Below are 56246 nucleotides of genomic sequence, written 5' to 3' on the forward strand. Positions count from 1 at the left end.
CGTCCAAGCGGCGGTCAAGATCGAGCTGCGCTTCCTTCAGCGGCAGCATTCGCCCGTCGCCGGTTTCAAGCAGTCGCCCGACCCGGCCGCTGACGATCCGGGGCGGTTCTCTCCGCTGTGCAAGTAAAGCTATCGTCTCGGGCGGAATCCAATGGGCGTGCCAATCGATGGTGGCGGGGGGCATGACGGTCTTCCTGCGCGGTCGGTCGGAGGCGGTTGGTGGAGTCGCGGATTGCACCGGGGTCCGGGGCCGTTATAATGCTCCACCCCACATCGTCCGGCGAGAGGGGTCTTCGCCGGTTCGGCGCGGATGCCGCCCTCCCTGGCGTTCCTCGAGGATAGCGTTTCCCCTGATGTCCCTGGCTTTTGAAATTGCCGTCATCGTCTTTTTGGTCCTTTTGAACGGCGCTTTCGCCATGTCCGAAATGGCGATCGTTTCATCCCGCCGCCAGCGTCTGGCGTCGCGCGCGGCCGAGGGCAGCCGGGGCGCTGCCCTTGCGTTGCGGCTGGCCGACGATCCCGGCCGCTTCCTGTCCTGCGTCCAGATCGGGATTACCCTGGTCGGTATCCTGGCCGGAACCTATTCTGGCGCGACCCTGGCCGGTCATCTGGCGATCTGGCTGGGGGGCATTCCGCTGCTGGCCCCGGTGGCTGACGCGCTGTCGATCACCGTGGTGGTCAGCCTGATCACCTATGCCTCGCTGATCGTCGGCGAATTGGTGCCCAAGCGGATCGCCTTGTCGAACCCGGAGCGGATCGCCGCCCTGGTCGCGCCGACGATGATGCTGATGGCGACGATTGCCTCGCCGGTCGTCTGGCTGCTGGAGGGGTCGACCCGGCTGGCGCTGCGGCTGCTGGGAGTGCGTGGCGGCAGCACCTCGACGGTGACCGAGGAAGAAGTGCGCGAGATGGTCGCCGAGGGAACCGAGGCCGGGGTGATCGACCCGCGCGAGCAGGAGATGATCTCGGGCGTGCTGCGCTTTGGCGAGCGGCGGGCGCGGGCGATCATGACCCCGCGCGGCGAAGTGGTGTGGATCGACCTGGAATGGGAGCCGAAGCGGATCGAGGCGATCGTTCGCGAAAGCCCGCATTCCCGCTTTCCTGCCTATCGCGGTAGCCTTGACGATGTCGTGGGTGTGATCCAGGCCAAGGATTTGCTGGACGGCTTCATGGCCCACGGCGGGTTCGACCCGGTTGCGGCGGTGCGGCCGATCGAGGTGGTTCCCGACACCGCTCCGGCGCTTCAGGTGCTCGACGTGCTGAAACGCTCGCGCATTCACATGGCGCTGGTGGTCGATGAATATGGCGAGGCCGAAGGCATCGTCACCGCCACCGACATCCTGCTGGCGGTGCTGGGAACCCTGGCCGAACATGGCGAGGATTACGAAGGCCGCATCACCCGGCGCGAGGACGGTTCGTGGCTGCTCGACGGGGATGTTGCCGTCGATATGGCGGCCGAGCGGACCGGATGCCGGGCGATGAGCGGCAGCGATAGCGATTTCACCACCGTCGCGGGCTTTGTCCTGTGGCGGCTGCGGGCGATCCCCGAGGCCGGGGATCATTTTATTGATACTGGCTGGCGGTTCGAAGTGGTCGACATGGATGGACGCCGGATCGACAAGGTTCTGCTCGCCCGGGTTGGTGCCGAAGAGGGAGACCCGGGATGAGGATGGCGATGCGGTGTGTGGCGGCGGTTTGGGGGCTGGCCCTGACCGTTCTGCCTGGGGTTGCTGTCGCGGCCGATCCCGCCGCCTTGCCCGATCTGACCGGACATTGGGTCGGGTTCGTCGGGCTGGGGCTGTTCGTGCTGGCCTATGCCCTGGTGATCGCCGAGGAATCGACGCATCTGCGCAAATCCAAGCCGGTGGTGGTTGCCGCCGGGCTGATGTGGACCTTGCTGGCGGTCGAGATGGCCCGGCGCGGTCAGTCCGACGCGGTGGCCGTCGCGGTGCGCCATGTCTTTCTCGAATATGCCGAGCTGCTGCTGTTCCTGCTGGTGGCGATGACCTATGTCAACGCGCTGGAGGAACGCAAGGTGTTCGACGCCTTGCGCTCGGCTCTGGTGCGCTCGGGCTTTGGTTATCGCGCCCTGTTCTGGCTGACCGGCGTGCTCGCCTTTTTTATCTCGCCGGTGGCCGACAACATGACCACCGCGCTGGTGATGTGCGCCGTGGTGCTGTCGGTCGGGCGGGACCAGCCACGATTCACCACCCTGTCCTGCATCAATATCGTCGTCGCCGCCAATGCCGGGGGCGCGTTCAGCCCGTTTGGCGACATCACCACGCTGATGGTGTGGCAGAAGGGCATGGTGCCGTTCGCCGACTTCTTCCGCTTGTTTCTCCCCGCCGTCGCGACCTTCGTGGTTCCGGCTTTGCTGATGCATGTCGCTTTGCCGTCCGGTGCGCCCAATGCGCGCGGGGCAGCGGTGGTGATGTTGCCGGGGGCGCTGGGGATCGCCGCTTTGTTCGGGCTGACCATTGCGATCACCGTCCTGTTCCATTCCGCGCTGCATCTGCCGCCGGTGATCGGGATGATGAGCGGTCTGGGCTTGCTGCAATTGTATTCCTATACGCTGCGGAGCCGGTACCGCCGCAATCCCACCCGGACCGAGTGGAATTTCGACGTGTTCGAGCGGATTTCGCGGCTGGAATGGGACACTCTGCTGTTCTTCTACGGTGTGATGATGTGCGTCGGTGCGCTGGGGCTGCTCGGCTATCTCTCGCTGACCTCGCACCTGCTCTACGAACAATTGGGGCCGACCAGCGCCAATATCGCGATCGGCGTGCTGTCGGCGATCTTTGACAATATCCCGCTGATGTTCGCGGTGTTGACGATGAATCCCGATATGGGGTTGGGGCAATGGCTGTTGATCACCCTGACGGCCGGGATCGGCGGCAGCCTGCTGTCGATCGGCTCGGCGGCCGGGGTGGCGCTGATGGGGCAGGCGCGGGGGATCTATACCTTTTCCGCGCATCTGCGCTGGAGTTGGGCGGTGGCCGCCGGTTTTGCCGCCGGAATCGTGGTTCATCTCGGGCTCAATGCCGACTTGTTCTGATGTTTTGACTGCGGAAAACCCGACCATGGCGCTTGACGCCGGGGGACGTCAGCGACACAGTGGCAGGCGCTGGGATCAGTGACAGAGGATCGTCCGGAGAGACGGTGGTCGGCATTTCCATTTCGAGGAGAGGCCGGGGGTCTCTGGATGGGCATTTTTTGGGGGGGCAGATGCGCAAGCTGGCAATCAAAAGCGTCGAGGAGGCCGAATTCGAGGCGGGCGGCCTCGTTCCGGCTTTGTCTCGGGCTTTGGCCGCCGTTACAGTTCTGGATGGAACCGTAACGACGTCGGAATATCTGTGTCTGGTTGAAGCCGCCAATGCGCTGGCCGATCAGTCCGACGACCCGGCGATGCCGGCGGCAATCGCACTCCGGGCACTGGCCGCTCCGGAAGGGCTTGATACCGCCCTGCGTCGGCTGAGAGAGGCCGCCCTTGGCCTGGAAGAGGAAGTTCGTCGCGCCGGGTTCGAGGTGGCTTTGCCGCTGCTGCGGGTCAGCGGCGACGATGCCCGCGATACCGCCGACCGCTTTGCCGCGGCGCTGGGGCTTGAGGTCGACGTCGAGACTCTCGACATTCCTGCCCCGGTACGGATTCGCCGCCGCGGCCCCAAGCCGGGCCCGTTCAGCCGATTGGTCAACCGGCGCGAAGATGAACGTCTGCTGGCGATCCTGGCTGTCGCCCAGGCCCACGGTCACACCGCGTTGGCCCGTTCGGTCGGCGAGCAACTGGCCGAGGGCAATACCAATCTAGCCGCTCTGCGGGCGTCGATTGCCGATCTTTCGCCCCGGATCGAAGCTCAGGTCGAGCGTTTGACGGCGCAGCGCGAGGCGCTGGGGCCGCAGCGGCAGTTGGCCGAGATTCTCAGTCTGTCGATCACGGCCAACGTCCGTCAGATCGAACAGCGGCTGGCGGCGATGATCCGCCGCATCGATTTCCAGAAAGAAACCTTCCGCGAAGACGTCCGCACTTTCCTCGACGATCCTGCCAACGGGGTCGATCTGGTGGTGCGCGAACTGATGTTCCAGGACGATCCGCTTGACCGCGACATCTGGGACAGCTTCGCCAACAGCAGCCATGGTCGCTCGGTGCAGCTTCGTTATGGCGAGTTGCAGCGCCGCTACGAATCCCAGATCACGCTTCTGAAGGAAGAGTTGATGCAGTTCCGCGAGGAGCTGATCTCCAACCGCACCACCTTCATGAAGACGATCGATCCCAAGCGCAGCGCCAGTCTGGCTCCGCCGCCCGCCGTGGGCGCCGCCGTCGATGCCGAACCGATGCATACCCGTCCGTTCGGTCGCAACACCACCCCGACGGTCCGCCGCGAATCCTGGCTGGGCCAGAATGTTCCGCGGATTTTCGAATTCGGCGATCTGCTCGCCAATGTCGTGCTGGTGCTGGGCGCGCTGGTGATCGGCATCGGGGCCTATGAAGTGCTGCTAGAGGCGTTGACCCTTCAGGATTTGTTGCCGCAGGGTCTGACGCTGGCCGCCGCCCTTGGCGTTCCGATGTTGTTGGCCGGTCTGTACAAGTGGCTGGCCAGCCCGGAGAAGCGCCGGGTCCGCGCCGCCCGCCGTCGTCGGGCTCGCATCCTGTCGCGGCTTGACGGGCTGATGGCCGACACCGTCGCCACGCATGACCGTATCCTGGATGGGGTGGTCGAAGAGTTCTTTGTCGCCGCCGAACAGTGCCTGGCTCCGCTGGTCCACTCGACCCAGCGGACTCTCGACGTCACGGTGCTTCAGGATCGCTGGATCGATCGTTCGACCCGGGCGACCCGCGACAGCCTCAAGGCTCTGTCGGCCTGATCGAATCGGCCGGGCACGGTGCGCAATGTCGCATCGTGCCCGGAATCCCCCGCCTCAGCGGGGATGGAGCGGCCCGCGCCGCCCAAAATTCCTATCTTCTCAATATGATGGCTTGGAATGAGTGCGCCGGGGCAAGGCTCGCGTCAGCGTGGGCGCTTGCGCCATTCCGGTTGCAAGGCGGTTTCGCCATTTTTCGCCGGAGCCAGCGGCGGGCGCAAGTAAACCGCAATCAATTCCAAGTAAGGCCGCGTCGGCAGAAGGAATTCAACAACCGCCGAAACTAGACCCGTCGCGGTCGGTGGCGTTTCCAAAGCAAGGTCGGTGCCGACCAGAATCCGTCCTTGAACGACACGCAGGCGTGAATGCTTCAGCGAATCGTTGGCGACGGCGCAAATCCGGGCCAGCCCGGCGCGGGCCTGTGCGGATTCGGCGGAATAGGGCATCGGGCCGACATCTCCGACAATCCGCAGGGTGACGCTGCCATGGTCGACCTCGACCCGGCCGACGAAGCGGATGTCGCGATAACGGAAGTCAAATTGGGTGGTTCCGTCGGCGAGAGGGAGTGCCTTCCCGCTGCCGTCACGCAACACCGAACCCGGGTCGATCGGTAAGGCCCATCCACCAGACCCGAAAGTCATTATTTTCGTCATGCCCACCTACGTTTGGAGGCCTAAAGCCCTTACTATGCATGCTGTTTTTCGAGATGAAAATCCAAAAGACCGGGTGTATAAGTTGCCATGTCCCGACGCATCCGGCGGGATACATGATCCGGAGGGGTGGAAATGGCCGAGGATAATTCGCTGACCAAGTACCTGTCGTTCCCCGTGAACCGTGAAGGGTGGCTTTTCATTGCTCTCTTCGCCGTCGTTGCGTGGGTGCTCGGTCAGATTTGGGGGTTGCTGGGGTGGCTGGGTTTCTTCGCTACCGTTTGGAGCGTCTGGTTCTTCCGTGATCCGGAGCGCGTGACCCCGTCTCGTGACGGTGTCGTCGTCAGCCCGGCTGATGGCGTCGTCAAGACCGTCTCGACTGTCGCGCCGCCGGCCGAATTGGGCCTGGGCGACAAGCCGCGGGTTCGGGTTACCCTGCTGCGTAATCTGCTCAATGTACATGTGAATCGTGCCCCGGTCGAGGGCAAGGTCACCAAGACCGTTGAAGTCGCCGGTGTCTTTGAAGACGCGTCGCGTGATTCCGCCGCCGCCGAGAACGATCGTCTTGGCGTCGTTGTTACCAGTGCCAACAATCGTCCGGTTGCCGTCGTTCAGGTCGCCGGTCTGGTCGTGCGTCACCTCAGCAACGATCTGGTCGAAGGTCAGCCGGTGAAGGCCGGTCAGCGCGCCGGTATCGCCCGTCTCAGCCTCGATCCGGTCAAGGATCTGGTGAAGCGCTTCAAGGGCGAAGCCTCGGCCGAGGCGAAGGATGCCGCCAAGGCGTCGTCCAGCTTCTCGCTCGGTCAGCTGGTGACCCGCGTCGACGTCTACCTGCCGGAAGGCGTGGCGGCGACCGTGGCCCCCGGCCAGTCGATCATCGCCGGCGAGACGGTTCTGGCTGAACTCGCTTAAGGACGAACCCGGCCCGGCGGGTGGGGTCGGACCGGATGTCGGTCGTGTGGGGGTCGCGTCTCCACCCGACCGGCGCAAGGCACACTCGGGACGAAAGTCCGTTGTGGGCTTTCTTTGCCGGGTAACCGGCCTTACGATTACATCTGAACAACCCTCCTTCGTTCGTCTTGAACGGAGGAGGGTTTCCTGCCCGGCGGGGCCGAACACGTATGGGGGGAGTCATGTCCCGCAAAAGTGGAAAGAACCACCAGGGCGGCGATCAGTCCGCTCTGTCCAAGCCGAAAACTGCTGCTGCCAAGCCGGCTGCTGCCACGGCCGCGCCGAAAGCTGCGCCTGCGGCGAAGCCTGCCGCCGCTGCGGCGGCTCCGACGAAGTCCGCTCCGGCCGCTGCGCCGAAGCCCGCTCCGGCTGCCGAGGCGGTGACGCCCGCGCCGGTCGAAGCCGCGCCCGCTCCGGTCGCCGAGGCTGCGAAGCCCGCTCCGGTCGAAGTTGCGCCCGTTCCCGTCGTTGAGGCTACGAAGCCTGCGCCGGTTGAAGTCAAGCCCGCTCCGGTCGTCGAAGCGCCGAAGCCCGCGCCGACCCCGGCGAAGCCTGCTCCCGTCGTCGAGACCGCGAAGCCCGCCGTGGTGGTGCTGCCGCAGACTCCGGGCGGAAAATTGTCGACCCAGCCGGCTGTGCTGGGGATCAATCGCGAAGGCTGGCTGTTCGTCGGCGCCGGTCTGGTTGGCTGGCTGGTGCTCGGCCACATCTGGGGCTTCCTCGGCACCCTGTCGCTGTTGTTCGCCGTGTGGTGTGCCTGGTTCTTCCGCGATCCGAAGCGGGTGGTTCCGGTGCGTCCCGGTCTGGTGATTTCGCCCGCCGATGGTGTGGTGCAGACCGTCGAACAGGCGGTTCCCCCGGCGGAACTGGGCTTTGGCCCCGAGCCGCGTCCGGTTGTCCGCGTGTTCATGAACGTCTTCAACGTCCATGTGAACCGCGTTCCCGCCAACGGTACCGTGGCGCGGACGGCCTATCGTCCCGGCAAGTTCTTCGATGCCTCGCTCGACAAGGCGAGCGAGCATAACGAACGTGTCGCGGTGCGGCTGACCCTGGATGACGGGCGGGGCGATATCGCCTTTGTTCAGATCGCCGGTCTGGTGGCGCGGCGGATCAGCAACGGCCTGAAGGACGGTCAGAAGGTGAAGGCGGGTGAACGCTTTGGCCTGATCCGCTTCGGCAGCCGTCTTGATATCTATCTGCCCGAGGGGGCCAAGCCCCTCGTCGCCGTCGGTCAGACCGCGATCGCGGGCGAGACGGTGCTGGCTGATCTTGTTTCGGCGGAACCGGCCCGGATCGGGACCGTCCGCTAGGCTGTCCGGTTGGGGTTAAGAGTGGGGCCGCGCCGCCTTTGGGCCGCGCGGCCCTTTTCTTTGTGAAACGCTGTAACCGGGTATACGCCCCGATCCCCCCATCGGGAGGCATAGCCTCCCGACTCCTCTTTATTTTTAAGTCATTGATATATAAAGGGAATGGAGGTTTTGAGGCGTTTGCCTCCGAACGGGTCTGGGCGGTCGCCCGGCCGCGCAGCGGAGCTTTAAACGTGCAACGCCCGGCCAAAGGCGGCCAGGACGGCTTCGTGCATCGCCTCGGACAAAGTGGGGTGAGGGAAGATGGTGGCAATCAGTTCGGCCTCGGTCGCTTCCAGGGTTCCGGCGACGGCGTAGCCCTGGATCATTTCGGTCGCTTCGGGGCCGATGATGTGAGCGCCCAGCAATTCGCCGCTGGTGGCGTCGAACACAGTCTTGACCAGCCCGTCAGCCTCGCCCAGCGCGATCGCCTTGCCGTTGGCGGCAAAGGGGAAGCGACCGATCCTGAGCGTGTGGCCCAGGGCCAGGGCGGCGGGTTCGGTCAGACCGACCGAGGCGACCTGGGGATGGCCGTAGGTGCAGCCGGGAATGCGGCGGGGATCGAGCGGATGCAGGCCGGGCAAACCGGCGATCGCCTCAACGCACAGCACGCCTTCGTGGCTGGCCTTGTGGGCGAGCCAGGGCGGACCAGCGACATCGCCGATCGCGTAGAGGCCGGGCTGATCGGTCCGGCACAGCGAATCCGTAACGATATGGCCCTTTTCGACACGAGCGCGGGTGGTGTCGAGTCCGATTTCCTCGACATTGCCGGTGATGCCGATCGCGACGATGATCCGATCGGCGGGGAGGTGCAGGGTTTGCCCCCCGGCCTCGACCGCGATGTCTACCTCGCTCTCGTGCTTGGTCAGTCCGGTAACCTTGGCCCCGGTGTGAATGCGTATCCCCTGACGCTCGAACGCGGCTCTCGCCAGGGCGGAGATTTCCGGGTCCTCGACCGGCAGGATGCGGTCAAGCGCTTCGACCACCGTGACCTCGGCGCCGAAAGTGGCAAAGAAGCTGGCAAATTCGATCCCGATCGCGCCCGATCCGATCACCACCAGACGCTTGGGCAGGATGTCGGGGGTCAGCGCCTCGCGGTAGCTCCACAGAAAGCGGCCATCGGGTTCAAAGCCGGGCAGCAGACGGGCGCGCGCTCCGGTCGCCAGGATGATATGCGGCGCGGTCAACGTGCCTTTGCCCTCGACCGCGATCTGGCCCGGCCCGGTCAGGCGGGCGCTGCCTTCGATCACCGTCACCTTGTTCTTTTTGAGCAGATGGCGCACCCCGGCCTGGAGCCGCCCGGCGACATCGCGCGAGCGGGCGACGATCCGGCCAAGGTCAAAGCCAAGCGGGCCGGTCGACAGACCGAACGAGTCCGCTTCGCCCATCAGCCGGTAAATCTCGGCCGAGCGCAGCAGGGCCTTGGTCGGGATGCAGCCCCAATTGAGGCAGATACCGCCCAGATGCGCCCGTTCGATCAGGGTGACGGTCAGGCCAAGCTGGGCGGCGCGGATCGCGGCGACATAGCCGCCCGGTCCTCCCCCGATCACGATCAGATCGTTTGCGCTTTCGGCCATCGCACTCTCTCTTTCACTACAGCATCATTCGCAACGGGTCTTCGAGCAGACCTTTGACGGCAGCGAGGAAGCGGGCGCCGGTGGCACCGTCCACCGTCCGATGATCGACAGACAGGGTCACGCTCATGACGGTGGCCACCGCCAGCGCGCCATCCTTGACGATCGGGCGGGGCTCGGCCGCGCCGACGGCCAGGATGCAGGCTTGTGGCGGGTTGATGATCGCGGCGAACTCGCGCACGCCATACATGCCGAGATTCGAGATGGTGAAGCCGCCGCCCTGGTACTCTTCGGGCTTCAGTCCGCCGTCGCGGGCGCGGGCGGCCAGGGCCTTGACCTCGGCGGAGAGTTCGCCCAGTCCCTTGCGGTCGGCTTGCCGAACAATCGGGGTAATCAGTCCCTCGGGCGTCGCCACCGCAACGGCAATGTCGATGTCGGTGAAGCGGCGGATCGCGGTTTCGGCCCAGGCGGCATTGGCCTCGGGCACGGCACGCAGCCCCAGCGCCACCCCGCGCAGGATGAAATCGTTGACCGACAGCTTGTCGGGGGCAAGGCGGGTGTTGAGCTGCTCGCGCAAGCTCAGAATCGCATCCATCTCGATATCGATGGTGAGGTAGAAGTGGGGGATCGTCGCTTTTGCCTCGGTCAGGCGGCGGGCAATCGTGCGGCGCATCGGCGAGAGCGGGAGATCGGTATAGCCGGTCGTGGGAGCCGCTGGAACCGGGGCCGCAGGGACGGGCGCGGACGGGGCCGCAACCGGAGCCGGACGGGGAGCAGCCTTGGCCGCCTCGACATCGGCCTTGACGATCCGCCCGTGCGGGCCGCTGCCGGTCAAGGTGGCAAGGTCGATCCCGGCGGCGGCGGCAAGACGGCGGGCCAGCGGGCTGGCGAACAGGCGAGGGGACGGGCTCATCACGCGCCTCCTTCGCTTGGCCGGTTGCACAGGGCGCGGGCGGCGGCGGCGACTGTTGCGGGCTGGGGCAGGGCCAATTGTTCCAGATTGGCGGCATAGGGTAGCGGCACGTCGGCACCGCACACCCGGCTCGGCGGCGCGTCGAGCCAATCGAAGGCGCGTTCGACGATCTGGGCGGCGATTTCGGCGGCCAGCCCGGCGACCGGCCAGCCTTCCTCGACGGTCAGGATGCGGTTGGTCTTCTGTACCGAGGTGACCAGGGTGTCGATGTCGAGCGGACGGAGCGAGCGCAGGTTGATTACTTCGGCCTCGATCCCCTCGGCCTTCAAGGTCTGGGCGGCGTCGAGCGCGACCTGAACCATCCGTGACCACGCCACCAGGGTGATGTCGCGGCCGCTCTGGACGATTTCAGCCTGACCGAACGGGAGCACGAAGTCGGGATCATCGGGGACGTCGAAGGTCTGGCCGTAGAGCAATTCGTTTTCCAGCACCACCACCGGGTTGGGGTCGCGAATTGCCGCCTTCAACAGGCCCTTGGCGTCGGCGGCGCTCCACGGCGCGACCACTTTCAGGCCGGGGCAATGGGCGTACCAGGACGAGAAATCCTGGCTGTGCTGGGCACCGACCCGGGCGGCGGCACCGTTGGGACCGCGAAAGACAATCGGACAGGACAATTGCCCGCCCGACATATAGCGGGTCTTGGCCGCCGAATTGAGGATATGGTCGATCGCCTGGAGAGAGAAATTGAACGTCATGAACTCGACGATCGGCTTCAGGCCGGTGAAGGCGGCTCCGCAGGCCAGCCCGGTAAAGCCCATTTCGGTGATCGGGGTATCGACCACCCGCTTTGGCCCGAATTCGTCGAGTAACCCCTGGCTGATCTTGTAGGCCCCCTGATACTGGCCGACCTCCTCGCCCATCAGGAAGACATCGGGGTCGCGGCGCATTTCCTCGGCCATCGCGTCGCGCAGGGCGTCGCGGACGGTCTGGCGATGGGTAGTGACCGGGGGCGCGGCGCGGACGGGCGTGGTAACCGGAGCCGGGGGTGGCGGCGGTGCAGCCGAGGCAGGTGCGGCGGTGGCGGCAGGGGCGGGGGCGGGGCGGCGGTCGCGCCCGCCTCGGGCAGGCTTTCACCGTCCAGCAGCAGCAGGGCCAGCGGGGTGTTGACCGCGACCCCATCGGTTTCGGCGGGAACCAGGATGCGGCCGAGAATACCGTCCTCGATCGATTCCAGTTCCATCGTCGCTTTGTCGGTTTCGATTTCGGCCAAGGCATCGCCGGATTTCACCGCGTCGCCTTCGGCCTTCAACCAGCGGGCCAGCCGCCCTTCGCGCATCGTCGGCGACAGCGCCGGCATCAAAATCTCGATCGGCATCGGTGGCGGTCTCCGCTCAGGCTTCGGACAGAACGTCGGTCCAGAGTTCCGACGCGGCAGGTTCGGGGCTGGTCTGGGCGAAGTCGGCGGCGGCGGCGACGCTGGCCTTGATCGTCCGGTCGATCTCCTTCAATCCCGCTTCGTCGATCACGTTCTGGGATTGCAGAATCTGGCGCAGCCGGTCGATCGGATCGTGGTTGTCCCGCATCTCGGACACCTCTTCCTTGCTGCGGTACTTGGCCGGATCGGACATCGAATGGCCGCGATAGCGATAGGTCATCATTTCCAGGATGAACGGACCGGCCCCGGCGCGGGCATAGGCCAGGGCGCGGGCCGCCGCCGAGCGCACCGACAGCACGTTCATTCCGTCGATCCGCTCGCCGGGAATGCCATAGGCAGCCCCACGGGCGCACAATTCGTCGCCGGCGGCATGGCGGGCCGAGGCGGTGCCCATCGCATACAGATTATTCTCGATCACGAACACCACCGGCAGCTTCCACAGCGCCGCCATGTTGAAGGATTCGTAGACCTGTCCCTGATTGACCGCGCCATCGCCGAGATAGACGTGGGCGACGCCGCCGTCACCCCGGTATTGGTGGGCAAAGCCCAACCCGATCCCCAGCGGGACCTGAGCCCCGACGATGCCATGGCCGCCATAGAAGCGGTGGTCGCGGCTGAACATATGCATCGAGCCGCCCTTGCCGCGCGAATAGCCGCCCGAGCGTCCGGTCAGCTCGGCCATTACCCCCTTGGGGTCCAGCCCACAGGCCAGCATGTGGCCGTGATCGCGATAGCTGGTGATGCAGGAATCGGTCGGTCCGGCCATCGCCTGCATGCCGGTGACGACCGCTTCCTGACCGATATAGAGATGACAGAAGCCGTTGATTTGCCCCATGCCGTACAATTGTCCGGCCTTTTCCTCGAAGCGGCGGATCAGCAGCATCGAGCGGTAGAGCCTCAGCAACTCCTCGGGCGGGGGAGTGGCAGGCGTTGCGGGGTCCGGCTGGCGTGGTTTGACGGCCATGAATACTCCCCTGCGGATTGGAGCGAAGGGCTCATCTCCGAAGGTGGAGCATAGCAGGCCGTCCTGCAAGGGGAAGGAAGAGAATTCAGTGCCGGGTCGCGATCAGCGACGGCGGTCGAACACGACGATATCGCCGTCTTTGCTCATGTTGAGCATGATCCGGGCCCGCTCTTCCAACATGTCCTGATCCAGGTGATCGGGCCGCAGCAACAAAACACGGTGCTCCATGTCGCGCCGTTCCGACGAAACCTTGGCCAACTGTAATTCCGCCCCAAGGATTTCATCTTGCATCCGCAACCAAGCGCGGATACCGCGATCTCCCTCAACCGTGTGATAGGCGAAATAGACCACAGCACTGACACCGACAAGGGGTCCGGCGATGTGGCGAAGATAGCGTCGAATATCCTGAATCATTGCGGGATGAAATCACAGCCGGAATCGTTCCGTCAATAGCCGCCGGTCGAAAAATTAGATTTCACTAAAGGTCGTGACATTTCGATCAAAACAAACCGTCTCCTGTCATCTTCTGTGATTAATACCACATTGACCCGATGAACATAGAGAGAACGCGGCTATTCCTTGGTCTGAAGGATCAACTTGGCACGCCGCGCCGGGCCGCGTCAGCCGCCGCCAGGGCTGTTTCGGCGCTCTCTCCCGCCGCCAGGATGTGATAGCCCGAGAACATGGCGAAACTGTGCGAGGTTCCCTGCCAGACAAAGGGCAATAAGTTGATCTGCTCCATGATCTCGCGCACCTTGGTCCGGGCCATCGCCAGATTGGTCGAGACCAGCACCAGGGCGAAGTCGCTGCCGCCCAGCAAGCCCCGAGGATCGGTGGTGCGCAAGGCCCCCACCAGTGTGGCGCAGATATGGCGCAGGGCGGCATCGCCCGCCGCGATCCCATCTTGCTGGCGGATCAGTTCTATTCCGGCGACGTGCAGCACCACCAGAGTCCCGTCGGCTACGCCCGACCCCAGCAGGGATTCCAGCGCCCGCATAAAGCCGCGCCGATTGGGAATCGGCAGAGAGGCATCCTGATCGGCCAGGGTTTCCAGATGGGACAGGCGGCGGCGCGTGTGGCCGTCGGTCCAGCGCAGCCGGTCGAGTTCGCCCAGCAAGCCGGTGATCGAACTCATCACCGCCGGGGTGATCACCGTTTCGGGCAGGCCAAGGATCGAGGCGACATCATTGGTCGAATGTTCGACCCGGGGCGGTTCCGAGGGAGGATAGGGCGAATGCTGCGGATAAGGGGGATGGCCGAACCCGGACGAATCGCGCTCGTGCCCGCTGCCTTTGGCCGGGGCGATGGGGATCAGCGGGTCGGTGCGGAACTCATTGGCCATTCCTCACCCCTTCCGGTCAGGGGCCAAGCAGGGATAACCATATTATATCACATTGGTGGAGCTATCGTCTCCTGCTCCGAAATCGGTAGGACAACCCGGAAGATTGATCCTTCGCCCGGACGGCTTTCGACGCTGATGACGCCACCCATGCCTTTGATCAAGTTTAGCACCACCGAGAGCCCCAGCCCGGTGCCTTGTCCCACTGGCTTGGTGGTGAAGAACGGGTCGAAGATGCGGGCGATGGTGGCGGCATCCATCCCGCTGCCGGTATCGGCGATGCTGATCTTGACGTAATGAGCGTTGGGGGACAACGCCGAGAGCGGGTTGAACGGTGGGTCCGACATGCTTTTTTCCGCCTGACGCTCGCGACTGGCGGCAATCAGTGCCGCCAGACCCGTCGGGTCCAATTCGATCATCGACAGGGTCAGGGTGCCGTGCCCGTCCATCGCGTCGCGGGCGTTGTTGATCAGATTGAGCAGGACCTGCTGCAATTGCCCGGCATCGCCGATGATCGTCGCCTGCTCGACCTCGCGCCGCCGGACCACCCGGATCGAGGGCGGCAGGGTCAAGGCGGCCATCGCGGCGAAATCGTCGAACACCCGCACCAGATCGACCGGCCCCAGGACTTTGCTTTCCTTGCGGCAATAGGCCAGCACGTTGCGAACGATGTCGCGGCTGTTCTTCGAGGCATCGATGATCCGCCGACACCGTTCGGCGTTGCGCTCGTCCAGGATGGCGGTGCGGGCGATCATCTCGGCCCCCATCAGGATCGGCCCCAGCATGTTGTTCAGTTCGTGGGCGATACCCCCGGCCAGACGGCCCAGCGCCTCAAGCTTCTGCCCCTCATGCAGCAGGAGTTCGAGTTGGCGGCGCTCGTGGGCGATCCGGGTGGTTTCGGTGACGTCCTCGATGAAGAACAGCAGCGACGGCTCGGGCTCGTCGGGCGCGCTGGGATACCGGGTGCCGGTCATCCGCCAGTGACGCTCGGCCCCGTCGGCAAGCCGGGGCGAGCAGAGCAGGGCGAACGACATCCCCGCCGGGGGAATCCGCGACGGCGGCGGCAGCAATTCGTTCGGAATGAGGCTGTGCAGATTGGTTCCGAGCAGGCTGGAATAGCCATCGCTGGCCATGCTCTCGAACGCTGGATTGCAGAAGCGGATGGTGCCGTCCATCGTGACGACGACGATCCCGTGTGCGGCGGTGACAAAGGTCAGACGCAGGCGGCGTTCGCTTTCCGCCATCTTGCGTTCGGCGTTGCGCCGCCTCGTGATATCGCGGCCGATCACGATCAGCGACAGCCGCCCGTCGCTGCGCAATTCGCTGACGGTCATCTCGAAGGGAAAGCGCGACCCGTCGCGTCGCCGTCCCATCATCTCGTTTTCGACCGGCCGGTCGGGCGCATCGGGATCGGCTGCGACCAGAGCCACCGGAGACGGGGTTCCCGGCTCGATCAAATCGGCGAATGGCAAGCCGGGGCCTTCGTTGGGGCCAAGCCCGAACTCGCGCCGCGCTGCGGAATTGCACCACGTTACCCGGTCGTCATCGGACAAGATGAATATGCAATCCTGCGCATGATCCATCAGGGTCTGGTGATGGAATTCGGCGCGGACCTGGCGCGTGTTGTCGAGCCACACCCCATCCCAGACAATCCGCCCGTCCGCCATCCGGTGCGGGCGGGAGGATTCGGCCAGCCAGCGGGTTTCGTCAGCGGCGGTGACGACGCGGAAATCACTGCGGCAGGGCGACAGGGTTCGGGCGGACTCGCGGATCGCCGCCAGATAGGTGTCGCGGTCGGCCCAGTGGATCACTCCCAACGCACCGCTGGCCGAGACGGTCAGCGCCTCGGGGGCAACGCCCAGGGTGCCCGCGGTCTTCTCGGAAATCCACGGATAGCGGATGGTGCCGTCGGCCAGCATCTCGCGTTGCCAGCTGAGGCAATCGAGTTCGGCCAGGATGTCGGCCCGGACCCCGCAAAACAGAGCCGGGTCTCTGTCTTCGTCTGCGGGAGGATGCAACGGAGCAAACGGGCCGGGACGGGTCATGGACTGGCCTTGCAAGGGATGGGAGAGCATGCCTTCGGTAGTGTACCATGCCCCTTCGCGCGGGGCGAGGTTCGCCCCCCGGAACCGGAAGGGGAGAACAACGTGGGGCCGCGCGCGCATGTGGTGGTGATCGGCAACGAAAAGGGCGGGTCGGGCAAGACCACCGTGGCGATGCATGTGACGGTCGGGCTGCTGCGGCTGGGGTTCCGGGTCGGCTGCATCGATCTCGATCATCGCCAGCAATCGCTTGGCCGCTATATCGCCAACCGGGTCGGCTGGGTCGGCCGGACCGGGGTGGCGCTGCCGATGCCGCGGATGTCGATCGTGTCGCCCTCAGATATCGATTCGAAGTCCGGGGCGATTGCCGAGGAATGCGCGGGCTTCGACCGTGTCCTCGACGATCTTGCCGCCGATTGTGATTTCGTGGTCGTCGATTGTCCCGGCTCGGATGTTCCGCTGGCCCGCCACGCCCACATCCACGCCGACACCCTGATGACCCCGATCAATGACAGCCTGCTCGATCTCGACCTGCTGGGGCGGCTTGATCCGATCAGCCGCACCCTGGTCCAGGCCGGTCCTTATGCCGATCTGGTGTGGGAGTTGCGCCGCGAGCGACGGCGGCGGCATCGCTCCGGCATTGATTGGGTGGTGACCCGCTCGCGCCTGTCGACCTTGTCCGACCGCAACAAGCTGATGATGGCCGACCTGCTGCCGACGATGCAAAAGGTGCTGGGCTTTCGCCTCGCCGATGGGTTCGGCGAGCGGATGATCTATCGCTACCTGTTCCTGTGGGGGCTGACCGTGCTTGATCTCGATCAGGCCGGGATCGGGATGGAGATGACGAAGTCGCACCGCGCCGCCCGTGACGAGGTCTGCGCCCTGCTGGGCGAATTATGGCTGCCCCGCGTCGCCGAGCGGCTCGACCGTCTGCGCGATCCGGTTCCGTAACCTCTTTAGCCGACGAAAGCGTGTTTGGCTAATGCCGCCGCCGCCAGCAGCCATACCGCCACACCGACTTCGCGCCCGCGCCCGGATAACAGCTTGATCGCGGCAAAGGAGATCAGGCCAAAGGTGATCCCGTCGGCGATCGAGAAGGTCAGCGGCATCGCCAGCGCGGTGATTGTCGCCGGAACCGCCTCGGTCACGTCGTCCCAGGCGATTCCGCTCAGGCTGCCGGTCATCACGCAGGCGACGAACAACAGCGCCGGGGCGGTGGCGTAGGCCGGCACCGAGGCCGCCAGCGGGCTGAAGAACAGCGCCAGCAGGAACAAAGCGGCGACGGTGATTGCGGTCAGGCCGGTGCGCCCGCCCGCCTTGATCCCGGCGGCGCTCTCGATATAGCTGGTGGTGGGAGAGGTGCCGAGCGCGGCTCCGCCGGTCGCGGCCAGGGCGTCGGCGATCAGCACCCGCCCGGTGCGCGGCAGCTTGCCGTTCGCATCCAGCAGCCCGGAACGGTGGGCCAACCCGACCAGGGTTCCGGCATTGTCGAACAGCACGACGAACAGGAAGGCGAAGATGATCGCCACCAGCCCGAGATCAAGCGCGCCCCGGACATCCATCGCGAGGAAGGTCGGGGCAATCGGGGGGGGAGGGGAGACGATGCCGCCGAACGGGCTGACCCCCAGCGCCATTCCCGCCGCCGCCGTGCCGAGGATGCCGATCAGGATCGCGCCGGGGACTTTGCGGGCGTCAAGCGCGACCATGATCAGGAATCCGGCGATGGCGAGCAGGACCGGCGGCTGGTGCAGATCGCCCAGGGTGACCAGGGTGCTGGGATGGGCGACGATCAATCCGGCGTTCTTCAGCGCGATGGTGCCGAGAAACAGCCCGATTCCGGCCGAGATCGCCAGCTTCAGCGAATGAGGAATCGCGTCGATAATCGTCTCGCGCGCCGGAGACAGCGCCAAGGCGAGGAACAGCAGCCCCGATACGAACACCGCACCCAGCGCGACCTGCCAGGAATGGCCCAGCCCCAGCACCACGGTATAAGTGAAATAGGCGTTGAGGCCCATTCCCGGCGCCAGCGCGATCGGATAATTGGCCAACAGCCCCATCAGCAGGCTGCCGCCCGCCGCCGCCAGACAGGTCGCGGCGAACACCGCGCCGTGATCCATTCCGGCCTCGGCCAGGATCGCCGGGTTGACGATGATGATATAGGCCATCGTCAAAAAGGTGGTCAGCCCGGCCAGAATCTCGGTCGATACCGAGCTTCCCTGAGCCTTGATCGCGAAGAAACGGTCCAGCATGATTTCCCCCACCCCCCGGTGACTCTTCGGCCCCAGGGATAGCGCACAAGCGCGTCGCGGCCAAGGCCGATCAAGCGAACGCATTTCGCATTGTTGCCTCAATGTTCCCGTGATACGGTGCCCCGCTTCACCATGACCGGAAAGCCGGATCGCCGTGGCCAAAGCCTCTCCCCGTTTTGTCTGTCAGGAATGCGGGTCCGTCACCACCAAGTGGGCGGGCAAGTGCGAAGCCTGCGGTGCCTGGAACTCGATCCTCGAAGAAGCCGCCCGTGACGAGATCCCCAAGGGACTGTCGGGCGGCAAGGGACGGCGGATCGATTTCGTCGCGCTGGAGGGCAGTTCTGCGCCGTTGCCGCGCCTGATCACCGGGATCGGCGAACTGGACCGGGTCTGCGGCGGCGGGCTGGTCCCCGGCTCGTGCCTGCTTGTCGGCGGCGATCCCGGCATCGGCAAATCGACTTTGCTGCTTCAGGCCAGCGCGGCCCTGTCCGCCGGGGCCAAGGTTGCCTATATATCGGGTGAAGAAGCGGTCGATCAGGTGCGGATGCGCGCCCACCGGCTGGGCCATGCCCGGGCCGGGGTGGCGCTGGCCTCGGCGACCAGTCTGCGCGATATCGTCGCCACCCTCGACGGTCCCGATGCTCCCAACGTGGTGGTGATCGATTCGATCCAGACGGTTTATGCCGACAGCATCGAGGCCGCGCCCGGCACGGTCAGTCAGGTTCGCGCCGCCGCCGCTGAACTGATCCGTCTGGCCAAGCGGCGCGGCTTTGTCCTGTTCCTGGTCGGTCACGTCACCAAGGAAGGCACCATCGCCGGACCCCGCGTGCTGGAACACATGGTCGATACCGTGCTTTACTTCGAAGGCGATCGCGGCCACCAGTTCCGCATCCTGCGCGCCACCAAGAACCGCTTTGGTGCCACCGACGAGATCGGGGTGTTCGAGATGACCGAGCAGGGCCTGTCCGAGGTTGCCAATCCCTCGGCCCTGTTTCTGGCCGAACGGCGGGGCAATGTGTCGGGGTCCTGCGTCTATGCCGGGATCGAAGGCAGTCGCCCGATGCTGGTCGAAATTCAGGCGTTGGTGGCTCCGTCCTCGCTGTCTTCGCCGCGCCGCGCCGTGGTCGGGTGGGATACCGGCCGTCTGGCAATGGTGATGGCGGTGCTTGACGCCCGTTGCGGGCTTGCTTTGTCGGGGAATGACGTTTATTTGAACGTCGCAGGCGGCTTGCGCATTACCGAACCGGCGGCCGATCTGGCAGTGGCGGCGGCTTTGCTGTCATCGTCGTCGGATGTGCCGGTTCCGGCCGATATGGTCGTGTTCGGCGAGGTGGGCTTGTCGGGCGAGATTCGCGCCGTGGCCCAGGCCGACCTTCGGTTGAAGGAAGCCGCCAAGCTGGGATTCGCCCAGGCGCTGGTGCCGTCCAGGCCGCGCCGGGACAAATCGGTGGGTGCGTCGGCCGGTCCGTTGACGATCCGCACCGTCGGGCATCTTCAGGACGTGCTGGGGCTGTTCCGCCCGGCATAGCCGTCGATTGGAAACAGGGCGAATGGGAAACCTCAATATCACCGTGGTCGACGTCGTCGTGATCGGGGTGCTTCTCGGCTCTGCCGGGTTTGCTTTTCTGCGCGGCTTTGTCCAGGAAGTGCTGTCGATCACCTCGTGGGTCGGCGCGGTGTTCGCCACTCTTTATGGTTTCTCGACGCTCCAGCCGTTTTTCCGTTCGCAAATCGGCGTGCCGTGGGCGGCCGATGCCGCCACCGGGGCCACCCTGTTCCTGGTCACCCTGCTGGTCTTGTCGTTGCTGACCAAACGGGTGTCGGACCGGGTTCGCCAAAGCGCGATGAACAGCGTCGATTCCTCGCTTGGCTTCGTGTTCGGTCTGGCGCGCGGTGCGGTGCTGCTGTCGCTGGCCTTTCTCGCCGTCGCCTGGCTGTTCGACCGTCCCGATCATTATCCGGCCTGGCTGGCCGACGCGCGCAGCCGTCCCTGGCTTGAACGCGGCGGCACCATGTTGAAATCAATGGCGCCCGAAGGCTTCGGTCAGGCCGAGCTTAAGGCCCGCAACGTTTCCTCCGAAACCCGCCAGATGATCGAGGCGGAGCAGACCTTCCAGAAATTCGTTTCCCCCCAACCGGCCGCACCCATTACCGTGGCCCCGGGGGCCACGGCCGCTCCGGCGCGACCGGCCCCAGTCTACGACAGCGAAAGCCGTGCCCAGATGGAACGGCTGATCCGCGGCAATCAGTAGGATCACTCCCCGATGCTGACCACCCATCCTTTCGACGACGACCACCTGCATGAAGAATGTGGGGTGTTCGGCATCTTCGGCCATCCGGAGGCGGCGGCTCACACCGCGCTCGGATTGCACGCGCTGCAACATCGCGGCCAGGAAGCGGCCGGTGTCGTCACCTTCGACGGACATCAGTTCCACAATCACCGCGGCCTTGGCCATGTCGAAGACAATTTCGGCAATGAATCGGTGATCCGCAAGCTGAAGGGGACGATGGCCGTCGGCCATGTCCGCTATTCGACCACCGGCGAGACCTTGCTGCGCAACGTCCAGCCGCTGTTCGCCGAAATGGAATTCGGCGGCCTTGCCCTGGGTCATAACGGCAACCTGACCAACGCGATGGCGCTGCGCCGCCAGTTGGTCCGGCGCGGCTGTCTGTTCCAGTCGACCACCGACACCGAAGTCATCATCCATCTGATCGCGATCAGCCTCTATTCGACGGTCGAGGATCGGTTGATCGACGCGCTGCGTCAGGTCGAAGGAGCCTATTCCCTGGTCGCGCTGACCCCGGATTCGGTGATCGGTGTCCGCGATCCGCTCGGCATCCGTCCGCTCTGTCTGGGCCGGATGGAAAAGAGCTGGGTGCTGGCCTCGGAATCCTGTGCGCTCGACATCATTGGGGCGGAATTCGTCCGTGACGTCGAACCGGGCGAGATCGTGATCCTGTCGGCCGAGGGCGTCCGCTCGTTGAAGCCGTTCGCCAAGCAGCCCAGCCGCTTCTGCATCTTCGAGTACATCTATTTCGCCCGTCCGGATTCGATGATCGAAGGCATCAGCGTCTATGAAGTGCGCAAGCGCATCGGCGCCGAACTGGCCCGCGAAAGCGGGGTCGAGGCCGATCTGGTGGTGCCGGTGCCGGATTCCGGCGTGCCGGCCGCGATCGGTTATGCCGCCGAGGCGGGGGTGCCGTTCGAACTGGGCATCATCCGCAACCATTATGTCGGCCGCACCTTCATCCAGCCGACCGACAGCATCCGTCACACCGGCGTCAAGATGAAGCACAACGCCAACCGCGCCTCGTTGGCCGGGAAGCGGGTGGTGCTGGTTGACGATTCGATCGTGCGCGGCACCACGTCCCGCAAGATCGTCGAGATGGTGCGTCAGGCCGGGGCGACCGAGGTGCACATGCGCATCTCCAGCCCGCCGACGACCTATTCCTGCTATTTCGGCATCGACACCCCGGAACGGAGCAAGCTGCTGGCCGCCCGTCACGATGTCGAAGGAATGGCCCGTCTGATCGGCGTCGATTCGCTGGCTTTCATTTCGCTCGACGGTCTCTACCGCGCCGTCGGCGAACCCAGCCGCGATGCCGCTTCGCCGCATTATTGCGATGCCTGCTTCACCGGCGATTACCCGGTGCGGCCGACCGATTTCATCGATAATGGCGGTGAGATTGAACAATTGTCGCTGTTGACCGAGGATATCGCCTGATGTCGGGGTTGCTTGAGGGCAAGGTCGCGCTGGTTACCGGCGCGTCGCGGGGAATCGGGGCTGCTGTCGTGCGCCGCTTCGCCGCCGAGGGGGCCGAGATCATCGCGATCGCCCGCACCCAGGCCTCGCTCGAAGAGCTGGACGACGACATCCGCGCCGCGGGCGGTAAGCCGCTGGTGCTGGTGCCCGAAGACCTGCGCAAGTCCGAGGTGATTGATCGCGTCGCCGCCGCGATCTTCGACCGCTGGGGGCGTCTTGACGTCCTGGTCGGCAATGCCGGGGTGGTCGGGGGCGGGCTGCGTCCGGTCGCCCATCTCGAACCTAAGGATTGGGACGAGATGATCGCCGTCAATCTGACCGTCAATTGGCGTCTGATCCGGGCGATGGACCCGCTGTTGCGGATGTCCGAGGCGGGCCGCGCCGTCTTTACCGCCGCCGCCGAGGCGGACGAGGCTCCCGCCTTCTGGGGCGGGTACGCGGCGTCGAAGGCCGGTCTCGAGTCGATGGTGCGTTGCTGGGCGGCCGAGGTCGCCAATGTCACCCGGCTGCGCGTCAATCTGCTCGATCCCGGTCCGGTCGCCACCCGTTTGCGCACCATCGCCTATCCCGGCGAGGACCAGACCCTTTTGACCCAGCCCGATGCGGTGGCTGGAGCTTTCCTCTCGCTCTGCCTGCCCGGCTGTGAACAACACGGTGAGGTTGTGCGTTCGGCCCAGGTCTGACGCCAGAGCCGAAAACCGACACGCCGTGCGACGGAGCCGCCCCTTGATTGCGGCGGTTCCGTCCGGCGTGGCCGTGTCCGCCGATCTTGATCGGACTTGCGCCTTTGGCTGAGGATGCGCTATCCCCATGGATAGGTAGGCCGGTCGGCGCAACGTCTTTGAAAATAAGGGGCGGCCTTGAGAGGGTCGGCAGCAGCGGGATGAGTCCTTCCGATCCGCACGACGCGATGAAAGCGTTCGAAACGAAGGCCGCCAGCCTGATCGCCGCGACGCGGTCGCTCGACATTCCCCGCATTTTGTTGCTGCGTCGCCTTACTCTGGCCGACAGCGAAGCCCGCAAATGGGCCAACGAACGACAGCTTAATGTTGTGTTTTCGGTGGTGCTGGCCAAGGCGGCGGAGCGTCTTGGTCTTCCTGCGCTGCGAGCCCTGCGCGAACAGGGGCTGAGGTCGCTGTTACCCAATGATTCGACCGGGCAGGCCGAGGATCTTCGGGTGTTGTCCGAGGTCGTCACCCAATTGCTGGGGCCGCCGGAGATGAGCGAGGCGGAAGCCTTCCGCTCGGCCTTCCGCTCCGTGCTTGACCGCGATTATCCCCCTCCGCCGGAACGGGTCGCCCGGACCCAGCCGCCCTTGCGTGAGCCGCCGCCTTTGTTTGCCGCCCAATTGGGTCCGGCCACCGAGCGCCGCATCGCCGCCCGGGTACTGGTTGCCCCGCCGCCCGGCGAGCCCGAGCCCGGCTCCGCTCCCGGTCCGGTCGCCGTGGTCGATTTCGCCGCTTTGTTCGACGAAACCCTGTGCGCCTACGCTCAGAAGACGCTCAGCATGTTCCGCATCGCCGGATCGTCGCATGGGGTCAGGCTGCCTTTCCTGCTGGCTCCCGAATTCGGTCAGGTCTATCGCGATGTACTGCAACGCTTTGTCTTGCCGCAGATGCGCGCCACCCGCCACATCCAGACCCTGGCCCAAGGCACCAACTGGGCCGAGGCGGGAGCGGATCGCCTGCTCGAAATCATTCAAAGCGGCGAGGTCAATAACCCGATCCTGCACAATTGGGATACGCGGTGGGCTTCGTTCCGGGCTGGGCGGTCGGTCAAAGGGCGCAAGACGACGTTAAAGCCCGAGGATAATCCGTGGCCGCTGCTGCGCGAGGAGGCGACCCGCAGCAATTTCCAGCCGCCCAGTGAGGACGACCTTGTTCTGCTGAAGGACGTGATTCGCTTCGAAGCCGACGCGATGGCAAAATGCTGGCGTGAACTGAGTCAGCTCTATGCGCAGGAATTCGTGCCCTCCGGCCGGCCGGATCAGGGCCGCGAAGGGGCATTGCGCGACGGCATCATCAAATGGGTGGCCAAGATGCCCGATCATGTCGGCGAGCATCTGGCGATCAAGGCGATGTTCGAGTTCGAGAAGATCGACGCGGCGTGGTTGCGCAAGCTGCTGGGCAGCTTTGGCCGCACCGATTCCGAGCGCCGCCGGGTCGTTCCCTATCTGGCCGACTTCGTTACCCAGCTATATTGAGCCGGGCACCCGATCGGAAGGGGGACCGCTCCCGGGCTCGTCGTGAGGGAAACGACGAAGCGCGATGACCTGCGGCTTCCACGTCGCGCCGGTCGTCGCGCCTCTTGTTCCGGACCGAGGAGTCCGGACGGGAGCGGCCTGATCCACAGCCTGAACTCCCGCCGGCTCTCCGGTCATTGAAAAAGCATAATCACGGCACTCTCTAATCGGCGGCCAGGGCCTCCCGCCTAGCTTCGATCACCTTTTCGGCGACCCGTCCGGTCAGTTCCTGAAGGTGGTCGAACGTCCAGGCAAAGGTGCCGACCCCCATCGTCAGCGAGCGCAATTCGACGATCAGATCGTCCATTTCCGCCTGGGGCAGATAGGCGTTGACGGTATCCCACCCCGGCCAGCCCTCGCGGGCATCAAAGCCGAGAAGCTGGCCGCGCCGTCCCGTCACGATCCGCTGGGCCTTGGCGGTATAGTCGCTGGGGACCGACAGTTCGACCAGCAGGATCGGTTCGAGCAGAATCGGCTCGCATTGCGGCATCCCTTCGGCCATCCCGATCCGGGCGGCGGTCTTGAACGCCATGTCCGAACTGTCGACGGCGTGATAGCTGCCCTGGGTCAGGGTGACCGACAGATCGACCACCGGGAAGCCCAGCGCCCCCTGAGACAGGGATTCGGTGACGCCCTGTTCCACCGCCGGAATGAAGTGGCGCGGCACCACGCCGCCCACCACCGTCTCGCGGAACTGGAAACCCGAGCCACGGGGCAGGGGGGCGATGTCGAGATAGACGTCGCCGAACTGGCCGTGTCCGCCCGATTGCTTCTTGTGCCGTCCATGCACCGAGGCAGCCTTGCGGATCGTTTCCTTGTAGGGAACGGTCGGTTTGCGGGTCACCACCTGCATGTTGAAGCGGCTTTTCAGCCGGTCGGTCGCGACCTGAAGATGGATTTCGCCCTGACCACGCAGGACCAGTTCGCCGAATTCGCTGTGATCGAGCACCAGCGAGGGGTCTTCCTCGCACAGCTTGGCCAGAACCCCGGTCAGCTTGACGTCGTCGCCCTTTTTCTCGGCGGCGACGGCCAGCGAGAACAACGGCGACAAAGGCTTGGGCCAGGGCAGCGTGGCCGAACTGTCGGCGGTCAGCAGGCCGCCGGTCAGAATCGCATCAAGACGGCCAAAGGCGGCAATATCGCCGGTGCCGACACGAGGGGCCTTGGCCGGTCCGGTGATGCTGGGGAGATACAAGCCGGAGATGCGGTCGCCGTTGATGGATTGATTGTCGGTGAATTCGCCGCGCCAGACCCGGCCATAGCTCAGCTTGCCGGTGTGCTGGGCGTGGACCGACTTGAAAATCTGCGCCAGCGGCGGGCCATCGGCGGCGATGCCCAGGCGGCGGGCGGTCGCGGTCGGGCCGGGAACGTCATGCCGCAGTGCCTTCAGCAGACGGCGGATGCCGCTATCGTTTTCGGCCGAACCGAAGAAGACCGGAACGATCAGATTCTCGGCCAGATCGCGCGACAGATCCTGATACAGCTCGGTGGGCGGCGGCTGGATGTCTTCCAGCAATTCTTCCATCAGGCGGTCGTCGAAATCGGCCAGATGCTCCAGCAATTCCTGCCGGGCGCGGGTTTCCTCGCTTTGGATTTCGTCGGGAATGCGGATCAGGTCTGACGGCTGGCCGGGGCGATAGCGGTAGGCCCGCTCGGACACCAGATCGATATAGCCGGTGACGGCCTCGCCCTCGCGGATCGGGACTTCGCGTAGCACCAGCGGTCGGTCGGACACGGCCTGAAGCGCCTCCAGCGTCTCGGTCAGGCGGGTTCCAGCGGTATCGACCTTGTTGATGAACAGCAGATGCGGAATCTTGTGTTCATTGAGGAATTTCAGCATCGGCGCGACCATCACCGCGCGGGCAGGGTCGGGCTCACAGACGACGATAGCGGCGTCAACGACGGCCAGGGCGTTCAGCGCATCTTGCTTGAACTCAACCGAGCCGGGGCAGTCAACAAAGGTCCAGGTTTCATCCAGATAACGGGCGGAAACGATATTGGGTTCGACGCTCATCTGCCGGGCGCGGGCTTCGGGGCTGGAATCGCCGACGGTCGATCCGTCGCGGGTCCGGCCTTTGCGGGCGACGGTCCCGCAGGCAGAGAGCAAAGCTTCAAGCAGGCTGGTTTTGCCGCTGGCGTAAGGGCCGACCAAAGCGGCCGCCCGCGGCAGGGAAGGGGTTCTTGACGTCATGGTCCCTCCTGGGGGAACTCAAGGTTCAGCGCGGCGATAAAATCCCCCTTCGCCGCGTGGCGGCGCCCCCCGCCGCTCAAGAGATAACCATTTCAGTAGATGAGGTTGCAGGCAACCGGAAACACGCAGGCCCGTCTCAAAGCCGGGCATAGCGGACCTGCCTTAAAAACAGGCGGCAATGCCCAAGTATCGGGCAGGTTTTGCAGTGGTGATCCGCAGATTCGCACGCTTTTCCGGGTGGCCGAAGTGGCACGAGCCGTGCTACATGATTGGCTCGTTCAACGTGGGCTCGATGCTCGTTCAACGCGGGCCCTACGCCATTTCTTCCATAGACGGCGGGTACATGAAGAAGATCGAAGCGATCATAAAGCCCTTTAAGCTCGATGAAGTGAAGGAAGCCCTTCACGAAGTCGGGCTTCAGGGCCTTACCGTGACCGAGGCCAAGGGTTTCGGCCGGCAGAAAGGGCATACCGAGCTGTATCGCGGTGCCGAGTACGTTGTGGACTTCCTGCCCAAGGTCAAGATCGAGCTGGTGATCGACGAGTCTCTGGTGGAGCGCGCGGTCGAAGCGATCCAGCAGGCGGCTCATACCGGCCGTATCGGCGATGGCAAGATCTTCATCTCCACGGTCGAGGAAGCGATCCGCATCCGCACCGGCGAGCGCGGTAGCGACGCAATCTAAAGGGGGGTGGCGGCTCCATTTCGTGATTTACGGCAAGGGCCGCCGCACACGTTTTTCGAGCACATCCGTCTTTTGAATCCAACTGTCAGGAAAGTGGCTATGTCCGACGACGTCCAGAAGGTCCTCGAACTGATCCAGGAAAATGACGTCAAGTACGTCGATTTCCGTTTTACCGATCCCCGCGGCAAGTGGCAGCACACCGCCCAGCACGTTTCCACCGTCGATGCCGACATGCTGAACGAAGGCATCATGTTCGACGGCTCGTCGATCGCCGGCTGGAAGAGCATCAACGAATCCGACATGATTCTGATGCCGGACCCCTCGTCGGCCGTGATGGACCCGTTTGCCGCCCAGGCCCAGTTGATCATCAACTGTGACATTGTCGAGCCGGCGACCGGCCAGCTGTACGACCGCGATCCGCGCTCGATCGCGAAGCGCGCCGAGGCTTATGTCAAGTCGTCGGGCGTGGGCGACGCGACCTATTTCGGCCCCGAAGCCGAATTCTTCATCTTCGACGACGTCAAGTACTCGGTCGGGATGAACAAGGGCTACTACGAGCTGCTGTCGGAAGACGGCGTCGAGTCGCAGGGCAAGGACTTCCCCGAAGGCAATCTGGGCCACCGTCCGGGCGTCAAGGGCGGCTACTTCCCGGTTCCGCCGGTGGATGGTCATGTCGACATCCGCGCCGAGATGCTGACCGTGATGGGCGAAATGGGCCTGCCGATCGAAAAGCATCACCACGAAGTGGCCTCGTCGCAGCACGAACTGGGCATCAAGTTCGGCAGCCTGGTTCAGGCCGCTGACTGGATCCAGATCTACAAGTACGTCGTCCACAACGTCGCCGCGTCCTATGGCAAGACCGCGACCTTCATGCCGAAGCCGATCTATGGCGATAACGGCTCGGGCATGCACGTCCACCAGTCGATCTGGAAGGCGGGTAAGCCGCTGTTCGCCGGCACCGGCTATGCCGACCTGTCGGAAACCGCCCTGTACTACATCGGCGGTATCATCAAGCATGCCAAGGCGATCAACGCCTTCACCAACCCGCTGACCAACAGCTACAAGCGTCTGATCCCCGGCTTCGAGGCTCCGGTGCTGCTGGCTTACTCGTCGCGTAACCGTTCGGCTTCGTGCCGCATTCCCTACTCGGCTTCGCCGAAGGGCAAGCGCGTCGAAATCCGCTTCCCCGATCCGGGTGCCAACCCGTACCTCGCCTTCTCGGCGATGCTGATGGCTGGCCTCGACGGTATCGCCAACAAGATCCACCCCGGCGATCCGATGGACAAGAACCTGTACGACCTGCCGCCGGCCGAGCTGGCCCAGGTCCCGACCGTGTGCGGTTCGCTGCGCGAAGCTCTGGACAGCCTGAAGGCTGACCACGACTTCCTCGTCAAGGGCGACGTGTTCTCGAAGGACTTCATCGAGAGCTACATCGACCTGAAGTTCGAAGAAGTCTATCGCTTCGAACACACCCCGCATCCGGTCGAGTTCCAGATGTATTACAGCGTTTAATCGCTGCGAGGTTTTCCGCGCTCTTCACTGCCCCCCGACAGGAGGATGGTGGACCAGCTCGGTGGACCAGTCAAGAAGCCCCCGTCAGGAAACTGGCGGGGGTTTTTTCTTGTCCGATGTTTGGGCGAAAAAATGTGAGCGGGTATCAAGTCGAATGCTGATACCCGGTTCCCCCCATGGGGGGGTGTCACCTGCCTCCGCTGGGATGGCTGCTGACTGGGTGCCCTGTCTCCTGTCCCGCCTGTCGTCGGTGCCGCTCTTCCTTGCCCTGCCGGCTATCACCAACCTGCCCCGGCCTGTGCGTGTGTGCATGGCCCTGGGAGATGCACGATGCACACGGGTCGCGGCTCGTTCCGACCACCCGTCTTGTTGGGGTAAACCCCAGCAAGCCAGTTCGGCGAGACACTTTTCGCGTCTTGTATGGGTTGATTTCCAATTTCCAAGACGGTACGGTGACGTGGTCTAAAGCTAAACAAGACAGTGAGACGTCCCATGAGCAAGATCGGATATGCCCGCGTCAGCACCACCGACCAGGACACCGGCATTCAGGTTGCCGCACTTCGCGCCGCCGGCTGTGAGGTAGTCCGCGAGGAGAAGGCCAGCGGCACCAGCACCGAGGGCCGCACCGAGCTTCAGACCATCCTGGAATTCCTGCGGCCCGGTGACGTGCTGACCGTCACCCGCATCGACCGCCTCGCCCGCTCCATCGCCGACCTCCAGACCATCGTGCGGACCATCCGGGAGAAGGGCGCGGCGCTGGCCTGCACCGAACAGCCGGTGGACACCAGCACCGCCGCCGGCAAGGCGTTCCTTGACATGCTGGGCGTCTTCGCCGAGTTCGAGACTAACCTCCGCCGTGAACGCCAGATGGAAGGGATCGCCAAGGCCAAGGCGGCGGGGGTCTACAAGGGCCGCAAGCCCACCATCGACCCCAAGGAAGTCCGGGCGCTGAGAAGCCAAGGGCTAGGAGCAACCGAGATTGCCAAGCGGCTGGGGATCGGCCGCGCCTCTGTCTATCGGGTGCTGGAGCAGCAGCAGCCCGCAGACTAACCACCCGCCAACATCCTTCTTCAAGGCCCTCGCCGGGTCCTCCTGGCGCGGGCTTCTTCGTCTCTGAGGGAGGCAGCCCTGGTCAATTTTACACATAGAAAACGTTGTTTGTGCCTGGCTCTCTGGGGGCGGGTACGGGATTAGGTTGCACCTATGTACACCCTGACCCGGAACCACGGTGCCCCTTCAGCCCTCCGCCCCGTTGCAACCAGCCTCCCAAAGCTTGGGCTTGGCGGGCCGTGTCCGCGTCTGATCGCGCCAACAGCGCCAGATCGGCACGTCACCGATAAACGCCCAAGAAGGACGTTGAGCGGGCAAATGCCGTCTGGCTGGGTAGGTAGTGGGGCGACCTTCCACTGCCTCACCGGCCTTCTGGCGGGCTTTGATGGGCATGTCGATTAGGTTGCCCCACGGCATATAGAACCCCTTCCGCCGCCAGAGCAGCGGAGGGGCGCACCATCAACCCCGCTTCCCACCCTCTGCCGTCCAATCGACTGGGGCCGATGCCGCAAGGTGTCGGCCTCTTTCTTTGGGCTGCGACGGGAGGGGGGCGGGAAGCCAACCCCAACACGAAAGGAAGACCATGAACACTCTCCCCACCATCCGCCCCCTCGACCGCCTCGCCCGGTGCATCAACGAGCAACAGGCGCAGATCGAAGCCCACGCCAGGAACATGCTGTTCTTCGCCAAGGTGGCCGGCGAATTGCTGATCGAGGCCAGGGACAGTAAGGAACGCACCGAACCCTTCAAGGAATGGGTGCCCAGGTACTGCCGCAAGGCCAACGGCCAGCCTCTCAGCTATGTCCAGGCCACGAAGTACATGAACGTGGCCCGTCGCTGGGATGATCTGAAAGGTTTCGCCGACGAAACCTGCACCAACTCCATCGACGCCTTCCTCGGATACCAGAAGGCCAACCCAGCCCCCAAGTCCAACCTTCCGACCTTCACCGAGGACGACGCCGAGTACGCCCTGAAGATCGCCGCCCGCCTGGACAGCGACTTCGAAGGGGAGCGCGACGTCGCCGCCGACAAACTCAACACCTTCGCCAAGCAGCACGGGATGACCGGCGAAGAGTTGGTCGAGAAGGCGAAGAAGCTGCGCCCGGCCCAGCACCTCACCAATGTCGAAGCCGGGAAGCAGGAACTCCGAGCAGAAATTCTTGCGCCCTTTCAGTCCATGTCGAAGCAGGAACTGCTCGACGTGATCTTCAATCTCATCGTCAAGTTGTCCAGAGAGGCCTGACCATGCACTACATCCGCAGGGTCACCGACCTGGAAACCGGGGAGGTGAAGACCATCAGTCTCGGTGAACACCTGCCCTTCACCGAAGCCGCCGCCAAATTCGGCGTCACCCGTCCGACCCTCGTCAAGGTCCTGCTTCAACTGGGCTTGGTCCAGAAGGAGTTCGACACCGTGGCGCGGGAGAACCGCTACCGTCTCCATCCCGAGGCCGAGAAGAAGGGGCTGGGCAAGCGTCTGATGGGGCCTCACGGTCCCTTCGACGTTCTCTGTCCGTCCGCCCTGGAGTGGCTTGAGGCCGACCTGAAGGCCATCCTCGCCGCCAGCACCTTCGACCGGGCCACGGTCACCGCCCTTCAGGCCCTCGACGCCTACGACGCGGAACGGCTCTCCAAGCTGGATGTCGAGGGGAAGGTCTTGTGGCTGATCTATCACTTCCCGGACCTGCCCGTCCGTCAGATGGCGCAGGGCCTGGGGGTCAGCGAGAGGCTCGTTCACCGCTACCTGACCAAGCGGCGGGATCAGCTTGAACGGGCCAGCAAGAGGATGGCGGGGGAGGTCTTCACCCCGGCCGAGCCGGAAGTGGAGCCGAAAGCCGAACCCGAGGCAGACCGGCAATCCCTCGCCGCGTGACCCCTGAAGCCGGCCTTGAGGTCGTAGGTATTACAGGCGGTGTGAACACCCCCGAAACAGACCCATCCGCCGTCTGACCCCGGCGGGGCTGCTCGTCCAGCCCGCCCCCCTGATCAACCCGCCCCACGTCGAGACACGCCCCGGCCCCGTACAGGATGCCGGCTGATGGCGCTCGTCTCGGCGTGGGCGTCATCCAACGAGGACACCATCACCATGACCCATCTTCATTCCCCCAGCGGCCGGCGCTGCTCGGTGCCCGGCTGCACCGTCCCGGCCCGAGGTCGAGGCCCCCATTGCGAGACCCACCGCCAGCGCAAGCGCCGCAACGGCCACGTCGATCAGCATCCCGTCACCAAGGCCACCCTGCGGCCCTATGTCGCCAGGGTCCGCAAGATCGTCGAGCGCGACCAGACCGGCCAGCTTGCCGCCGCCCTGCACCAGCTTCACGACCTGATCGGCGCCCGGGGGCGGCAGATCGTCGCCGACGCGGCGAGCGGCAGGCCGGGCAGCAAGTGGGAGCGGATCGCCGCCCAGGAGACGGCCCAGGTGGTCGCGGACACCGACGCCATCGGCTGCGCCGCCACCCTTGCCGCCCTGTTCCTGCTGCGGGACGAGGAGCCGGGGCACTTCGCCAGCGACGAGGGCTTCCGGTTCCAGCTTGCCCGCGCCTTCCGCGCCCAGACCAGCCGGGCCTTCGGGTCGTACTGGGATCTCGAGAACGGGCGGACCAAGACCGTCTACCGCGACACCCCGCCCCGTGCCACGGCGCTTCTCGCCGGCTGGCTGGTCGAAGCCTACGCCCGCTTCGCCGCCCACGTCGTCGCCTGGGACCGGGCCGAGAGGGCGAAGCAGGCCGAAGCCCACGCAGCCATCGACGCCGCCTTCGCGGCGATGTCCCCTGCCTCCCGTCCGCCTTGCGCGTGATGGTGGATCCCCTTACCCTGCTTCACCCCTTGTGTTCACACCTTTTCGTCGAGGATCATTCGTTTCCATGAACCAGCAGGCCCTGTCCGCCTTCCTCTGGTCGGTCGCCGACCTTCTGCGCGGCGATTACAAGCAGTCGGACTATGGCAAGGTCATCCTGCCCTTCACCGTTCTGCGTCGTCTCGATTGCGTCCTGGCGGGGACCAAGCCAGCGGTGCTGGCCGAGCACAAGGCGAAGACGGCCCAGGGCCTCAATCCCGATCCGTTCCTGCTGCGGGTGGCGGGGCAGAGCTTCTTCAACGTCTCGCCGCTCGACCTCAAGACCCTGATGGGCGACCAGGACCACATCCGCGAGAACCTCTTCGGCTACCTGGGCGGGTTCTCGGCCGCCGTGCGCGACATCTTCGAGCGGTTTGAGTTCGCCACCCAGATCGAGCGCCTCGCCAAGGCCAACCTGCTCTATCAGGTCACCGAACGCTTCACCCAGGTCGATCTTCACCCCGATGCGGTCAGCAACCACCAAATGGGGCTGGTGTTCGAGGAACTGATCCGCAAGTTCGCCGAACTGTCGAACGAGACGGCCGGGGAGCACTTCACCCCGCGCGAGGTCATCCGCCTGATGGTCAGCCTGCTGTTCATCGAGGATGACGACATTCTGTCGAAGCCCGGCGTGGTGCGCACCATCTACGATCCCACCGCTGGGACGGGCGGCATGTTGTCGATCGCCGGCGAGTACATCGACGAGCACAACCCCAAGGCCCGCCTGACCGTCTTCGGGCAGGAGCTGAATGCGGAATCGTACGCGATCTGCAAGGCCGACATGCTGATCAAGGGTCAGGACGTGTCGAAGATCGTGTTCGGCAACACTCTCGCCGACGACGGCCACCCGGCGGAGCGGTTCGACTACATGCTGTCGAACCCGCCGTTCGGGGTCGAGTGGAAGAAGGTCGAGAAGGAGGTGCGGCGCGAGCACGAGACCCAGGGCTTCAACGGGCGCTTCGGCCCCGGCCTGCCGCGCGTCTCCGATGGCTCGATGCTGTTCCTGCTGCACCTGATCTCCAAGATGCGCCCGCTGGTCGAGGGCGGCTCGCGCTTCGGCATCGTGCTGAACGGCTCGCCGCTGTTCACCGGGGGCGCCGGCAGCGGCGAAAGCGAGATCCGCCGCCATGTGCTGGAGAACGACTTGCTGGAGGCGATCATCGGCCTGCCCACCGACATGTTCTACAACACTGGCATCAGCACCTATGTCTGGATCGTCAGCAACAAGAAGCCTGCCCATCGCAAGGGCAAGGTGCAACTGATCGACGCCACGGGCTTCTGGCAGAAGATGCGTAAAAGCCTGGGCGCCAAGCGCAAGGAACTGTCGGACGACCACATCACCGAGGTCACCCGCCTGTTCGGCGACTTCCTCGAAGCGGAGAAGGACGGCAGGCCGATCAGCCGTATTTTCAAAAACACCGAGTTCGGCTACCGCACCATCACCGTCGAGCGCCCGTTGCGCGACGAGGCGGGTCGCGTGGTGCTGGGCCAGAAGGGCAAGCAGAAGGGCAAGAAGCAGCCTGACAGCAGCCTCCGCGACACCGAGAACGTGCAGCTGACCGAGGACGTCGAGGCGTACTTCAAACGTGAGGTCCTGCCCCACGTCCCCGACGCCTGGATCGACCACGACAAAACCAAGGTGGGATACGAGATCCCCTTCAACCGCCATTTCTACGTCTTCCAGCCACCCCGCTCGCTGGAGGAGATCGACGCCGAGCTGAAGCAGGTCACCGACCGCATCACGGCGATGATCAAGGGGCTGAGCGCATGAGCTTTCCGAGATACCCGGAGTACAAGGACAGCGGCGTCGAGTGGCTGGGCGAGGTGCCGTCAGAGTGGAAGGTGCGGCGCCTCAAACAAGTGGCGACCGTGTTTCCCAGCAACATAGACAAGAAGGCTTACGACGACGAAGCGCCCGTCCGACTTTGCAATTATGTTGACGTCTACTACAATGAAGAGATCACCGGACGCCTTGCATTCATGGAGGCAACAGCAACACCGGAGCAAGTTTCGAGGTTCACGCTTCGCGCAGACGACACGATCATCACCAAGGACTCGGAGACGGCCGACGACATTGCAATAGCCGCCCATGTCCCGCAGGATCTTCCAGGTATCGTCTGTGGCTACCACCTGTCTATGGTGAGGCCCAATCAAGGGGGACAGGGCCGTTTCATCAAGCGCCTGTTTGACAGCCGCTGGCTCAAGGCGCAATTCGAGGTCGCTGCGCGTGGTCTTACCCGAGTAGGCCTTTCCCAGTACGCCATCGACAACGTTATCGTGACCGTCCCTCCAATAGACGAGCAAGCCGCTATTGTCGCTTTCCTCGACCGCGAGACCGGCAAGATCGACGCTCTGGTGGCGGAGCAGGAGCGGTTGATCGAACTGCTGAAGGAGAAGAGGCAGGCGGTCATCTCCCACGCCGTCACCAAGGGCCTCGATCCCACCGTGCCGATGAAGGACTCGGGCATCGAATGGCTCGGCGCGGTGCCGGCGCATTGGCAGGTGAAGCGTATTAAGTATGTCGTCAAGTCAATAGAACAGGGGTGGAGTCCGCAATGTGAAGGCTATCCGGCGGATGATGACGATACATGGGGTGTATTGAAGGTCGGATGTGTCAATGGGGGGGCATTCTCTTATCTAGAGAACAAGGTGCTTCCTGAGTCTCTTGAGCCGGCTCCGTCTCTAGCGATTAAATCTGGAGACCTTCTTGTTTCCCGTGCGAACACACTAGAGCTTGTCGGTAGTGCTGCGGTGGTGGAACAAGATCATCCTCGGCTCATGCTTTGCGACAAGCTGTATCGACTGCGCCTTGATCACAATATGGCTCTACCTACCTTCCTTGCCAATTTCCTAGGAACAAGATGCGCCCGTGGGCAGATTGAACTTGGAGCCAGTGGCGCGAGCAGTTCCATGCAGAATATCGGACAAGGAACGATCCTTGAGATGCCTGTCGCCCTACCTCCCGTGGATGAGCAAAGGGAGATCATCTCTGCGATAGGGCGTAATACGGCCAAACTTGATTCCCTGACAACCGAATCCCAACACGCCATCGACCTGTTGAAGGAGCGCCGCGCCGCCCTGATCTCGGCCGCCGTCACCGGCAAGATCGACGTGCGCGGGCTGGGCGTGTCCGTTTCCGACGACCAGAAGGTGCCGGCATGAAGATCTCGAACATCCTCGACCACATCGATTCCGGCCACATGGCCCTGCCCGAGTTCCAGCGCGGCTATGTCTGGAACCGCGATCAGGTGCGGGGGCTGTTCGATTCGCTCTACCGCCACCATCCGGTCGGCGGCCTGCTGGTGTGGGTGACCGAATCCAGCACCGCGCACAGCCGGGGCGACGGCCCAGTGGCCCCGGGGGTGGTGAAGCTGCTGCTGGACGGGCAACAGCGGATGACCTCGCTTTACGGCGTCATTCGCGGCCGACCGCCCAAGTTCTTCGACGGCAACGACCGCGCGTTCACCGACCTGCGCTTCAACCTGGAGAGCGAAGCCTTCGCCTTCTACCAGCCGGTCAAGATGCAGGATGACCCGCTGTGGATCGACGTGACCGAACTGATGGTCAAGGGTAACACCGGGCTGGGCGAGATTCTGGGGCGGATCACCTCCAACCCCGATCTGGTGGCCAGGACCGGCGACTACGCCGCCCGGCTGTCGCGCCTGCTCAGTATCCAGGAGATCAACCTGCACGTCGAGGAGGTGACCGGCAGCGACAAGACCCTCGACGTGGTGGTGGACATCTTCAACCGCGTCAACAGCGGCGGCACCAAGCTGTCGAAGGGCGATCTGGCTCTGGCCAAGATCTGCGCCGACTGGCCCGACGCGCGGGAGCGGATGAAGGGGCATCTGGGCCGATGGGCCGAGGCCGGCTATGGCTTCAACCTCGACTGGCTGCTGCGCTCGGTCAACACCGTGCTGACCGGCGAGGCGAAGTTCCTCCATCTGCATGAGAAGTCTGCGGCCGAGGTCGAAAGCGCCCTGAAGCGGACCACCAAGCACATCGACACCTGCCTCAACCTGATCGCCGGTCGGCTCGGTCTCGATCACGACCAAGTGTTCTTCTCCCGCTTCGCCGTGCCGGTGATGGTCCGCTATCTCGATCTGCACAGCGGGCCGCTGGACGCCCGCGAGCGCGACAAGCTGCTGTTCTGGTTCGTCCAGTCGGGGATGTGGGGGCGCTTTTCGGGATCGACCGAAACGGTGATCGACAAGGATTTGGAAGCGCTGGAAGGGCCGGACGGCGGCCTGGACCGGCTGTTGCAGGGGCTGCGCCTGTGGCACGGCGGCCTGTGCGTCGAGCCGGACCACTTCACCGGCTGGAGCCTGGGGGCGCGGTTCTATCCGGTGCTGTACATGCTGACCCGCATGGGCGAGGCCCGCGACTGGGGCTCGGGACTGCCGCTGAAGGCCGGATTGCTGGGTAAGGGCAGCAGCCTGGAGGTGCACCACATTTTCCCCAAGTCGCGGCTCTACGAGAAGAAGGGCTATAGCCGCTCCGAGGTGAATGCGCTCGCCAACTTCTGCTTCCTGACCAAGGACACCAACAACGTCCTGATCAGCAACCGGCTGCCCGAGGAGTACTTCCCCGAAATCGAGGCGCGGCTCCCCGGCGCCCTGGCCTCGCAATGGATTCCCGACGATCCCGAACTGTGGAAGATCGCCAACTTCCGCGACTTCCTGGAAGCCCGCAAGGCCCTGCTCGCCGCCGAGACCAACCGGCGAATGACTGATCTGCTGCACGGCGAGACCGAGTGGCTGGGCGCTGGAGCCGCCACGGCCTCGGCGCCGGTGGTGGTGGTCGGCGGCATCACCAGCCAGGAGGAAGAGGAGCAGTTGGACGCGCTCAACGCCTGGGTCGTCGCCCGGGGACTGCCGCCGGGGGTGATCAGCTACGACTACGCCGACCCCGAAACCGGGGTGCAACGGGCGGTGTTCGATCTGGTCTGGCCGCAGGGGCTTCAGGCGGAACTGAGCCAGCCGGTCGCCGTGCTGTTGAACGAGAGCGGCGAAACCCTGGCCCTGGCCAGCGGCGGATTCCGCTGCTTCACCTCGGTGGCCGACTTCAAGCGCTACGTCGAGCGTGACATCCTGTCGGAGGACGCCGCGTGAGTGCCGGCCAGCCGCTCCACCGCGAGATCGCCTTCGAGGACGACATCTGCGCCCACCTCGCGGCGAACGGCTGGCTGTACGACCCGGCCGACGCGAGCGCCTACGACCGCGCCCGCGCCCTGTTCCCCGCCGACGTGCTGGCCTGGGTGCGGGACACGCAGCCCAAGGCGTGGGAGGCCTTGGTCCGCGCCCACGGGGCGGCGGCGGAGACGATGCTGCTCGACCGGCTGCGCAAGCAGCTCGACGACCGGGGCACCCTCGACGTGCTGCGGGTCGGCCTGGAGATGGTCGGGCCGAAGGAGCCGGTGCGGCTGGCCCGGTTCCGCCCGTCCCTCGCCCTGAACCCGGCGCTTGAGGCCGAATATGCCGCCAACCGACTGCGGGTGGTGCGGCAGGTGCGCTATTCGCTCCACTCCGAGAACTGCCTCGATCTGGTGCTGTTCCTCAACGGCGTCCCGGTCGCCACCGCCGAGCTGAAGACCGACTTCACACAGCGGGTCGAGGACGCGGTGGACCAGTACCGCTTCGATCGCGATCCCCGGCCGAAGGGGCAGGCGGCGGAACCGCTGCTCGACTTCCCGCGCGGCGCCCTGGTCCATTTCGCGGTCAGCAACAGCCGGGTGAAGATGACCACCAAGCTGGAGGGGCCGGCCACCGCTTTCCTGCCCTTCGACCGGGGCAACCAGGGCGCCGCCGGCAACCCGCCCAACCCGGCCGGCCACCCCACCGCCTATCTGTGGGAGGAGGTGTGGGCGCGGGACTCGTGGCTCGACATCCTCGGGCGCTACCTCGTCACCCTGCGCGATGCGAAGAAGAAGATCGCCACGCTGATCTTCCCCCGCTACCACCAACTCGACGTAACCCGACGGCTGGTCGCGGCGGTGACGGCCGAGGGGCCGGGGCAACGCTACCTGATCCAGCATTCGGCCGGCTCGGGCAAGACCAACTCGATCGCCTGGACCGCCCATTTCCTCGCCGACCTGCACGATTCGGCCAACACCAAACTGTTTCACACCGTGCTGGTGGTCAGCGACCGCACCGTGCTGGACGTCCAGTTGCAGGAGGCGATCTTCGCCTTCGAGCGCACACGGGGGGTGGTCGAGACCATCACCAGCGACGACGGCGCCAAGAGCGGCAAGCTGGTCAAGGCCCTGGCCGGCGGCAAGAAGATCGTCGTCTGCACCCTCCAGACCTTCCCCTTCGCGCTCAAGCAGGTGCAGGAGCTGGCGGCGACCGAAGGCAAGCGGTTCGCGGTGATCGCCGACGAGGCCCATTCCTCGCAGACCGGCACGGCGGCGGCGACGCTGAAGCAGGTGCTGTCGCCCGAGGCGCTGAAGGAGCTGGAGGACGGCGGTGAGATCGATTCCGAGGACCTGCTCGCCGCCCAGATGACGGCGCGGGCCAACCCCGCCGGGATCACCACGATCGCTTTCACCGCCACGCCCAAGGCCAAGACGCTGGAGCTGTTCGGCCGCCGCCCCAGCCCCGAGGCGCTGCCCGCCCCCTTCCACGTCTACTCGATGCGTCAGGCGATCGAGGAGGGCTTCATCCTCAATGTGCTGAAGAATTACACCCCCTACAAGCTGGCGTTCCAGCTCGCCAGCAATGGCCGGGAATGGGACGAGCGCGAGGTCGAACGGGCCGCCGCGATGAAGGGGCTGCTCGCCTGGGTACGGCTGCATCCCTACAACATCAGCCAGAAGGTCGCCCTGGTGGTCGAGCACTTCCGCGACACCGTGGCGCCGCTGCTGGGCGGCCGGGCCAAGGCGATGGTGGTCACCGCCAGCCGCCGCGAGGTGGTGCGCTGGCAACTGGCGATCACCAAGTACATCAAGGAGAAGGGCTACAAGATCGGCGCCCTGGTCGCCTTCTCGGGCGAGGTCAAGGACGAGGAGCTTGGCCCGGACGGCTTCACCGAGCACAGCGCCACCCTGAACCCCACCTTGCGCGGGCGCGACATCCGTGAGGCCTTCGCCACCGACGAGTTCAGCCTGCTGCTGGTCGCCAACAAGTTCCAGACCGGCTTCGACCAGCCGCTGTTGTGCGGGATGTATGTCGACAAGCGCCTCGCCGGCATCCAGGCGGTGCAGACCCTGTCGCGCCTCAACCGCGCCCATCCCTGCAAGGACACCACCTACATCCTCGACTTCGTCAACGAGCCCGAGGACATCCTCGCCGCCTTCAAGACCTACTACGAGACGGCGGAGCTGGCGGCGACCACCGACCCCAACCTCGTCTTCGACCTTCGCGCCAAGCTTGATGCCCTCGGTCATTACGACGAGCACGAGGTCGAGCGGGTGGTCACCGCCGAGCTGGACCCATGCGGCACTCAGGCCCAGCTTCAGGCGGCCCTCGCTCCCGTCGCCGATCGGCTGATCCGGCAGTACAAGGCCCACCGGAGCGAGGAGGAGACGGCCAGGGCGGCCGGGGACGCCAAGGCGGAGAAGGACGCCAAGGATTCGATGGCTGCGCTGGTGCTGTTCAAGTCCGACATCGGCGCCTTCCTGCGGGCCTACGCCTTCCTGTCGCAGATCTTCGACTACGGCGCCACGGCGCTGGAGAAGCGGGCGATCTTCTTCCGCCGGCTGCTGCCGCTGCTCGATTTCCAGCGCGAGCGCGACGGGGTGGACCTCTCCGGGGTGGTGCTGACCCACCATTCCCTGCGCGACCGGGGACGACGCTTCCTCGACCTCGCGGGCGGCGACGGCGAGAAACTGACGCCGATGACCGCCCCCGGCAGCGGTGCCGTGCAGGACAAGGAGAAGGCCCTGCTGGCCGAGATCATCGCCAAGGTCAACGACCTGTTCGAAGGCGAGCTGACCGACGACGACAAGCTGATCTACGTCAACCACGTCCTCAAAGGGAAGCTGCTCGAATCCGACCTGCTCGCCGAGCAGGCAGCCAACAACAGCAAGCAGCAGTTCGCCGCCTCGCCCGATCTTGCCCGCGAAATGCTCAACGCCATCATGGACGCACTCGCCGCCCACTCCACGATGAGCAAGCAGGCGCTGGAGTCCGAGCGGGTGCAGCACGGACTGCGCGACATCCTGCTCGATCAGGCCGGGCTGTACGAGGCGTTGCGGGCGCGTGGGGGGCCGGGCGAATCGGCCACTCTTTGATCAAGTGTTGGTCTAATTCGCGTTCCTTCCAGCCAGCAGGTGCGACAGATCCACCCCGAAGTCGGCATCCTTGAACAGGTCGAGCTTCATCCGGGCGGTTATCAGCTTGTTGCCGTAGCGGCCCCCGGTCATGCTCTTGACCTGATGGCCGACCAGGAACGAGACCATCCGCTCCTCGACCCCATGCACGTTCAGCAGGTAGGACGTGAACAGGTGGCGGAAGGAGTGGAACACCAGCCCTTCGCGGTCGATGCCGATGGCGCTGCGATACCAGGGGAACCACTTGCAGAACGCGCTGCTGTAGTCGCCTTCCGCGTCGGCGGTCAGTTCCGGCCATAGCCGCTCGTGCTTCACCGACCGCACATGGTCGAGGAAGCCAAGGTCGATCAGCCGGGGATGGATCGGCACCAGCCGTTCGCCGGCCTTGGTCTTGGCCTTCTTGATGTCGAAACACCACCCCCCGTCTTCCTGCCGCACGTCCTCGACCCGCAGCTTGGCGATCTCCTCGACCCTCATCCCGGTATGCAGACCGATCAGCGGGAACCAGTACTTGAAGTCCTTCACCAGAACCTTGCCCGGCCGCTCGCGCCGATCCGCCCGCCAGTGCCCGGTGTAGAGGGGCGAGGCGAACAGGGTCTTCAACTCCTCGGGGGTGAAGGCGTCGCGCTTGGGTTCGTCCTCGGGCGGCATCAGGCCCTTGGTCGGGTTGTCGATGGTGGCGACCTTCTCCGTCCTGGCCCAGTTGAACATCGCCGCCACCGCCTTGAAGTGCAGGCGGATGGTGTTGTTGGCGAGGTCGCTTTCCTCCAGCGAGCGGCGCCACGAGCGCACATCGTCGCGGGTCACCATGTCCACCGGCTTGTTGTCGAGCGTCTCGGCGAAACGGACCAACTTCGGCACCGTCTTGCGCTGGGTGTCGGCCGTCCACTTGCCGTCCTTCTCCTGCGCCGCCGTGTAGAGCCTGACGAGGTCCGGAAGCGGCGTGGACGACAGCGCCGGATCGGGTGGTGTGGACGCGGTCGAGGCAACGGCGGGCGGGATGCTGAACAGCGGGTCCTGGGGCGTCACGGCGTAGTTGCCCACCCGCCGCGCCTTGGCGATCCGGATGAACTCGATGTTGGCGCGAAGCAGCCCTCGGGCGAGGCGGCGGAAGGTCTCGCTCTTGCGGTCGATGGCGATGCCGGCGTTGGTCAGCAGTTCTTCGACATGGCCCTGGACGAGGCGGAAATCGTTGTGGGCGATGGCCTCGCGGAAGTCGCCGTCCAGGAAGCTCAGAACCTCCAGGTCGGCCTCAACCGGGTCGTCGTCGCCGCACCCCGTGTACATCGCCTTGCCGGGGCGGAGGTGGAGGCGGTCTTCCTCGTCGATGTCGAGGGCGTTGGCGAACCAAGTGCGGGCCAGCTCGTCGATCTGGTCCGGGGTCAGGTCGGGATGGGACATGGCGTGGGCGAACAATCGATCAGCAGCTACAGACAGGGAGCGGGCGGTGCGGTGGGCCGCCCTTCGGTCGGAAGTCCGCAGGGAACGGACGAGTTCTCGTCTGCCCCATCGCCGCGCCAAGGTCAACGGAACCTTGCGCCGCCAGTGGTACGCCCCTTCACGCTTTCTCAGGTGCATGACTGACCCCGGTGGACCAGTCGGGTGGACCAGTCGCACGGCGCGGCTGCTCTGGGCCTGTGGGAGAGTGGCGGAAACACTGGGCTTCCGGGCTGTCGTCGCCCTCCGTCCCAGATGTATTACTCGGTCTAATCCGAGGAAGGGTGTCGGTGCGTCGCGGTCCTCAATCCGAGGGCAGCGGGGTGCGGAAGACCAGTCGAGAAGGCCCCCGTCAGGCAACTGGCGGGGGTTTTCTTATCCGATGTTTGGGGCGCTGAGTGGGTGTTGAAAGCACCGCGCTGTGGCCGGTGTAAAGTCCGCATCAACGGTTATTTACGGACTTCCGCGTCGAAGCTTTACGGTGCACGGCCGGATAATGGCCCCCGTCATACAGACGGAGGCCATCATGGAAAGCAGCGATATCGTCGGTTTGCTGATCGGCATCGCGGCCGTGGCGGCCTTGTTCGGGACGCTGGCCGATGTCTATCTGCACCCGGATCGCTTCGGCTGGCTGGAACTGCCGCCGCCCGAATCAGGTCCGGGGCGGCTTGTGGTCCGACCCGGTCTTTTTCTTGGGGAGGGGCGGGCGGCTTTCAACGAAGGCTGACGGGGCCGCCGCAACCGCTTTTACGGCGCTCTTCGGCTTTTTGGCTTCGCGGCTGTTGCGCTTCTGTCCTTTGGCCATCTCGGTTCTCCTGGTCTCGATGATAAGAGCGTTCCGGTTACGGCCGATCCAGACCCGCATCGTGATAGCGGTGCCATGTCGGGGCCAGATCGGCGGGATCGTCGAAATCGACATTCATCAGCGCCTGATCGAAGCGGGAGCCCGCGGCGAAGTGCCAGTCGCCGCCGCGCGGTGCTGCGTTCAAGAATTTCGCTAATCTGTCGATTCCATTCATGCCGTTGGTGACGGCAAAAGCCATGGTTTCGGTCGTCATGGCGCGATCACTCCTAAATCAATCAGCCAAGAGTGGGTTTCAGAAAAACCCATAGAACGATCCCGACGGCGAGGAGGAATGGAACGGCAAAAGGAGGGTTCAGCAAATCTTTTGCCGTGAAGCCTGTGTTTTGATTTTTGTCATTCATTTTATTTTTCCTATTTGAGGTATTATATTAGCATGTTTTCTCCATCAAGTGTTCATCCTGATTTATTTTATATAAGTTATCCCAGTCTGATACGCAGCCGATGGGTCTTGGCATCATCGATCAGGCGATGGCGCAGCGGGTTCGGGGTAATGGCGATATCGTCAAAAAAGGCGGATGCGATTCCGCGTTCGACTCCGTCCGGGTTTTCGACCGTGATGCAGGTTCGGGCCGTTCCGTGGCGCAGCGTCAGTTCGAAGCCGGGCCAGCTTTTAGGGATCGCCGGGTCCAGCATCAGCACGTCGCCCTCGCGGCGCAGGCCGAGGATCGATTCCAGACCGGCGCGCTGCATCCAGGCTGCCGACCCGCTGTACCACGTCCACCCGCCGCGTCCGACATGGGGCGGCATTGCATAGACGTCGGCGGCGACGACATAGGGCTCGACCTTGTAACGGTGCAGGTCGGCCCGGGTCCGGGCATGGTTGATCGGGTTCAGCAGGGCGAACAGCTCTGCCGCCTTGCCGCCTTGGCCCAGCGCGGCAAAGGCCATTACCGACCACAAAGCGGCATGGGTGTATTGCCCGCCATTCTCGCGGATGCCGGGGGGATAGCCCTTGATATAACCGGGATCGTGGGTGGTCTTGTCGAAAGGCGGGGCGAACAACAGCGCCAGCCCATCTTCGGGGCGGATCAGGTCGCGCTCGACCGCAGCCATCGCGCGGGCCGCCCGCTCCGGCTCGGCCGCGCCCGACAGGACGGCCCAGGATTGAGCAATCGAATCGATCCGGCATTCGACGCTGTCCGCCGATCCCAACGCCGTTCCATCGTCGAAAAATCCACGCCGGTACCAATCGCCGTCCCAGGCCTGGGTTTCCAGCGCCGCCACCAGGGCCGAGGCATGGACACGCCAGGAGACCACCCGGTCGTCCGCGCCGCGCGCGGCGGCCAGCGGGGCAAAGGCGGTCAGGGCGGTGTGCAGCATCCAGCCCAGCCAAACGCTTTCGCCTTCTCCCTTCTCACCGACGCGGTTCATGCCGTCGTTCCAGTCGCCGGTCCCGATCAGCGGCAGGCCGTGGCGACCGAGGCCCAGGCTGCAATCGAGGGCGAGGGCACAATGGTCAAACAAGGACGCCGTCTGGTCGCTGAGACCAGGGTGGAAGAAGCTTTCGGCCTCGTCTTCTTTCAGCACCGGACCGTCGAGGAACGGCACGGCTTCGTCGAGCACCGCTACATCCTGGGTGACCGCGATATACTGGGCGACGGCAAGGGCCAGCCAGACCCGGTCATCGGAAATACGGGTCCGCACCCCCTGGCCGGAATGAGGCAGCCACCAATGCTGGACGTCGCCTTCGACGAATTGCCGCGCTGCCGCCCGCAGCAGATGGGCACGGGTCATCGCCGGACGGGTCGCGGCCAGCGCCATTCCGTCCTGAAGTTGATCCCGGAAGCCATAAGCGCCGCTGGCCTGATAAAAGGCCGACCGCGCCCACAGGCGGCAGGCGACGGTCTGGTACAGCAGCCAGCCGTTCAGCATGATGTCCATTGCCCGGTCGGGCGTTTTGACCTGGACCGCCCCTAACAGATCGTCCCAGAAATCGGTGACCGTCATCTCGACCCGGTCGAGGTCGGCGGCCCGGGTCCGCGCGATCAGGCTGCGCGCCTCGTCGGCTGTCGCGCACTCGCCCAACAAGACGAGGATCTCGATACTGGCACCGGGCGGCAAGTCGATCCGGGTCCGCAGCGCGCCGCACGGGTCCAACCCGGCACCCACCCGGTTCGACATCAGCCCGGTTCCGTTTAACGCCGCCGGATGGGTCAACGAGCCGTTGCGGCCGATGAATTCACGGCGGTCGCCGGTCCATTCGGTCTGACGCCCGCCAAGGTCGAAGAAGGCGATGCGGTCGCCAAACGCGGCGCGCCAGGGATTGCGGGCCAGCATCGCTCCGGTTACCGGATCGATCTCGGTGGCGATGAAGGGCAGCGCAGCCGAGCGCGATGGGCCGAGACTCCACTCGACATAAGCCGTCACGCTGAGGCGGCGATGACGGCCGGACAGGTTGCGCAGCACCAGCCGCGAAATTTTGACCGGATCGTCGAGGGGGACGGTCTGGGCCAGATCCGCGGTGATGCCGTGGGCGGACAACTCGAACCGGCTATAGCCCCGGCCGTGGCGGGCGATATAGGTTGCCGTCTCCTCGCGGATGGGCAGGGCGGTCGGGGTCCACACCACGCCAGTATCCTCGTCGCGCAGATAGATCGCTTCCCCCGGACGATCGGTGACGGGATCATTCGACCAGGGGGTCAGTTGATTTTCGCGGCTGTTGACCGCCCAGGTATAGCCGCCCCCCTTGGTGGAGGTCTGAAAGCCAAAGGTCGGGTTGGCGATGACGTTGATCCAGGGGGCCGGGCTGGTCTGCCCCGGACCCAGGATCGTGACATATTCGGTTCCGTCCAGGGCAAAGCCGCCTAATCCGTTGAAGAACTCGAGCTTGGGCAGCGGAGGATGGCGCGGCCGGGCGGCGGCAAATGAGTCCGGAGCGATCGCGCGTACCACGACCGGGGTGACCGGCTTGGGGCGAAGCGGTCTGCCGCCGGGATCGCGGGTTTCGGCGCGGCGGTCGAGTTGTTCGAACAAGGTGCCGCGCTGTGCGACCAGCACCACCCGCGCCACCGACAGCAACAGCGCCTGGGTCTCGGCGGGGATCAGATCGGCCCGCAGCAGATAGACCCGCCCCGGTTGTCCGCTTTCGGTCTGGCGGCGGGGTTGGCTGACCCGGACCAGGGCGTCGAGCGCGGTCTGAAGGTCCTGGACATACGAGGACGGGTGTTCGTTGAGAATCACCAGATCGACGGCCAGCCGCTTCATTCGCCAATATTCCTGCGCCAGCAAAACTTCACGGGCGAGACCGATCGTGTCGGTATCGGCGATCCGCAGCAGCAGGATCGGCAGATCGCCGGAAATTCCTTGTGACCACAGCGCCGATTGCGGCCCGCCGCCGCGCCGGATCGTATCGGACGAGGGACGCAAGGACGGGCTGGCATAGATCATGTGACCGGCCAGCCGCTGGAACAGACCGGCCTCGCCCGCCGAGATACCGAGGTGGTGCAACTGGACCTGGGCCTGGGTCCAGGCCAGTGTTGCCGCCCGGCCAAAAGCGGTGACGTCGCGGTGCTTGTCGATACAGGCCAAAACGCCGTCGCGGGTGGCGGCAACCATGGTCCAGAAGGCGATCCGGACGGTTTCACCCGGGGCGATGCGGACCCGCCGCCGCAACGAGAAAATCGGGTCAAGCACGGTGCCGACACTGTTCGACAGCGGGCGGCCGTCGATCATTGCGATGGCCGAGCGGATCGGATGGCCCCGACCGAGGAAGCGGATGCGGTCGGTTTCGTATCCGGTCGCGCCGACGGTTTCGCCCTCGACGACCGAGACGTGCGCGGCCCAGATTTCCGGCTCGGCCGTGTCGCGCCGGCGCCGTGTCGCCAACAGAGCCTCGGTCGAAGCCAGATACTCGGTCTCGACAAACAATTTGGAAAAAGCCGGATGGGCGATGTCGGCGGCCTGGGGGGCCAGCACCAGTTCGGCATAAGAGGTGACATCGACCTCGCGGACGCGGTTGTCGCCATTGATGATTGAAATCCGGCGGATCTCGGCGTCGTCTTCGGCCGAGATCAGAACCTCCATCGTCGTTTTCAGCAGGCCGTCGCGGCGGTTGAATTCCGCCCGGTCTTCATGGAACGAGATTTCGGAATGATCGGGTTCGGCGCCGGTTGGCTGAAGCCCGGCCGACCACACCGCTCCGCTGCGAACGTCGCGGAAAAAGATGTACGACCCGGAATCGTCGCAGGTGGAATCCTCGCGCCAGCGGGTGATCGCCATCTCGCCCCAGCGGGTATAGCCCGACCCCGATGCCGTCAACAGCGTGGTGAACTGACCGTTCGACAGCAGGTGGGTGGCCGGGGTCGCCTGATTGGCATAGGCAAAGCAGCGCTCTCCCGACAGGGCGGTGTCGAGGGGGGCGTCGGAATTGACCTCGGCCGCCCAGGGATGCGCTACCGAGACGTCGCGCGGCATCCGCTCCTGCAACAGCAATTCGGTCGCCTGGATAATCGGCTCGGCATGGAAGCGGGTCCGCATCGTGCCGTCGAACAACGCATCGGCGATGGCGACGATCGTCATGCCCTGGTGATGCGCCATATAGGCGCGGACGATCGAAACGGATTGTCCTTCGGGCAAGCGGGTCGGGGTGAAATCAAGCGCTTCGTAAAACCCATAGCGCCCCAACGCCCCATCCTGTTCCAGCCGCTCCAGATTCGCGGCGGCGGCGTGGGGATCGATCATCGCCGCCAGGGCGGTGGCATAGGGGGCGATCACCCGGTTCTTGCCCAATCCGCGCTTCAATCCCAGGCTGGGCACGCCGAAATTCGAATATTGGTAGGTGAATTCCTGGTCGCGGGTACTGTAGGCGGATTCCGAGATGCCCCAGGGCAGGCGCAGCGTCGCGCCGTATTCGATCTGGCGGCGAACCACCAGCCGGTTGGTCTGTTCGAGCAGGCTTCCCGCCGGGGCCCGCATCACCAGCGACGGCATCAGATATTCGAACATCGACCCGGACCACGAGACCAGGGCGGCGCTATGCGCCACCGGGGCCACGGTCCGGCCCAGCCGGAACCAGTGCCGGGCCGGGATGTCGCCCTTGGCAATCGCGATAAAGCTGGCCAGTCGGGCTTCGGAGGCAAGCAGGTCGTAGCAATTCGAGTCCAAGGTGCCCTCGGGCACCAGATAGCCGATCGACAGCAGCATCCGGCCCCGGTCGAGCAGGAAGCCGAACTCCATCGCCAGGGCCATCTCGCGGGCGGTCTGCTCCAGCGCGCCCAGGCGGGCCGCCACCGTCGTCTCGGTCCCCGGCTCGACGTCCCGGCGGTGGCTTTCGATCGCCTTCAGGCTGGCCTCGGTCCAGAACAGCAGATCGGCATCACCGTCGGTGCCACGCTCGATCATCAAGGCGCGGGCGATATCGACCATGATCTCGGCCTGGGCGGCCATCCGGGCCAGCCCATCGCGGTCGGGCGATCCATAGCGCAGGATGGTGGCGATCACCTCGATCGATTCGTCAAGTTGATCCCAGGTCACCGTCTGGGTCAGCGGTCCATCGCGCAGGCTGGCCGCTGTTTCGCGGGTGAGGTCAAGGACGTCGTTCAGCCCGGCCCGCCGCGTTTCGCTGTCGGAGGGCAGGGTGCGCCAAGCCCGGCAGGAATTGGCCAGGGCGATGAGGTGCCCGGCAAGATTTCCGCTATCGACCGAGGAAATGTATTTGGGCTCAAGCGCGCGCAGATCGCGTGTGTCGTACCAATTATAGAAATGACCCCGAAACCGCGCCATCGACCCCATCGTCGCCAGTGTCGCTTCCAGCCGTCCGGCGGCGGCGGCGGTGCCGATCCAGCCGAAATCGCGGGCGCAGGCCACCGACAGCAGGTACAGACCGAGATTGGTGGGCGAGGTCCGGTGGGCCAGAACCGGAAGCGGATCTTCCTGGAAATTATCGGGCGGAAGCCAATGATCGGTCCCGGTGACGTAGCTTTCGAAAAAGCGCCATGTCCGCCGCGCCGTCAGGCGCAGGGCCTGGGTATCGACCTCTGAAACCGGCTGGTATCCGATGCCCTGCGGCGACAGGCTGACCCAGCGCGCCACCAGCGGCGAGACGAACCACAGCACCGCGATCGGGGCGGCGATGATCCAGGTGTTATCTCCCAGCAGGGCGGCGAGGGTCAGGGCGACCAGGGCGATGACGGGGGCACCCGCCATCCGCCGGATAAAACCCGAAGTATCGAGGCGTGGGCCGATCGAGGCTTGTGCCGCCGGAACCCATTCGAGCAGATGACGGCGGCTGACGCACAACCGCCACAGGGTGCGGGCGATGGCGTCGCTCATCAGCCAGGCCTGATGCGCCCGGAAGATCACCACCAGCCCCGACAGGGTCAAGGCCTGACAGAAATCGTCGGCCAGCGCGCGCAGATGGCTGGCCAGAGTAATTCCCGGCCGTTGCGGCGGGATCGCGGCGACCACCGGAATCAGCGCCGGAACGAAGATCGTTGCCAGAATGAAGCCGGTCCAGACCAGGGCGGCATCGAACGGCATCGTCCACCCGGCCAGCAGGGCGAGGATCGTGGTGGGGGCCGATACGGTGGCGCGCAGATTGTCGAGCATCTTCCAGCGCCCGATTTGGGGCAGGACGTCGATGCGTCCGTCGCGCCCGGCCGGAATCGGGCCGCAGCCGAGAATCCACGGCAGCAACTGCCAATCGCCCCGAGCCCAGCGATAATGACGCAGGGCATCGACGTCATAGCGGGAGGGGAAGTCCTCGACCACCTCGACATCCGAGGCAAGACCGGCGCGGACGAACACGCCTTCGAACAGATCGTGGCTGAGCAGCGTCGAATCCGGCACCCGCCCGGCCAGAGCGGCTTCGAAGGCATCGACGTCATAAATCCCCTTGCCGACATACGATCCCTCGCCATACAGGTCCTGATAGACGTCGGACACCGCCGAGACATAGGGATTGATCCCGCTCAGGCTGGAAAAGATGCGCTGGAACACCGATCCCTCGCGGCCAATCGGCAGCGACGGCGTGACGCGCGGTTGCAGCAAGCCATAGCCCTCAATCACCCGCCCGGTCTTTGCATCGAAGCGGGGGTGATTGAGCGGATGGGCCATCTTGCCGATCAGGCGGCGGGCGGCGTCGCGGGGCAGGCGGGTATCGGCATCCAAGGTGATGACGAAGCGGATATCGGCGGGAGCACTGGCCGCGACGCCGTCGATGGCGACGAAGTTGGTGTCGGTGGCTCCGCGCAGCAGCCGGTTCAGTTCGTGCAGCTTGCCGCGCTTGCGTTCCCATCCCATCCAGCGCTCTTCGCCCTCATTCCACACCCGTTTGCGGTGGAACAGGTGGAATCGCGCTCCCGCCGGAGCCGGGCCGTGGCGGCGATTCAGCCGTTCGATTCCCGCCGCCGCGAGGGCCAGCAGAGACTCGTCCTCTGCGGTTTGTTCCGAGGCGGAATCGATCCAATCGGACAGCAGGGCGTAATGAATCTCGCCCTCGGGACTGGCGAGGTGATGGATTTCCAGTTGCTCGATCTGCTCCTCGATCGCCTTGGGCGCGGTCAGCAGGCAGGGGACGACGACGATGGTGCGCAACGGCGCGGCGATGCCGTGGGCCAGTTCAAGCCCCGGCAGCAGGGTCGGGCGAAAGCCGAAGGTGACGGCGCGATTGACCAGGGCAACCGCCGCGTCGATTGCCGGGATCAGCCCCAAGGCCGCCAGCAGGAGCAGGTCCACCGTTTCGAGCCCGTCCAGTCCCAGCCCCAGCAGCGGCACCGCGAGCAGCAGCACGGCAACACTGCCGGTGGCGAGAGCATAGCCGCCGATCCCAAACAGCCGGATCAGCCGTGCCGGCCATCGCCGCAGCCGGGGGCGATAGCCGATCGAGGCTTCGAACGCGCGACGTCCCCCGGCGATCAGGTAATAGCCGGGGTCGCGGCGTCGGTTCGTCTCTTCCTCGGTTACGGTATCGTGCTGGGCCGTCGCGGCGGCGGTGGCGGCGTGGGTGACCTCCAGTTCCGACCGCCCGGAGCGCCGGGCCAGATCCTCGACCGCGCAGCGGTAAAGATTGCGGGTCGGGAAATCCATCGCCCGGAACGCGCTGTCCGCGGCCAGGGCATCGTCGACGAGACAAACGCTTTCGACGATATCGTTCCAGTCGATTTCCGAGATCAGCCGCAGGCTGGTGATGATGTTGCGGACGGTGACATTGGCGGCCCCCAGCCGTCGGTGGCTGTCATGCACGACGGTTTCGACCGTCTTGGACTGGGCCGCCAGTCGGCGGTCGAGCCAATTCAGCGCCGGGGCAATCCGCAAATCCTGATCGCGCAGCCGATGGACCAACTGAACCGCGAAAGATTCGGCTAGCCCCCCTCCGTCTGCCCGGCCAGGATCGTTTCGATCGGTTCGGCGTTACTGCCCTCGATTTCCAGCAGGCGGTCGGCTAGATCGTTGGCCTGCTGTCTGGCGGCGCGATCTTCCAAAATCTGTTGGGCCACCCGCCGCAAATTCTCGATCAGCACGATCTGAAGGGTGATCGAGACCGCCCACAATTCGCCGATCGTCAGCGGCTGCACCTCTTGGTACGCCCGGACATAGCGGATCAACATCGCGGGGTCGAAGCGGCTGTCGCAATGGGCGACGAAGGCCCAGGCCAGACCGAACACGCGGGGATAGAGGGCGAACGGCCCATCGGACAATTTGGGCAATTGCCGGTAATAGCTGCTGGGCAGATTGGATTGAATTTCGCGGATCTGGCGTTCGATCACGTAATAATTATCGACCAGCCATTCCGCCGCCGGAGTGATTGCACCGCCCTCGTCGATCACCCCCACCATGTCGCGATAGGCTCCGAGCAGAACCGCCCCGTTATCGGCCAGCCGTTTGGTCAGCGAGCGGCCCCGGATCAGCCGGGCCGTCACTGCCTGGGCGACGGCCAGACTGCGGGCATGGTCCTCGATCCGCTCGACGCTGAACAATTCCTCGCGGATCGGGTCGCGGTCGTCCCAGGGCGAGCCCGCGCGGTCCTTAGGCCCGCTCCGGGCCGGAGCGGATTTGAGTCCCGAACTGAAAATGGAAGACATCGATCGCATCGGCCCCGGTCTCCTTGTCGCGTTGTGCGGCGGTGTCGCGGAGCTCGCGTTTGATACTGGCGAGCCGAGGCGGCGCTTGGGCCACGTCACTCCCGGAACGGGGCGACATGGCCTGGGGCGAAGGGATGAACCGTCATTGGATGGGATCGCGTGACGGCCTGTGATTCTGGCCATCATTTTTCGCAGCCGACGCGCTCTGACTCTGGGTCATGGCGTCTGGGTGGTATTGCTGCGTCGTCAATATTGCCGCATCTACGGCGTTATTATCTGTTCATCCCTGTATCTGTATTGTTGACTGTTTCGCCGGGAAGTCAACTGGACATTATTGTATTAATAATGTCCTTTGTAATGACTTCGATCTGTTTGTAACGCTTGGCGCGTTTACGGCTGGCGGGCCGCCTGCATCTCGGCGGTGGCTTCGGCCAGATCGGCGGTAAAGGCCGGATTGGCGAATAAGCGTGTGGCGATAATCAGACCGGCCATCCGTCCGGCTTCGACGTCGCTGGGGTAATGGACGCCGCCAATCATCCGTTGCTCGCCATAATGCCGGGCGCGGGCGAACAGAGCGTCGCGGCGGTCGGGAGCCATCCGGGCCAACACTTCGGCCACCAGCATCGCATAGGCGTTGTGGCGGCTGGGATAGGAACTGCCCTTGGGGCGGGGAACGCTGGGATCGATCGAGGCCTCGATCTGGAACGGTCTGGGGCGTTGCCAGACCGATTTGGTCGCGCCGACGATTTCGTGCAGATCGTTGCCGAACCGCTTGAAAAAAGCGCGGGTCTTGGGCAGGCGCTCGGGGTCGATCTCGCCGATGGCCGGCAGGAAACGGTCGAGCGTCATCTCTTGATCGGCGCGGGTCTGCGCCACCTGGGCCTCGGTCCGGTTCCGTTGCAGGGACAGCAGATAGTCGATTTCGCTCCGCACCAGGACCGGGTCGCTGGGCGGCGGCGGCAACAGGCCGATCAGATCGACCTGTTCCGCCTCCAGATAGCCGATCCGCGCCGGGCTGTCGGCCAGGGCAGGAAACGCGATGAAGACGAGCAGCAGCAGAACGGAGATAAGGCGGCGCATCGGTGGTCCCTGGAGTGATTGCAACGCGCCCTAGGTCACCGCCCGGCGAAAGAGGACGTCTCCGTCTTTATCCGGGGCGGGCTGGGGCCTGTCCAGTTCGATTTCGTCGAGCAGCCGGGCCAGCGTCGTCCGTCCCGCCGGTCCCAGCGACACGGTCCAACGCCGCCCGTCACAGACCATGCGGATGTGTCCGCCGCGAACCATCTCCTGAAGGCAGGCGGACACCGATGTGTGGCGTCCGCAATCGGCGATGACCGCTTCGACCGCCGAGACCACCTGGCCGAGCGGCAGCGGGCCGGACTGGACCAGTTCCAGCACCCGCCGCCACATCAGGGCGCGACAGACGGGGTCGCACCGCCCTCCGGAGCCGGGAGCGTCTGTCATGACGGGGGCGTTGCGGACAGGGTATCGAGCGCGGCGATGAACGCGCCCAGGCCCGAACGCCGCACCGGCACGAACGGCTTGCTCCACCGGCGGCATAGCTTCTTCAACTGGTCGTGAGCGGCATGGCTGACACAATCGACCGGGAACATCACCGCGTCGGCATTGCCCAGCAGCCCCGGCAAGCGGCCGATATTGTCCTCGACCCCGCCATCATGGTGGATCAGCACGCCGTTACGCTCCGACACCAGCTTTTGCAGATGCGGCACCTGGATCGACCGCCCCCCGACATAGAGAATGCAGCGTCCGCACAGATCGGGGCGATTGCACGGTGTTGGGCAGGCGGATCGGTCGCGGCCGTACAGGGCTTCGTTCAACCGCGCTTCCATCGTGGCGGTCTCGGTACGCAAGGCGATCAATTCCGCGGCCTGTTCGTTGACGGTACGGTCAAGCTCGCCGATGATCTCTTCTGCGGTGCGGGAGCGGTCCTCGGCCTTGCTGGCACGGGCCTCGGCGAGGTCGAGCGCCTGTTGCAGATCCTGCTGCATCACTTTCAGCGCGCGGACCTGTTCGGTCGCGTCGCCGCACTCGCGCAGCCGCCGGTTCTCGGCCTGCTCCAGCGCCAGCAGGTCGCGAAGGTCGCGCATACTGGCCTCGCGGCGGGCGATTTCCTGGTGCAACCGTTCCTGCTGGCGGCGGATTTTGCCCTCCAGATCAGCCTTTTCCTTTTCCAGAACCGCCATTTGCCGCATGTCCGAGCGCACCATCGATCCGACCTGATGCGACAGCATGTGGACTTCGCCGAACACCAGGGATTGCAGCGATTCGTCGGTGGCGGGATGGGTCATCAGCGCCCATAGCGGCCCGGCGACTTCGCCGCGACCCAGGCATTCTTTCCACAACGCCTCGACCGCATCGCGGGTGTTAACGCGCGAGAAGCGCTTGACCGCCAAGGTGTATTTGCGGTCGAGCGCCTTGTGCATCGCCTTGCCGAGCGAACGGTCGCGGCTGGCAAGATGGACCATCGCCGAATGAATCTCGTATTCGGTCGGATTGGGCTTGGCCAGTTCCAGGCCGTTGCGGGAGGCAAGGCCGCGCAATTCCGGCAGGCTGAGGCAGGTGCCGATGATCGTGCAATGGCAATGATGCTCGATCTCCCACAATTTGCGGCGCAGACGGGGGCGGGCTTCGGGGGGAACCGGATCGCTCTGGCAAGCTTGGCACATGGGGGAACTCCCTTCGCAAATGCGAGTCATTCTTAACATTGGCGACTATCGTCTTTCTCCTCCGGGCTTGTCAATCGTGTCTTTCTCCTGTTGCGGTTAAAGGCGGGTGCCCTCCGTGTTGCCTAGTCCTGATGGTCGATCGGCCGGAATAGGGATTGACTCCATCGGCGGTGAATGCGAATCACTCGCAATAAGCGGCGCGGGAAGACCTGGTCGGCCGCAATCCTGTCCGGGAGCGAACATAGAGTGGGGGATGGCGTAAAACCGGAATTCGGGGTTTTGAGCAAAGTCCGCAGATGGACGGATTCGGTTGTCGGCGGCAGGGCAGACAGAACCTCGGACACCCATCTGGTCGCCGCACTGAACAAAGCTGTGTTCGATTCCGTGGCCGACGGCATTCTCAGCCTTGATCTGGACGGCCGGATCACCTTCGTCAACCACGCCGCCGAGCATCTGAGCGGCTGGAGCGAGCGCGAGACCCTCGGGTTGGCCGCCGAGACGATGTTTCCGTTCGTGACGCTGTTGCCGCAGCAGGGGCGTGTCGTCGCCCGCGAGCGGGTCGAGGCGGTGTTGCGCGGTCGGGATGGCGGCTCCATTCCGATTGAAATTGTCGCGGCCCCGATAGTCGAAGCGCGGCGGGTAACCGGATCGGTGGTGGTGTTTCGCGATATCCGCGAACGCCGCCATGCCGAAGAAAGCCGCAAGCTGGCGGCAGCGGTGGTGGAATGGTCGCCCCAGGCGATTGTCGTCGCCGATCTGTCCGGCACAATCATCATCGTCAATCCTGCCTTTTCCCGCCTGTCGGGATATGAAGCCGCCGATATCATCGGCCGCCCGGTGTCGGTGCTGCGGTCCGGGCATCACGAACCGGCGTTTCATGCCGCGATCCACCATGCTCTTGACCGCGAAGGCATCTGGTGCGGCGAGGTGTGGAACCGCCACAAGGACGGCGCGCCCTATGCGGTGTGGCTCAGCATCACCCGCGTCATCGCCGAGGCCGGCGGCGGCGGTTTTCTGGTCGGCTTTTATTTCGACATCACCGAGCGCAAGCGTCAGGAGGACAAAATCCTGCGCGAGGCGAAGCACGATGCCCTGACCGGCTTGCCCAACCGGCGGATGTTCGAAGAGACGCTGGATGCGGTGCTGACGGAAGCCGAGATCGAGGCGTCTCGGGTCGCGGTGCTGCTGGTCGATCTCGATGGGTTCAAGGCGATCAACGATACCCGCGGGCACGATGCCGGGGACGCTCTGCTGTGCGAGATGGCGCGGCGGATGGCGGCGGCGGTGCGGGTCGGCGACATGGTCGCCCGGCTGGGCGGCGACGAATTCGTTATCGTGCTGGCGCCGATCGACACGGACGGGGTGGCTCGCC

40 protein-coding genes and 2 pseudogenes are annotated in these 56246 nt (G+C 64.8%); 23 read left to right on the plus strand and 19 right to left on the minus strand.

Annotated features, from left to right (window positions below; translation table 11 throughout):
- On the minus strand, positions 1-184 hold a 184-nt coding region (locus tag K678_RS18555; RefSeq protein WP_155804479.1), incomplete at its 3' end, for a hypothetical protein.
- Between the two features lie 169 nt (positions 185-353).
- On the opposite strand from K678_RS18555, the gene K678_RS06380 reads away from it, so the two are divergent.
- The 3 genes from K678_RS06380 (at position 354) to K678_RS06390 (ending at position 4860) form a co-directional block, all read left to right on the plus strand.
- Positions 354-1667 carry a hemolysin family protein gene (locus K678_RS06380; RefSeq protein ID WP_021131639.1) on the plus strand — a complete coding sequence of 438 codons (1314 nt, stop codon included), beginning with the start codon at positions 354-356 and terminating at the stop codon, positions 1665-1667.
- A gap of 2 nt (positions 1668-1669) precedes the next feature.
- Positions 1670-3055, plus strand: a complete 1386-nt coding sequence (gene nhaD / locus K678_RS06385; RefSeq protein WP_231376218.1) for a sodium:proton antiporter NhaD — start codon at positions 1670-1672, stop codon at positions 3053-3055.
- Between the two features lie 170 nt (positions 3056-3225).
- The gene (locus K678_RS06390; protein WP_021131641.1) at positions 3226-4860 is read left to right on the plus strand and encodes a hypothetical protein; all 1635 of its coding nucleotides are present in this window, start codon (positions 3226-3228) and stop codon (positions 4858-4860) included.
- A gap of 143 nt (positions 4861-5003) precedes the next feature.
- Here K678_RS06390 and K678_RS06395 read toward each other — a convergent pair whose 3' ends face one another.
- Positions 5004-5498, minus strand: a complete 495-nt coding sequence (locus K678_RS06395) for a hypothetical protein (protein WP_021131642.1) — start codon at positions 5496-5498, stop codon at positions 5004-5006.
- Between the two features lie 144 nt (positions 5499-5642).
- Between K678_RS06395 and K678_RS06400 the strand changes: the two genes are divergently transcribed.
- Positions 5643-6419, plus strand: coding sequence for a phosphatidylserine decarboxylase (locus K678_RS06400; protein WP_021131643.1), 777 nt, complete (start codon positions 5643-5645; stop codon positions 6417-6419).
- Between the two features lie 656 nt (positions 6420-7075).
- Positions 7076-7768 (plus strand): phosphatidylserine decarboxylase, encoded by a 693-nt coding sequence (locus K678_RS19425; protein WP_039852267.1) that lies wholly within the window; start codon positions 7076-7078, stop codon positions 7766-7768.
- A gap of 224 nt (positions 7769-7992) precedes the next feature.
- Here the strand turns inward: K678_RS19425 and lpdA are convergent, their stop codons facing one another.
- The 7 genes and pseudogenes from lpdA to K678_RS17625 all read right to left on the minus strand — a co-directional run bounded on the left by lpdA (position 7993) and on the right by K678_RS17625 (position 16074).
- Positions 7993-9381: a dihydrolipoyl dehydrogenase gene (gene lpdA, locus K678_RS06410; protein ID WP_021131645.1), complete on the minus strand. Its 1389-nt coding sequence runs from the start codon at positions 9379-9381 to the stop codon at positions 7993-7995.
- Between the two features lie 16 nt (positions 9382-9397).
- Positions 9398-10291: a 2-oxo acid dehydrogenase subunit E2 gene (locus K678_RS06415; protein WP_021131646.1), complete on the minus strand. Its 894-nt coding sequence runs from the start codon at positions 10289-10291 to the stop codon at positions 9398-9400.
- Positions 10291-11666 (minus strand): annotated as a pseudogene (locus K678_RS06420) (pyruvate dehydrogenase complex E1 component subunit beta). Before K678_RS06420 ends, K678_RS06415 begins: the two are co-directional and overlap by 1 nt.
- A gap of 16 nt (positions 11667-11682) precedes the next feature.
- The gene (gene pdhA, locus K678_RS06430; RefSeq protein ID WP_039852260.1) at positions 11683-12690 is read right to left on the minus strand and encodes a pyruvate dehydrogenase (acetyl-transferring) E1 component subunit alpha; all 1008 of its coding nucleotides are present in this window, start codon (positions 12688-12690) and stop codon (positions 11683-11685) included.
- Between the two features lie 102 nt (positions 12691-12792).
- Complete coding sequence (locus K678_RS06435) at positions 12793-13104, minus strand: FtsB family cell division protein (protein ID WP_021131650.1); 312 nt, start codon at positions 13102-13104, stop codon at positions 12793-12795.
- A gap of 178 nt (positions 13105-13282) precedes the next feature.
- Positions 13283-14032, minus strand: coding sequence for a GGDEF domain-containing protein (locus K678_RS06440; RefSeq protein ID WP_021131651.1), 750 nt, complete (start codon positions 14030-14032; stop codon positions 13283-13285).
- Between the two features lie 47 nt (positions 14033-14079).
- Complete coding sequence (locus tag K678_RS17625; protein ID WP_021131652.1) at positions 14080-16074, minus strand: PAS domain S-box protein; 1995 nt, start codon at positions 16072-16074, stop codon at positions 14080-14082.
- A gap of 102 nt (positions 16075-16176) precedes the next feature.
- Here K678_RS17625 and K678_RS06450 point away from each other — a divergent pair, with 102 nt between their 5' ends.
- Positions 16177-17022 (plus strand): division plane positioning ATPase MipZ, encoded by an 846-nt coding sequence (locus K678_RS06450; protein ID WP_021131653.1) that lies wholly within the window; start codon positions 16177-16179, stop codon positions 17020-17022.
- A gap of 5 nt (positions 17023-17027) precedes the next feature.
- Here the strand turns inward: K678_RS06450 and K678_RS06455 are convergent, their stop codons facing one another.
- Positions 17028-18320, minus strand: coding sequence for an NCS2 family permease (locus tag K678_RS06455; RefSeq protein WP_021131654.1), 1293 nt, complete (start codon positions 18318-18320; stop codon positions 17028-17030).
- Positions 18321-18474: 154 nt separating this feature from the next.
- Here K678_RS06455 and radA point away from each other — a divergent pair, with 154 nt between their 5' ends.
- The 5 genes from radA (at position 18475) to K678_RS06480 (ending at position 24287) form a co-directional block, all read left to right on the plus strand.
- Positions 18475-19848 (plus strand): DNA repair protein RadA, encoded by a 1374-nt coding sequence (gene radA / locus K678_RS06460; RefSeq protein ID WP_021131655.1) that lies wholly within the window; start codon positions 18475-18477, stop codon positions 19846-19848.
- 22 nt (positions 19849-19870) lie between these two features.
- Entirely contained in the window at positions 19871-20572 is a 702-nt protein-coding gene (locus K678_RS06465; RefSeq protein WP_021131656.1) for a CvpA family protein, read from the plus strand.
- Between the two features lie 12 nt (positions 20573-20584).
- Positions 20585-22045 (plus strand): amidophosphoribosyltransferase, encoded by a 1461-nt coding sequence (gene purF / locus K678_RS06470; RefSeq protein ID WP_021131657.1) that lies wholly within the window; start codon positions 20585-20587, stop codon positions 22043-22045.
- A complete protein-coding gene (locus K678_RS06475) occupies positions 22045-22767 on the plus strand; it encodes an SDR family NAD(P)-dependent oxidoreductase (RefSeq protein ID WP_021131658.1) in 723 nt (240 codons plus the stop codon). Before purF ends, K678_RS06475 begins: the two co-directional genes overlap by 1 nt.
- Before the next feature lie 200 nt (positions 22768-22967).
- On the plus strand, positions 22968-24287 hold the full coding sequence (locus K678_RS06480) for a hypothetical protein (protein WP_021131659.1): 1320 nt from the start codon (positions 22968-22970) through the stop codon (positions 24285-24287).
- A gap of 202 nt (positions 24288-24489) precedes the next feature.
- Here the strand turns inward: K678_RS06480 and K678_RS06485 are convergent, their stop codons facing one another.
- Positions 24490-26517, minus strand: coding sequence for an elongation factor G (locus K678_RS06485; RefSeq protein ID WP_021131660.1), 2028 nt, complete (start codon positions 26515-26517; stop codon positions 24490-24492).
- 343 nt (positions 26518-26860) lie between these two features.
- Between K678_RS06485 and K678_RS06490 the strand changes: the two genes are divergently transcribed.
- From K678_RS06490 to K678_RS06535, 10 genes are all read left to right on the plus strand, one after another.
- The gene (locus K678_RS06490) at positions 26861-27199 is read left to right on the plus strand and encodes a P-II family nitrogen regulator (RefSeq protein ID WP_002726357.1); all 339 of its coding nucleotides are present in this window, start codon (positions 26861-26863) and stop codon (positions 27197-27199) included.
- A 99-nt stretch (positions 27200-27298) separates the two neighbouring features.
- A complete protein-coding gene (gene glnA, locus K678_RS06495; RefSeq protein ID WP_021131661.1) occupies positions 27299-28711 on the plus strand; it encodes a type I glutamate--ammonia ligase in 1413 nt (470 codons plus the stop codon).
- Between the two features lie 492 nt (positions 28712-29203).
- Positions 29204-29761 (plus strand): recombinase family protein, encoded by a 558-nt coding sequence (locus K678_RS06500; protein ID WP_021131662.1) that lies wholly within the window; start codon positions 29204-29206, stop codon positions 29759-29761.
- A 583-nt stretch (positions 29762-30344) separates the two neighbouring features.
- Positions 30345-31004, plus strand: a complete 660-nt coding sequence (locus K678_RS06505; RefSeq protein WP_021131663.1) for a hypothetical protein — start codon at positions 30345-30347, stop codon at positions 31002-31004.
- A gap of 2 nt (positions 31005-31006) precedes the next feature.
- Positions 31007-31633: a hypothetical protein gene (locus K678_RS06510; protein WP_021131664.1), complete on the plus strand. Its 627-nt coding sequence runs from the start codon at positions 31007-31009 to the stop codon at positions 31631-31633.
- Between the two features lie 165 nt (positions 31634-31798).
- On the plus strand, positions 31799-32557 hold the full coding sequence (locus K678_RS06515) for a hypothetical protein (RefSeq protein WP_021131665.1): 759 nt from the start codon (positions 31799-31801) through the stop codon (positions 32555-32557).
- 67 nt (positions 32558-32624) lie between these two features.
- Complete coding sequence (locus tag K678_RS06520; protein WP_021131666.1) at positions 32625-34367, plus strand: type I restriction-modification system subunit M; 1743 nt, start codon at positions 32625-32627, stop codon at positions 34365-34367.
- Entirely contained in the window at positions 34364-35758 is a 1395-nt protein-coding gene (locus tag K678_RS06525) for a restriction endonuclease subunit S (RefSeq protein ID WP_021131667.1), read from the plus strand. The genes K678_RS06520 and K678_RS06525 overlap by 4 nt, the downstream gene beginning before the upstream one ends.
- The gene (locus K678_RS06530) at positions 35755-37707 is read left to right on the plus strand and encodes a GmrSD restriction endonuclease domain-containing protein (RefSeq protein WP_021131668.1); all 1953 of its coding nucleotides are present in this window, start codon (positions 35755-35757) and stop codon (positions 37705-37707) included. The genes K678_RS06525 and K678_RS06530 overlap by 4 nt, the downstream gene beginning before the upstream one ends.
- Entirely contained in the window at positions 37704-40826 is a 3123-nt protein-coding gene (locus K678_RS06535; RefSeq protein ID WP_021131669.1) for a type I restriction endonuclease subunit R, read from the plus strand. The genes K678_RS06530 and K678_RS06535 overlap by 4 nt, the downstream gene beginning before the upstream one ends.
- A gap of 12 nt (positions 40827-40838) precedes the next feature.
- On the opposite strand, the gene K678_RS06540 is transcribed toward K678_RS06535, so the two are convergent.
- Positions 40839-42266 carry a site-specific integrase gene (locus K678_RS06540; RefSeq protein ID WP_021131670.1) on the minus strand — a complete coding sequence of 476 codons (1428 nt, stop codon included), beginning with the start codon at positions 42264-42266 and terminating at the stop codon, positions 40839-40841.
- Positions 42267-42278: 12 nt separating this feature from the next.
- Positions 42279-42443: pseudogene (locus tag K678_RS19935) on the minus strand (DUF6538 domain-containing protein); the annotation flags it as partial.
- A gap of 385 nt (positions 42444-42828) precedes the next feature.
- On the opposite strand from K678_RS19935, the gene K678_RS06545 reads away from it, so the two are divergent.
- Complete coding sequence (locus tag K678_RS06545; protein WP_021131671.1) at positions 42829-43029, plus strand: hypothetical protein; 201 nt, start codon at positions 42829-42831, stop codon at positions 43027-43029.
- Positions 43030-43144: 115 nt separating this feature from the next.
- Here the strand turns inward: K678_RS06545 and K678_RS06550 are convergent, their stop codons facing one another.
- The 6 genes from K678_RS06550 to K678_RS06570 form a co-directional block, all read right to left on the minus strand.
- A complete protein-coding gene (locus tag K678_RS06550; RefSeq protein ID WP_021131672.1) occupies positions 43145-43360 on the minus strand; it encodes a hypothetical protein in 216 nt (71 codons plus the stop codon).
- 224 nt (positions 43361-43584) lie between these two features.
- A complete protein-coding gene (locus K678_RS06555; RefSeq protein WP_021131673.1) occupies positions 43585-51447 on the minus strand; it encodes a GH36-type glycosyl hydrolase domain-containing protein in 7863 nt (2620 codons plus the stop codon).
- 20 nt (positions 51448-51467) lie between these two features.
- On the minus strand, positions 51468-52187 hold the full coding sequence (locus K678_RS19430) for a hypothetical protein (RefSeq protein ID WP_231376219.1): 720 nt from the start codon (positions 52185-52187) through the stop codon (positions 51468-51470).
- A gap of 390 nt (positions 52188-52577) precedes the next feature.
- The gene (locus K678_RS06560) at positions 52578-53267 is read right to left on the minus strand and encodes an acid phosphatase (protein WP_021131675.1); all 690 of its coding nucleotides are present in this window, start codon (positions 53265-53267) and stop codon (positions 52578-52580) included.
- Positions 53268-53297: 30 nt separating this feature from the next.
- The gene (locus tag K678_RS06565; protein ID WP_155804481.1) at positions 53298-53651 is read right to left on the minus strand and encodes a hypothetical protein; all 354 of its coding nucleotides are present in this window, start codon (positions 53649-53651) and stop codon (positions 53298-53300) included.
- On the minus strand, positions 53648-54874 hold the full coding sequence (locus K678_RS06570; protein ID WP_021131677.1) for a DUF2325 domain-containing protein: 1227 nt from the start codon (positions 54872-54874) through the stop codon (positions 53648-53650). Before K678_RS06570 ends, K678_RS06565 begins: the two co-directional genes overlap by 4 nt.
- Positions 54875-55246: 372 nt before the next feature.
- On the opposite strand from K678_RS06570, the gene K678_RS06575 reads away from it, so the two are divergent.
- On the plus strand, positions 55247-56246 hold a 1000-nt coding region (locus tag K678_RS06575; RefSeq protein WP_231376220.1), incomplete at its 3' end, for a sensor domain-containing diguanylate cyclase.

Origin of the sequence: Magnetospirillum fulvum MGU-K5, assembly GCF_000442515.1 — a bacterium.
GTDB classification, from domain to species: Bacteria; Pseudomonadota; Alphaproteobacteria; order Rhodospirillales; family Magnetospirillaceae; genus Phaeospirillum; species Phaeospirillum fulvum_B.

What these genes read in the sequence shown, in the direction of transcription:
- K678_RS06490 (WP_002726357.1), top strand. Translation starts at nt 26,861, where the DNA reads ATGAAGAAGATCGAAGCGATCATAAAGCCCTTTAAGCTCGATGAAGTG.
- K678_RS06520 (WP_021131666.1), top strand. Translation starts at nt 32,625, where the DNA reads ATGAACCAGCAGGCCCTGTCCGCCTTCCTCTGGTCGGTCGCCGACCTT.
- lpdA (WP_021131645.1), bottom strand. Translation starts at nt 9,381, where the DNA reads ATGGCCGAAAGCGCAAACGATCTGATCGTGATCGGGGGAGGACCGGGC.
- K678_RS06400 (WP_021131643.1), top strand. Translation starts at nt 5,643, where the DNA reads ATGGCCGAGGATAATTCGCTGACCAAGTACCTGTCGTTCCCCGTGAAC.
- nhaD (WP_231376218.1), top strand. Translation starts at nt 1,670, where the DNA reads ATGGCGATGCGGTGTGTGGCGGCGGTTTGGGGGCTGGCCCTGACCGTT.
- K678_RS06380 (WP_021131639.1), top strand. Translation starts at nt 354, where the DNA reads ATGTCCCTGGCTTTTGAAATTGCCGTCATCGTCTTTTTGGTCCTTTTG.
- K678_RS06440 (WP_021131651.1), bottom strand. Translation starts at nt 14,032, where the DNA reads ATGGCCAATGAGTTCCGCACCGACCCGCTGATCCCCATCGCCCCGGCC.
- K678_RS06510 (WP_021131664.1), top strand. Translation starts at nt 31,007, where the DNA reads ATGCACTACATCCGCAGGGTCACCGACCTGGAAACCGGGGAGGTGAAG.
- K678_RS06390 (WP_021131641.1), top strand. Translation starts at nt 3,226, where the DNA reads ATGCGCAAGCTGGCAATCAAAAGCGTCGAGGAGGCCGAATTCGAGGCG.
- K678_RS06475 (WP_021131658.1), top strand. Translation starts at nt 22,045, where the DNA reads ATGTCGGGGTTGCTTGAGGGCAAGGTCGCGCTGGTTACCGGCGCGTCG.
- purF (WP_021131657.1), top strand. Translation starts at nt 20,585, where the DNA reads ATGCTGACCACCCATCCTTTCGACGACGACCACCTGCATGAAGAATGT.
- K678_RS06565 (WP_155804481.1), bottom strand. Translation starts at nt 53,651, where the DNA reads ATGACAGACGCTCCCGGCTCCGGAGGGCGGTGCGACCCCGTCTGTCGC.
- K678_RS06505 (WP_021131663.1), top strand. Translation starts at nt 30,345, where the DNA reads ATGAACACTCTCCCCACCATCCGCCCCCTCGACCGCCTCGCCCGGTGC.
- K678_RS17625 (WP_021131652.1), bottom strand. Translation starts at nt 16,074, where the DNA reads ATGACCCGTCCCGGCCCGTTTGCTCCGTTGCATCCTCCCGCAGACGAA.
- K678_RS06530 (WP_021131668.1), top strand. Translation starts at nt 35,755, where the DNA reads ATGAAGATCTCGAACATCCTCGACCACATCGATTCCGGCCACATGGCC.
- K678_RS06525 (WP_021131667.1), top strand. Translation starts at nt 34,364, where the DNA reads ATGAGCTTTCCGAGATACCCGGAGTACAAGGACAGCGGCGTCGAGTGG.
- K678_RS06515 (WP_021131665.1), top strand. Translation starts at nt 31,799, where the DNA reads ATGGCGCTCGTCTCGGCGTGGGCGTCATCCAACGAGGACACCATCACC.
- K678_RS06435 (WP_021131650.1), bottom strand. Translation starts at nt 13,104, where the DNA reads ATGATTCAGGATATTCGACGCTATCTTCGCCACATCGCCGGACCCCTT.
- K678_RS06500 (WP_021131662.1), top strand. Translation starts at nt 29,204, where the DNA reads ATGAGCAAGATCGGATATGCCCGCGTCAGCACCACCGACCAGGACACC.
- K678_RS06560 (WP_021131675.1), bottom strand. Translation starts at nt 53,267, where the DNA reads ATGCGCCGCCTTATCTCCGTTCTGCTGCTGCTCGTCTTCATCGCGTTT.
- K678_RS06550 (WP_021131672.1), bottom strand. Translation starts at nt 43,360, where the DNA reads ATGACGACCGAAACCATGGCTTTTGCCGTCACCAACGGCATGAATGGA.
- K678_RS06570 (WP_021131677.1), bottom strand. Translation starts at nt 54,874, where the DNA reads ATGTGCCAAGCTTGCCAGAGCGATCCGGTTCCCCCCGAAGCCCGCCCC.
- K678_RS06395 (WP_021131642.1), bottom strand. Translation starts at nt 5,498, where the DNA reads ATGACTTTCGGGTCTGGTGGATGGGCCTTACCGATCGACCCGGGTTCG.
- K678_RS06540 (WP_021131670.1), bottom strand. Translation starts at nt 42,266, where the DNA reads ATGTCCCATCCCGACCTGACCCCGGACCAGATCGACGAGCTGGCCCGC.
- pdhA (WP_039852260.1), bottom strand. Translation starts at nt 12,690, where the DNA reads ATGGCCGTCAAACCACGCCAGCCGGACCCCGCAACGCCTGCCACTCCC.
- K678_RS06465 (WP_021131656.1), top strand. Translation starts at nt 19,871, where the DNA reads ATGGGAAACCTCAATATCACCGTGGTCGACGTCGTCGTGATCGGGGTG.
- K678_RS06485 (WP_021131660.1), bottom strand. Translation starts at nt 26,517, where the DNA reads ATGACGTCAAGAACCCCTTCCCTGCCGCGGGCGGCCGCTTTGGTCGGC.
- glnA (WP_021131661.1), top strand. Translation starts at nt 27,299, where the DNA reads ATGTCCGACGACGTCCAGAAGGTCCTCGAACTGATCCAGGAAAATGAC.
- K678_RS06545 (WP_021131671.1), top strand. Translation starts at nt 42,829, where the DNA reads ATGGAAAGCAGCGATATCGTCGGTTTGCTGATCGGCATCGCGGCCGTG.
- K678_RS19430 (WP_231376219.1), bottom strand. Translation starts at nt 52,187, where the DNA reads ATGTCTTCCATTTTCAGTTCGGGACTCAAATCCGCTCCGGCCCGGAGC.
- K678_RS06455 (WP_021131654.1), bottom strand. Translation starts at nt 18,320, where the DNA reads ATGCTGGACCGTTTCTTCGCGATCAAGGCTCAGGGAAGCTCGGTATCG.
- K678_RS06480 (WP_021131659.1), top strand. Translation starts at nt 22,968, where the DNA reads ATGAGTCCTTCCGATCCGCACGACGCGATGAAAGCGTTCGAAACGAAG.
- K678_RS06415 (WP_021131646.1), bottom strand. Translation starts at nt 10,291, where the DNA reads ATGAGCCCGTCCCCTCGCCTGTTCGCCAGCCCGCTGGCCCGCCGTCTT.